This is a genomic window from Parasphingomonas halimpatiens, assembly GCF_036663795.1.
In the GTDB taxonomy this organism is placed as follows: Bacteria; Pseudomonadota; Alphaproteobacteria; order Sphingomonadales; family Sphingomonadaceae; genus Sphingomonas.
In genome coordinates this window covers 1-52,400 of sequence record NZ_JAXOJP010000030.1, presented here as the reverse complement: position 1 = coordinate 52,400, position 52,400 = coordinate 1, and the positions used below count along the sequence as shown (strand labels likewise).

Here is a 52,400-nt window from a genome sequence, read left to right as displayed (position 1 = left end):
GCCTATGTTGCCGGCGGGCGGTATCAGTCCAGGCCATCTGCTTCTCCTATCGTCTCGACAACGACGGTGAATCACAACCTACTGATATCGCTCAACCACTTTCCGCTCGGGCTCTTACCAAATCAACATCGTTCACATCGCGTGTGATTGACAGGGGGTTGGGATTAACCAGTGTAGAATCTTGCGCGTTTGCGGATGGTGAAGTGACGATCGATCCCAAAATCGCGAATGCTACGCCACGAAGCCGCTGTTCGTTAAAAAATATTGCGCACCGCGCAAATTTTATTTTTCGTGTTAAAGGGCTATATAATATCATTATGCCACCCAACTCTAAAGAGTTAACAATATTTTTAGATATCAAATTTGTTAACGCATAAATATTAGTGAATATTATGCCACAACAACAAACTATATCTGATCAATAAATACTACGGCTGAGTTCCGCCTCCGCCCCCGCCACCGCCGAGGTTGGCGCAATATATCGCACCGCCGGTCGATGTTACGTTGAGTTGCCCGCTCGATGTCGCACCGAGGCTATCGGCAATCGTATAGGTGAACGTCGATACGCCCTTGTCGTTGGCGTTGATGCTCGCCGTGCTCGCGTTGTAGACCGTGGCACTCGCTGTACCGCTGGTCAGCGTTATCGATTGCAACACCAAGGGAACGTTGTTCTCCGGATCGCTATCGTTCGCCGTCAGGTTTGCAGTGCCGCTCGACCAGCATGGAATTGAAACGCTGTCCGCTACCGCAATAGGTGGCTGGTTGGTCGATGTGGGAGTTGGTGTGGGTGTCGGCGTGGGAGTTGGCGCCCCACAGGAAGGTGCGCCACTGGTTCCAACCACATATTGGGCACGGTTCCCCGCAGCGTCGAAGCAGGTGGCCATGCCAACCCCGTTATTCGGCCCGCCGCTGCGCACGGTGGTAACCAACCGACCGAGCGCATCATAGCTATAAGTGGTTCTTTCCTGCGCCGCGGCGCGCCAACCGGCAAGCAAGCCAAGTGCGCCGGCCGAAACCAGAAGCCAATGTGATCGCCGCATCGAATCGCCCCACCCGTTATGGCACGGACAAAAGCACGCCCGTTTGCCGACCGATAGTTGGAATCTGATCCATTTCGGATGCAATTCGATAGGGTTGGTAGTAACGGCTACCCGGGTGCGCGAGTTGGCGGTGTTAATATCGGGGTGCAACGGCCCCCAATCCGCTCCCCGCCTCGCAAGCCGGGAAGAAGGGGAAGCCACGTACCGTCGATCAAACGTTCACATCGACGAACCCGCCCGCATCGCGGTCGAAGCGCACCATGCCGGCCTCGCCCGACTCATCCAGCCGGACGAGCGGCGTTTCGTAGATTTGCGCGCGCCCTGAGGCGATGTTGGTGGCGATGCGGTCGATCGCCTGGTTGACGTTCGACATGTCGACGCCGTCGAGCGCGCTGAGGCCATAGTTCCACCAGGTGAGCTCGAGCAGCGCGGCGACCACCGCCGGCTCGAAACGGTAGCGCAGGATCCGCGCCGGCGTGCCGCCGACAATGGCATAAGGCGGAACGTCCTTGTTGACGAGCGCGCGCGCGGCGATGACCGCGCCGTCGCCGATCGTCACGCCGCGCCGGATAAGCGCGCCCTCGCCGATCCATACGTCGCTGCCGATGCGGATACGGTGAAACTGCGCGTCGCGGCGCTGCCACCAGCGATGCGCGGCATGATCGAGGATGTCGTGATTTTCGGCGCGGAAGCGATCGGCCTGGCGCCAGTCGAACGCGCCCTGGAACATCGGGCTGGGCGACAGGAAATCGTATGGGTGCTCCTCGACGCCGGCCATGATGTTGTAGGCGATCGAGCAGAAGCGGCCGATCATCGAGATGTGCCGCAACTCGGTCTGGCGCCCGCCCATGAAGGTGAAGGCGCCGATGAAGTCGATGTCGTAAATGCCGGGCCGGATCAGCACGGGCGGTTCGATCATCACCTCGCGCGGATCGGGATGGCCGAAGGTTACGCCCGGCTCGATCCGGACCGACAGGGCATCGAGCATATCGCGCGTCGCGGTCATCGGCGTTCCTCGGGCATTGTCGGCAACGTGCCGATCGACGGGCGAGAGGCCCGCCGACACCCACCCCTTACACCGTCATCGTCAATCGATGAACAGATAGCCCGGGTCGAACCCGGCAAAGCGGCGCAGCGCATCGGCGTCGGGGATGTGGACCCCGCCACCGCGGAATTCGACCAAACCGTCTTCGCGCAACTGGCGCAGCATGCGGTTGGCGTGGACGGCGGTGAGGCCGGTCGCGTCGGCAAGATCGATCTGGGTGACGGGGAAGACGAAGCGCTTGCCGTCGCTCAGCCCGATGCGCTGCAGCCGGACGTTCATCTCGCAGAACAGGTGCGCGAGCCGCACGGCCGCGCCGCGCGCGCCGACCGAGACAATCCATTCGCGGTTGATCGCGGCGTCGATCAGCGTCGAGCGCCACAGCAATTCGGTCAGCGTCGCCGAGGTCTTGGTCAGCGCGCGCACCGCCTCATGTGGCACGAAAGCGACGCGGATCGCGGTCAGCGCGGCGACCGAATGCTCGAGCTTCTTGAGCGGGTAGCTGTGCAGGTCGACGAAATCGCCGGGGACATGGATGGCGAGAATCTGGCGCCGCCCGTCGGGCAGGTCCTTGTAGCGCTCGACGAAACCGTCGAGCAGCAAGGTACACTGAGTGAGCGGCACCTGCTCGCGGACGACGATCTGCTTGGCGCCATATTCCTGCGTGCGAACGAAGGCCGCCTCGAGCGCGTCGCGCTCGGCCGCATCGAGCACCGGCTTGTGATGGGTGCGCAGGAACAGATCGATGATCACATGTGTCTCCCTGGAACCGACCTACGCCGGCCTCGTTGTCTCACCATGACAAACCAGCACAGCGCAACCGGAGTTCCACCGCACGACGTTCCGATGGACGCGGTGGCCGAACAGGGTTTCGTCCTGGTCGACGGGCCCGACGGCGTGGCGGTAACGCTGACGCCCAAAGCGGCATCGGGATCGGCCCAATCGATCGCGCAAGCTGCCTCGGATGCCGCGCAACAGAAGCCGGAAGATCCACCGCCCGCCGGCGATTAATGCGGCGGCATCGGCGCGTGATAGACGTCATGGCATGCCTTGCAGTTCTGCCGCACCACGACCCATTGCGCTGCGACACCGGGCTGATCGCCGGCAGCGGCCAGCGTGGCGAGTTTGTCGGCGGCATCGGCATAGGCGCTCGCCGCCTTGGCGAAGCCGGCCTTGTCGCTCCACACATTGGGCAGTGCCTTGGTGCCGGCACCGTCGCTCCCCGGCGTAAACAGGCCGGGCAGCGTATGCGCCCAGCCAGCCAGCGCCTTGGCGGCAGGAACGAGCGTCTTGACGTCGTCGCCGCGATCGATCGCCGGCTTCATCCCGCCGAACAGCGTGCCCGACATGCGGAAGGCGGCCTGGCGCGCCGGAATGACGGCATCACCAGACTGATCGCCGCCAGCTGCGACGAGCAGCGTCGCGCCCAGCGCCAGTCCGGCAAGCATCAGGGGTTTCATCTTGCTCAAGTGATTGCCCATGTGACGTTTCCTTCCATGCTCCTGGCATGCCGGAGGCTAGGCCGAGGCGCGCCGATCTGCAAGCGGTGGCGGCCGCGTTAACCGGGCCCGCGAGCCCGGCGTTAACCGCATGGGCGGCATAGCGACGACATGCCCTCATCGAAGATCTTTCGCAGTCGCTGGGCGGCCCTGTTATGGGCCGGCGGCGTGCTGTGGACCGCCTATGACGTGGCGAGCGCCGCGCCCGGGCATGATATGCCGGCAAATCAGCAAGCCGCGACGAGCGACGCGACCGGGGTTGCGGTCGACAAGGACGACCTTGCCGTCCTGGCCAATGCGATCGGCGGCTGAGCGGCGCTCAGGGCTTCAGCGCAATATCCCGCAGGTGCCAGCGCTTTTGCGCGGGCGTCGCACCATCGACATCGCCGACGCGGTGCAGCGTGACGGTTCCGCTGGCATGGTAGGGCGCGGCATTGGCCTTGAGGCGGCCATAGAGGACGACGGGGACAGTGACGTAGCGTTGCCCCGCGCCGGCATCGACCCTGCCCGGCGCGCCGATCTGCGCATGATATTCGCTGTAGCGGGCAAAGCTGGCGACAAAGGCATCGGCATTCATCCCCGAGGCGCGGCCATCATCGTCCCACAGCGCGTGCGCCTCGCGATATCGCCCCTCGCCCAGCAATGCATAATAGGTCTGCACGACATCGGCCGCACCCTGCGCGCTGTCGGGGGTGAACTTGCCTTCCGACACCACGCCACCCTTGGGCAGCCCGCCCGGCGTGCCCGGCTCGGGCGGCGCGACGGGAGGTAAAGCGGCTTGCGTCGGCGATGCCGACGCGATGGGTGCGGGAGACGCGCTCACCGCAGCGGCGTGATTGGCGACATCATGGCGACCGGCCTCGGCCGCGGCGTTGATATCGATCGCGCGCTGCGCCGCCTGTTCACCCGAGGGCGAGCAGGCGGCGGCAAGCAGGACCGGCAGGACGATGAGGAGGCGCACAACGCTTTCCCGACAAATGGTTACAGGGCTGCGCGAACGCGCGGGCGCCACGAGACGTTCCGCCATTGGCCGCTTCGTGCAGCTGAGCCCTGCTCAAAAGTCGGTGTAGCGCTCGTTGCCGACAAAGCCGAGCCGGGTGATGCCGGCACGCTTGATCGTCGCCAGTGTTTCGTCGAAGCGGTCGTAGCGCGCCTGCGGATCGGTGGCGACGTGGAGTTCTGCCTTCGCATCGGCTTTCAGGGCGGCGAGCCGCGCCGGCAGTGCTGCCGGTGCTATCGCTGCGCCGTCGAGCCGGAGCGCCCCGTTGGCGGCGAGATCGAGTTGATGGATCACCATCTCGGATTCGTTCACCGGACCCGGCCGAGGCAGGTCGAGCGGCACCTTGTGGGTCATGGCGGGAATGGTCAGGATCATCATCACGAGCAGGACGAGCAGGACGTCGATCAACGGCGTGATGTTGAGCGCGGACATCGGCTGAGGCTCGCGTGCCGGGACGAAGCGATGGCGCGATGCGCCGCGATAGGAAATGGTAGCCACAGGCATTGCCGTTCCTCCTCATGTTATGGTGTAACGTAACTCTTTCAGGAAAGCACTGTCAACCCTCGGCTGCGCGTCGCGTTCTGCGGGGGTTAGCCCTCTGCCTGGCGGCGCGGCGAACGCGGTGCGCGCGGCGCGCCCGGCTTCGCGACCGGCGGCGCGAAGCCGAGCTCGAGCAGATTGGCGACCCGCGCATCGCGCGCCGCCGCCGTGCGCGCGCCGAGCACGATCACCACGATACGCTTGCCGTCGCGCTGGGCCGAGGCGGCGAGGTTGTAGCCCGCATCGACCGTATAGCCGGTCTTGATGCCATCGACCCCGGCCACCTTGCCGAGCAGGTGATTATGGTTGCGCATGACGCGTGTCTGCCAGGTCACCTTGCGCGTGCTGAAATAGGCATAATTGCCGGGGAAGCGCCTGATCAGCGCAAGCGACAGCCGCGCCATGTCGCGCGCAGTGGTGCGGTTGCCGGGGTTCTTCAGGCCGGTCGCGTTGGCGAAGCTTGTGTCGCGCATGCCGAGTTGCTGCGCGCGCGCATTCATCCGATCGACAAAGACCTTTTCGCTGCCGGCGAGCCGCTCGGCCAGCGCGACGGTGACGTCGTTGGACGAGTTGACCGCAATGACCCCGAGCGCATTGCGCAAGGTCAGCGACTTGCCCGCGGCGATGCCGAGCCGCGAGGCCGGCTGGCGTGCCGCCGCGCGCGAGATCGTGATCGCCGAGGTCGGCTTGAGCCGACCGTCGGCCATCGCCTCGAAGGCGAGGAACATCGTCATCATCTTGGTCAGCGATGCCGGCGCACGCACCATGCCGGGCGCGTCGGCATAGAGCGTTCCGCCGGTCGCGGCATTCACCACCAACGCCGATATCGGCAGCACCGGGCGCGGACGCGCGACCACCGCGGGTGTAGAAATTGCGGTTAGCAGGGCCGCCGCCAGCCCCAACACTCGGTTACGCAACACGATACGCCAATACCTTCCAGGCTCCCGCCAAAACAGGCGCGAGCACGATCGCGCCATGCGCCTGCGGCGTGCCGCCGCGTGCACAAGACGAACCGAACCGGATCAGGTTCCGTGCGACCCGCAGGCCAAAAACGACGGGAACCTACTCGCGCCTGTCATCGCCGTGGCGCTCAGCAGTTTTCATATTTCCAGTTGCGCTTTTTGCCCTCGCGCAGCCAGCCGATCGCCTCGGCGACGCGCTTGTCGCGCGTTTCAAGCCGCTTGGCGTCGGCGATCCATTCGCAATATTCGCGCCGGCAACTCGGCGCGAAGGCGGTGAAATTGGCGTTCGCCGCCGCGTCGGCAGCCAGGGCGGCGGCCAGCGCCGCGGGGACCTCGGCTTCGGGTTTCGCCGGACGCGCGGCGCGTTTGGGGCGGTCCTCGGCGGCGGCGAGCGCGACTGCATCGCGGATCGCCGCGTCGAGCACGTCATCCTCAGGCAGGTCGGCGAGCGAGGTGAGCCGACCGAATTGTCCCATCCCGTCCTGCTCGCCGCCCGCCCCCATCCCGGCACGGTCCCAGAAGCCGAAGCTGGCATGGCCCTTGAACGCCGCCATGTTGGCGAGCGGCCGGCCGCGACAAAGAAAGAACGGCATGCTCCATTTGATCGTCTCCTCGACATCGGGGCAGACGGCATGAAGCCGTGCGCGCAGATGCGTGAGGATCGGCCGCGCAAATTCGGCGCGGGCGGCAATATAGGCGTCGATGCGCGGATCGGTCGTCATGGCGCGACTCCCAGGGTCGCGCCAGATTAGAGTCCGCTCAGCCGCGCATCAAGGGCGCAGCGCCTGGTCATCGGCGTCGTCGAGATCGTCCTCGTCATCCACCGTTCCCGCGTCGAAATCGCCCTGCACCTCGTCCTCGGCGACGGCGGTGTCGCTTTCGTCGGCATCGTCGTCTTCCTCGCCGACTTCCTCGCTGTCCATCTCGAGATCGTCATCGTCTTCGTCGCCGAGATCGGGGACGAGGTCGGTCAGGATATTGCCGTCGGTCGGGCCGTTGCGCGTCGCCTCGAGGATTTCGGCGCGCTGGCTCTCGTCATAGCCTTCCTCGTCATATCCGTCGTCGCCCGTACCCGCGCCGGGAACCTGGTGTCCGCCCATGATCGTCTCCTATGCCTGTCTGCCGCGAACGGTCAGACGCGCCTCCGGGTTCCGTGGACCTGCGCCGGGGCGAGATCAAGCCGGGCGGAACAGCCGGCCGCGCTCGGTGACCGCGACGATGACGAAGGCGATGATCCCGGCGAGCAGGAAGCCGAGATGCAGCGGGATCGTCGTGCCGGCAAAGGACTGGCCGATCGCCGCCCCGATCACCGCGCCGAGCGTGATCGCGCAAAAGCCCTGGATGCTCGACGCGGTACCGGCGACCGCGCCCATATTGGTCATCGCCAGCGACGAGAAGTTCGAACTGGCGAGCGCAAAGCAACCCATCACCATGCCCTGCAGCACGACGAAGGCGAGCAGCGTCTCGCCCCCGCTGAGCGCAAGAGCGAGCGAGCCGCACGCGACGACGATCAGCAGCGCCAGCGCCGATTGCGACAGCACGCGCGAGCCAAGCCGCATCACGACGCGCGAGTTGAACAAATTGGTCACCGCCATCACGCCGGCGGTGCAGGCGAACACCACGTTGAGCAGGTGCGGCTTGTGGAACACCTCGGCGACGACCTGCTGGATCGAGGTGATGTAACCGAACAGCGCGCCCTGCATGACGGTCGCGGCGAGCATATAGCCGGTCGACCAGCGATCGGCGAGCGTCTGCCGGGCGCCGAGGATCGTGGCGGCGACCGAATAAGGGCGCTTCTCGGCCCGATCGAGCGTTTCGGGCATGCGGCGTGCGTACCACAGCATGACGATGAGGGTGAAGCCGCCGATCACGCCGAAGATCAGCCGCCACGAGCCGAACAGCAGCACCCCCTGCCCCATGGTCGGCGCGAGCACCGGCGCGATCATGAACACCATCGCGGCAAGACTCATCACCTTGGCCATCGGCCGGCCCGAATAACAGTCACGCACGATCGCGATGGTGACGACACGAGTCGCGGCGACCGCCACTGCCCCGGCGAAGCGCGCGACGAGCAGCAGGGTGAAGCTGCCGGCCAGCGCGGCGGCGAGGTTGCACAGGAAATAGACGCCGAGCGAAGCGAGCATCACCGGGCGACGGCCGAAATGGTCGGCCAGCGGGCCGTGCAGCAATTGCCCAAGCCCCAGCCCGATGAGATAGACTGCGATGACATATTGCTGGGCATTCTCGCTCGGCGCGCCGAGCCGGGCGCCGATTTCGGGCAAGGCCGGCAGCATGGCATCGACGCCGAGCGCGCCGAGCGCCATCAACGCCGCAACCATCGCGACGAATTCGCCAAGCGGGATCGGCGCCCGCTGATCGGCGGGATGGGGCGACAGTGACTGCGTCATGGTTTCGCACATGCAGCAAAGCGACGCGCGGGTCGACCCTTGACGTGCCACTTCATGCCGCTATAGTGTATTGCTGCACTATATCACTTGGAGTTGCTTTCGATGTCGCGCACCCTGCTCATTGCCGTCCTGTGCGCCCTGCCGCTCGCCGCCTGCGATGCCGACAAGGACGGCGGCAAGGCCGGCACGACGATCTCGCTCAACGCGCATGATTCCGACGGCAATGTCGTCGCCGGGATCGACGGCAATACCGGCGACATGGCGATCAACGCCCCCGGCTTTTCGGGCAAGATCCACCTGCCGAAGATCAAGCTCGACGCCTCGAATTTCGACATGAACGGCGTGCACCTCTATCCCGGCTCGACGATCTCGGGGATGAACATCGATGCGCATGATCGCGGCCCGGGCAGCGACGATGACGGCACGGTCAAGGTCACGTTCGACAGCCCCGCCCAACCCGACGCGGTGCGCGCCTGGTTCGAGCAGAAGCTCAACGCCGCCGGATTCAGCGTGAAGGCCGATGGGACCGGCCTGTCTGGCACGACCGATGAGAAGAAGCCGTTCACGCTCGACCTGCGCCCGTCCGGCACCGACCATGCGCGCGGTGTGATCACGATCGGATAAGGTTGCGGCGCGGCGGCTTCGGGCGCGCCGGAGACATCGCGCGGTTTCCCTTGCCGGCCGAACGCCCTATATCCGGTCGTTTCGTGAATCCGCGACTGGAATAATATCATGCTCGACACCATCGCCGCCCAGGTCCCGCCGCTGTCGCTCGCCGACGAGGCCGCCGATCCCGCTGCCTTTGCCGCGGCGCTCGGCGGGTCGTTCGAGCGGTTCGGCTTCGCGGTAATTTCCGACCATGGCGTGCCGCAGGATTTGATCGACCGCGCCTGGGCGCTGACCGAGGAATTCTTCCGCCTGCCCGAGGAAGAGAAAAGGCGCTATTTCGTCGCGGGCGGCGGCGGGGCGCGCGGCTATACCCCGTTCAAGACCGAGATCGCCAAGGACGCGACGCATGTCGATCTCAAGGAATTCTGGCATATCGGTCGCCAGCTCGCCGCCGGGCACCGGTTCGAAAGTCAGATGGCGCCGAACATCTGGCCCGAGCGGCCCGAGGGGTTTCGCGAGACCTTCATCGAGCTGTTCGCGGCGTTCGACACCGCCGGCGACCGGCTGCTGTCGGCGATCGCGCGACATCTCGGCCTTGCACCCGACTGGTTCGACCATGCGGTGAAGGACGGCAATTCGGTGCTGCGGCTGCTGCATTATCCGCCGATCCCGGCCGATGCCGAGGGCGTCCGCGCCGGTGCGCATGAAGACATCAACCTGATCACGCTGCTGCTCGGCGCCGAGGAAGCCGGGCTGCAATTGCTCGACAAGGACGGCCATTGGCTGTCGATCAAGCCGCCCGAGGGCGCGATGGTGGTCAATGTCGGCGACATGCTGCAGCGGCTGACCAACCATGTGCTGCCCTCGACGACGCACCGCGTGATCAACCCGGCGCCCGAACGGCGCGGCTTCTCGCGCTATTCGATGCCGTTCTTCCTCCATCCCGCGCCCGATTTCCTGATCGAGACGCTGCCGTCGACGATCACGCCCGACAATCCCAATCGCTATCCGACGCCGATCACGGCGCACGACTATCTGCACGAGCGGCTGGTCGAGATTGGTCTGGTCAAGAAGTAAAGGCGCCATACCTCCCCGGCACGGAGCATCGGGTTGGATTGCCCCCGGCAATCCAAGATTGTGCCGGGGGCACAATCGACCCGATGCTGGGGACCGCCGACCGCAGATCGGTGGTGGAGGGGGCTCACCACGAGCGCTGCGTTCGCGGCGCCCCCCTCCACCATCCTGCGGATGGTCCCCCTCCCCGTTCCGGGGAGGAACTGCTTGAACCACCGTCTGCCTTCCGGCTAGGCGCATTGCATGACTGAACCTCTCCGCATCGCACTCGCCGGCCTCGGTACCGTCGGGGGCGGCGTCATTCGCCTGCTCGCCGCCAATGGCGACCTGATCGCGCGGCGTGCCGGGCGGCGGATCGAGATCGTCGCGGTGTCGGCGCGCGACCGCAACAAGGATCGCGGCGTCGACATTAGCGGGCTCGACTGGGTCGACGACACGACCGCGCTGGCGCATCACGACAAGGTCGATGTGGTGGTCGAGTTGGTCGGCGGTTCCGATGGCCCGGCGCTGACGCTCGCCCGCGCCACGCTCGCCGCGGGCAAGAGCTTCGTCACCGCCAACAAGGCGATGATCGCGCATCACGGGCTCGAACTGGCGCGCGTCGCCGAGGCGGCGCAGGTCGCGCTCAAGTTCGAGGCGGCGGTGGCCGGCGGGGTGCCGGTGATCAAGGGCCTGCGCGAGGGCGCCGCGGCCAATGCGCTGTCGCGCGTTTACGGGATCCTGAACGGGACGTGCAATTTCATCCTCTCGACGATGGAAGCGGAGGGCCGCGACTTTGCCGAGGTGCTGGCCGAGGCGCAGGCCAAGGGTTTCGCCGAAGCCGATCCGAGCTTCGACATCGACGGCGTCGACGCAGCGCACAAGCTGTCGATCCTCGCCAGCCTGGCATTCGGCACGCGGCCGGCGTTCGGCGAGGTGGCAACGAGCGGCATCCGCCATGTGCTCGCCGCCGACATCGCCGAGGCGGCCGCGCTGGGGTATCGCATCCGGCTGCTGGGTCTCGCCGAGGATGGGCCGGGCGGGCTGTTCCAGCGCGTTCACCCGCATCTCGTGCCGCTGAGCCATCCGCTGGCGCATGTCACCGGCGCGACCAACGCCGTGGTGGCGGAGGGCAATTTCGTCGGACGGCTGCTGTTCCAGGGTGCCGGCGCGGGCGACGGACCGACGGCGAGCGCGGTGGTCGCCGACCTGATCGACATTGCGCGCGGCGAGTTCGGCCCGGCCTTCGCGATGCCGGCCGACGCGCTGACCGCGCCCGCCACCGCCGACAGCGGCGAACGGCGCGGGCGCGCCTATGTGCGCTTCACCGTGGCCGACAAGGTGGGTGTGTTGGCCGAGATCGCCGCGGCGATGCGCGACGCTGGCGTCTCGATCGAGAGCCTGATCCAGCGCGGCACGATGAGCGACGGCACCGTGCTGGTCGCGATCGTGACGCATGAAGGTCCGGAGCGATCGGTCGCCCAGGCGCTGGAGAAGCTGCGTGGTTCGCAGAGCCTCGCCGGCGCGCCGGTCTGGATGCACATTCTCGGTTAGGGTCGCGCTATGGCTCGATCTTCGAGGGCGGTGGCGGCGCATCGTCGAGCGGAATCGCGACGCGGTTCGACTTGTCGGGATGCTTGGCGAGGCCGCTTTTCACCGCGCCGACCAGCGCCGCGAGGATCGGCACGATCGGCGGGCCGAAACCGACCTGGCAACCGCCCTGGCGCGCCGCGCATGGCGTTCCTTCAGCGTTAAGCGCGCCGCGCCCGTTGAGCTCGGGATTGACCGGGACGGGTCCTTCGGACGGGCCGCGATCGTCGCGCAGCGGCAGTCGCTGCTGCTGGTTGGTCGGCGCGCAGACGACGACATCCTTCGAGCCCTCGGGCGCCGGCGTACAGGCCGGCGACGGATCGACGAGAATCGAGATTTTGGGCGGCGGGGTGCCGCGACCCGGATCGGATGCCGCAGCGGGTGGCGTCGCCGCTTGGGCGAGAAGAAGTAGAAAAATCATGGCGCAAGGGGCCTTTCGCCGCCGAGTACGACACCGTGTTGCGTGCTGACCGTCATCCCCGCCATGCCGCAGCCGACCTGAAACAGCCGGTGTTCTCGGCAATTGTTGGTGCGGGCGAGCAGACGCTCGCGCTCGGCGGGGACGCCTTCGTTGGCTGGGTTGTCACGGTCGACCTTGATCAGCGGCACGCGGTAGCGGTCCGCCCGGCGGCGCCCACAGACGGTCACCTCACGCGAATCGGTCGGTGCGGTGCATGTCGGCGAGGCGCGCGTGAGCGCGTGCTCCTGCGCGATCCAGTCGGCGCTCGGGTCTGCGGCCAGCATCATGATCAAGCCAAGCATGCCTTGGCATAGCAAACAAGACGCCGTCAGGCGAACGCGGCGCTATTCCGCGACGTGCAGGATCGTCCGGGTGCGACTGGGGCAAAGGGTTTGCCCGATCAGCGCGCAGCGCCGCCCCGTTTGCCGCAACGCATCGGCTTTGGCGGTCGACAGAGTCGGTTCATCGATCGGCAGGCGATAGGGCGACCGCGACGACGCGCAGATGCCCGTCGCGCTGTAGCCGCAACCGGCAAGGTGAAGGCGCGACTCGAACGGGCGCCGATGGCGCGCGCGATGACGCACCACGCGATGATGCACCTTGTACGCCACAGGATGGGACGCGACGGGCGTCGCGGCGGCAAGGAGCAGGCTGAGTGCGATCATGTTCGTTCCCCGTTGGATGGAGAAACGACCAACCCGCAGCCGATCAGTTGGTTGCGTCGCTGGTTCCGACGGGCCCGACGCCGAGGCGCGGCAGTTCGATCGCGGGGCAGCGATCCATCACGACCTTGAGCCCGGCGGCCTCCGCGCGAGCGGCGGCGGCGTAGTCGATCACGCCAAGCTGCGTCCACACCGCCTTCGCGCCAATCGCGATCGCCTGATCGATCGCCTCCCCCGCAGCGGCCGAATTGCGAAAGATGTCGACCAGGTCGATCGGATCGCCGAGCTGGGCGAGGTCGCGGAACACGAATTCGCCATGCACGTGCTCGCCGGTGATCTGCGGATTGACCGGGATGACGCGGTAGCCATGCGCCTGGAGCGTGGCCATCACGCGGAAGGACGGGCGATCAGGGCGGTCCGATGCGCCGACCAGCGCGATGGTCCGGGTGGATTCGAGCAAGGCCTTGATCTCGGCGTCCTCGGTCAACGGCATCGCCCTACCCTCCCGACATCAATGGCTGTCGATCCAGTGCAGCACACGCTGCGCCACGGCGTTGAACGCCAGCGCCTCGGGACCGTTCCCCGCAGTCGGCGGCGCTCCGGCATCGGACGCCTCGCGAATCGCGATGTCGAGCGGGATGCGGCCGAGGAAATCGATCCCCAGCACCGCCGCCGCAGCCTCCGCCCCGCCGCGGCCGAACGGATCCGACACCTCGCCGCAATGCGGGCATTGATAGCCCGCCATATTCTCGACCAGCCCGATCACGGGCACCCCGGCCTTGACGAACAGGTCGATCGCGCGGCGTGCGTCGATCAGCGCGAGATCCTGCGGGGTCGAGACGATCACCGCGCCCGCCGGCTTGTGCTTCTGGATCATGGTCAGCTGAACGTCGCCGGTGCCCGGCGGCAGATCGATCACCAGCGTATCGGCGAGCCCCCAGTCGGCATCGACCAGCTGGCCGAGCGCACCGGCGGCCATCGGCCCGCGCCAGGCGATCGCCTGGCCGGGTTCGACCAGTTGGCCCATCGACAGCAGCGGCACGCCAAAGGGCGTTTCGACCGGGATCAGCAGCTTGTCGCGCGCGATCGGCCGCGAGCCGACCACGCCGAGCAGGGTCGGCTGCGATGGGCCGTAGATGTCGGCATCGACCATGCCGACGCGGCGGCCGAGATTCTTCAGCGCGATGGCGAGATTGGCCGAGACGGTCGACTTGCCGACGCCGCCCTTGCCGCTGGCCACAGCGATCGAGATGCGGCGCGAACGTGTGCTGGTCTGCGCGATTCGCACCGTTTCGATGCCCGCGACGCCCGAAGCGGCGCCACGCACCGCCTCTTCCAGCGAATCGCGCGCGGGCTGGTCGAGCCCGGTCACGTCGAGAATGATACTGGCGCGGCCGCCGTCGCGGCGCGGCGTGGCGCGCGGGCCGGCAACGGCGGAAAGGGCTGCGGAAAGCGCGGTGTCGAGCGGGTCTATATCGGTCATGCCGGCCAGATAGGCCGCGCAACGCCGGTTGCCACTGTTTTTCCCGTCATGCCTACCTATAAAGGGCGCATGACAATGCTCTCCCGCTGGCGATCGCGCGCCGGTATCATGACCGTGGACGGACCCAAGAACCCGTGGGGGCCCGGCAACGGCCCGACCGGCGGGGACGATAATGGCGGCCCGCGCAACCCCTGGGCCGTGCCGCCGGGCGGCAAGCGCGGTACGCCGGGGCCAAGCGCGCTCGACGAACTGCTGCGCCGCGCGCGTGGCGGCGGCGGTGGTGGCTCGGGCGGCGGGCGACCCGGCATCCCCGGGGCGCCCGGGCCCCGCGCCCTATGGGGCATCGGCACCGCGCTGATCGTCATTGCTTGGCTGCTGCTGACCGGCTTCCATCCGATCGCGCCGCAGCAACGCGGCGTGGTGACCTTGTTCGGACGCTATTGGGGGACGCTCGAACCGGGCTATAATTTCACCCTGCCTGCCCCGTTCGCCGACGTGACGCGCGTCGATGTGCAGCAGATTCGTCTGGAGAATTTCCCGGAAAGCGGCGACGCCGAGAATCTGACGCTGACCGGTGACCGCAACATCATCAATCTGTCCTATGCGGTGCGCTGGAGCATCACCAGCCCGGAGGACTATGTCTTCCAGATCGCCGAGCCCCGCGCGACGGTGCGCGCGACCGCCGAAAGCGCGATGCGCGAGGCGGTTGCCAATATGAGCCTCGACGACGCGATCGGCAAAGGCCGCAGCAGGATCGAGTCGCAGGTCCAGCAGCGCATGCAGCACATCCTCGACGAATATCATTCGGGCATCCGCATCACCGGCGTTGCGGTCAACCGCGCCGTCGCGCCATCGGCGGTAAGTGACGCGTTCAAGGATGTTACCGCTGCGACCACCGATGCGGTGTCGGCGCGCAACGCTGCGCAGGGTTATGCCCAGCAGCTGATCGCCAAGGCGCAGGGCGAGGCCGGTCAGTTCGACCGCGTTTATGTCCAATACAAGCTCGCGCCCGACGTGACACGCCGGCGCATGTATTACGAGACGATGGAAGACGTGCTCGGCAAGAGCGACAAGACGATCGTCGAGACACCCGGCGTGATGCCTTACCTGCCGCTCGGCGCCGCCAGGCGCGCTGCCGAACCCGCCGCGCAACCGGGAGCCGCCAAGTGAACCGCACCCTGCTCCGCAATCCGATCACGCTGGCGATGGTCGCGCTGTTCGTGCTGATCGTGATCGGCAACACGCTGACGATCGTCCCCGAAACCAGCCAGGCGGTCATCCTGCGGCTCGAAAAGCCGGTGCGGACGGTCAACGCCTTTCGCAGGGGCGAGCGGTTTGGCGACACCACCGGCGCCGGGCTGATCGCGCGCATTCCGTTCTTCGACAAGATCGTGTGGGTCGACAAGCGTATCCTCGACGTCGATTACGACAACCAGCAGGTGCTGTCGTCGGATCAGCTCCCGCTCGAAGTCGACGCCTATGCGCGCTTTCGCGTGGTCGACCCGCTCAAGATGGTCGTGACGGCGCGCAGCGAGCGCGGTGTGACCGATGCGCTGCAACCATTGCTCGGCAACGCGATCCGCAATGAACTGGGCAATCAGCCCTCGGCGACGCTGCTGACCCCGGAACGCGAACGGGTGATGGACAATATCCAGGCCCGGCTGCAGAAACTCGCTTCGCAATATGGCGTCGAGATCGTCGATGTGCGGATCAAGCACGCCGATCTGCCGAGCGGCAGCCCGCTGGACAGCGCGCTCGACCGGATGCGCTCGGCGCGCAAGCAACAGGCGACGACGATCCGCGCACAGGGTTTCCGCGACGCGCAGATCATCCGTGCCGATGCCGAGGCACAGGCGGCGAACATCTACGCCACCAGCTTCAACAAGGACCCCGAATTCTACGATTTCTATCGCGCGATGCAGTCCTACCGCACGACCTTCAACGGCGGCGCGCAGTCACCGGGCGCGACGTCGATCATCCTGTCGCCCGAGAACAGTTATCTGAAGCAGTTTGTCGGCCGAAAGTAGCAACCGGACATGCTGTCGAACCGTTCATATTCAATCGCCGTTCAGCATCGCAGCCCGATAGAGGCGCGATAGCCCCCGCGGCAGACGAGAGGAACACAACCACGTGCGTTACGCCTATGCTATTACCGGTGCCCTTCTGCTCAGCGGCGCGGCCGCCGCTGTAACGCTCACCCCGCCCGCCCAGACGGCGCAGAACGAGCCCGGCGTCATTGCCGCCACCGCTCCGCGCCCGGGCGCGCCGATGAGCTTTGCCGACATGGTCGCGAAGCTCCAGCCGGCGGTGGTCAACATCTCGACCAGCCAGCACGTCCCCGTCCAGCAGGCCGCAAACCCCTTTGCCGGCACGCCGTTCGGTGAATTGTTCAACCAGATGAACGGCCAGCAGGGCGACGGCAACGGTCAGCCGGCGACGCGCGAGGCGCAATCGCTCGGATCGGGCTTCCTGATCTCGGCGGATGGCTATGTCGTGACCAACAATCACGTCGTCGCGCCCGGCGCGAAGGGCGCGACGGTCGATTCGATCACCGTCACGCTGATCGACCGCAAGGAATATAAGGCCAAGCTGATCGGGCGCGATCCCACCTCCGACCTCGCGCTGCTCAAGATCGACGCGACCAACCTGCCCTTCGTGCGCTTCGGCGATTCGGATCATGCGCGCGTCGGCGACTGGGTCATCGCGATCGGCAATCCGTTCGGCATCGGCTCGACCGTCACTGCGGGCATCGTCTCGGCGCTGCACCGCGTCACCGGCGGCGGCGCCTATGATCGCTTCATCCAGACCGATGCGGCAATCAATCAGGGCAATTCGGGCGGCCCGATGTTCGACATGAACGGCAACGTCATCGGCATCAACTCGCAGATCTTCGCCGGCCAGTCGGGCGGCAATATCGGCATCGGCTTCGCCATCCCGGCCGGCGACGCCAAGCCGGTGATCGAGAAGCTGATGAGCGGCACCAAAATTGCGCGCGGTTATCTCGGCGTCGGCCCACAGCCGCTCGACGACGATCTCGCTGCGGCGCTCAACCTGCAGAAGAACCATGGCGAGTTGCTCCGCACGATCGAGCCGGGCGAGGCAGCCGCCAAGGCGGGCTTGCAGGTCGGCGACGTGGTGGTCCGCGTCGGCGGCAAGGACGTCACGCCCGACCAGTCGCTGAGCTATCTCGTCGCCAATGTCGCGCCGGGCACACGCGTACCGATCGAGGTCATCCGCCAGGGCAAGAATTTGACGCTGACCGCGACGATCGGGACGCGTCCGTCGGAGGACCAGATCGCGGCGCTCACCGGTGGCAGCGGCGGCGATGACGATGCGCTGGGCAGTGGCGATGGCGATTCGAAGTCGCCCGGCCAGGCCTCGGCCAACGCGCTCGGTCTTTCGGTGCAGACGCTGACGCCGCAGATCGCACGGTCGATCGGCGTCGACTCGACGGTACGCGGCGTGGTGATCGCCACGGTCGATGCCTCGACCGATGCCGGGCAGAAGCTGAAGCGCGGCGACGTCATCGTCGCGGCAAACGGTGTGCCGACGACCGCGCCGGCGCAGCTTGGCGCGGTGATCGCCCAGGCCAAGCAGGCCGGCCGCGACCAGGTCGCCTTGCTGGTGGTGCGCGGCAAGAGCCCTGCCGTCTTCGTCGGCGTCAAGCTCCGCAAGTAAGCTAGCCATCGTTCGCCCGGCCCCCTAAAGATTCGTCTCCCGACCGCATGGCGGCGGGAGACGAGCCTTTCGGGAGTGGGGAATGACGGACGAGACGGGTATCTTCATCGGCAGCGGCGCGGGCGGCACCCCGCAGCTCCAGCTCGAGTTGAAGCGCGCCAACCGCCATGGCCTGATCGCCGGGGCCACCGGCACGGGCAAGACCGTGACGATCCAGGGCATCATCGACGGGCTGTCGCGCGACGGCGTGCCGTGCTTCGTCGCCGATGTGAAGGGCGATCTCTCGGGGCTGGCCATGGCGGGCTCGCCCACCTCCAAGCTCCACGACATTTTCGCCGCGCGGGCGAAGGAGATCGGCTTCGACGGCTGGTCGTATAGCGACAATCCGGTGCAGTTCTGGGATCTGTTCGGCGAACAGGGCCATCCGATCCGCACCACCATCTCCGAAATGGGGCCGCTGCTGCTGTCGCGGCTGATGGGCCTCAACGAGGTGCAGGAAGGCGTGCTGACGATTGCCTTCACCGTCGCAGACAAGGAAGAGCTGCTGCTGCTCGACCTCGACGATCTTCAGGCGATCCTCGTCGATTGCGCCAATCGCGCCGACGAGCTGACCGTGACCTACGGCAACATCACCAAGCAATCGGTCGGGACGATCCAGCGCTCGCTGCTGCAGCTGCGCAGCCAGGGGGGCGAGCATTTCTTCGGCGAGCCGGCACTGGCGATGGACGACTTCATCGGGGTCGATGACAAGGGCCGCGGCATCGTCAACATCCTCGCCGCCGACAAGCTGATGGCGAGCCCCAAGCTCTATTCCACCTTCCTGCTGTGGTTGCTCAGCCAGCTGTTCGAGCACCTTCCCGAGATCGGCGACCCCGACAAGCCCAGGCTGTGTTTCTTCTTCGATGAGGCGCACCTGCTGTTCGACGACGCGCCCAAGGCGCTGCTCGACAAGATCGAACAGGTCGTGCGGCTGATCCGGTCTAAGGGCGTCGGCGTCTATTTCATCACACAGAACCCGATCGACATTCCCGACAGCGTCGCGGGACAGCTCGGCAACCGCGTGCAGCACAAGCTCAACGCCTTCACGCCGCGCGACCAAAAGGCGGTGCAGGCGGCGGCCGACACCTTCCGCGCCAACCCCGGCGTCGACGTGTCGACCGCGATCACCGAGCTGAAGGTCGGCGAGGCGCTGGTGTCGCTGCTCCAGCCCGACGGCGCCCCCGCGCCGGTGGTGCGCACGCTGATAAAGCCGCCCAGCTCGCGCGTCGGCCCGGTCACGCCGCAGGAGCGCGCGGTGATGATCCAGACCGACCCGATCGGCGACAAATATGACAAGCTGCTCAACCGCGAGTCTGCCGCCGAACTGATCGGCACAAAGACGCGCGAAGCCGCCGCCGCCGCCGCCGAGGCAAACGCCAAGACCGAGGCCGACAAGGCCGCCGCCGCCCAGGCCAAGGAAGATGCCCGCGCCGCCAAGGACGCCGAGCGTCAGCGCATCGCCGACCAGCGCGAGGCCGATCGCCAGGCACGGTTGCAGGCGCAGCAACAGGCGGCAGAGGCACGTGCCGCCGCGAACAGCCCGTGGAGCCGCATGGCGACCTCGGCCGCGCGCTCGGCCAGTTCGGCGATCGGGCGCCAGGTCGCCAACGAGGTTGCCAAATCGGTGTTCGGATCGTCGCGCGGCGGCGGGGCGAGCATCGTCGGGGGACTGGTGCGCGGCGTGCTGGGCGGGCTGTTCAAGGGGCGGTGATCGCGCGGGTCGCCTCGCTCCAGGTCGGGCAGATCGCGCCGCTCGGCCCCGATGCGGTGCCGAGCGGCTTCGTCAAGCAGGCGGTCGCCGGCCCGGTCGAGGTGGGGACGCTCGGGCTCGATGGTGATGCGCAGGCGGACCTGACCGTCCATGGCGGGCCGGAAAAGGCGGTCTATGGCTATGCCGCGAGCCATTATCCGCTTTGGGCGAACGACTTTCCGAATCTTGCCGACCGCTTCGTGGCGGGGAGCATGGGCGAAAATCTGACGATCGCCGGCATCGACGAGTCCGATCTCTGCGTCGGCGACGTCCATGCCATCGGCACCGCCTTGTTGCAGCTGTGCCAGCCGCGCCGGCCATGCTTCAAGCTGGCGCTCGCGCTCGGCGAGGCGCGGCTCGGCAAGGCGATGGTGCGCAGCGGTCGCTCGGGCTGGTATTACCGCGTGCTGCGCGAAGGCGCGATCACGGCCGGCGACGCGGTTACGCTGGTGGAGCGGCCGAACCCGGCGTTCGCCTTTTCGCGACTTGTCACAATAGTCAATCTGGGTGGAGCCGATGTGGTGGAGATGCGCGCGATGGCCGAGATGCCGGGCGTCGCCAGCCGCATCGCCGCCAGGGCGCGCGCCGCGCTGGATTCGTGACCGGCGCAGATGAAGGATCGATGCGGATTGGAGGAACGCCGAAATGCTTATGCCATTTTTGATGCTGCTGCAGGCGGCCTCGCCACCGCTTTCCGGTGTGCAAATTGAGCCTGGTGATGCGATGATCATTCGTCCGCAGGACGATGGCACCGTGACCATCATCGAGCACCATGCCAGGCCGGAACAACATGCCGGCCCGGGCGAGGTGAAAGTCGAACTCGCGACACGCGACGCCGGGACCTCGCTGACGGTTGAGAAAAACGATGCGAAGTTGCTCGACTATCGGGCCATTATCACCGGGCCTGATGGCAGGTCGCAATCGACAAGTGTCTGTCGGGTCCTGCCGGACAACAAGCTGAGCTTGGAATATTGGCCCTACCGTCTCCGCAATATCAAACTGATCGCCTTTCATCGTACCACCGAGACCGACATTATCTGCCGATAGCCTCGCGGTTACGCGCCCGGAACGAAAGCGCGGCTAATTCGTCCTTGGGTGATGCCGTTTCGAGATCTGATCGCCAGCCCGCGCGCGCACTGGGCCGCCGGCATCGTCGCCGGCGTGAGCGTGCTTCTGCTGCTCCTGCTCGCCGCCTTCCCGTGGGGAATATTGCGCGAAACGGTGGCGCAACGGGCCAGCGAGCGGTTCGGCCGGCAGGTGACGATCGGGCGGATCGAACGGCTCGACCGCTTCTCGTTCAAGCCGACCATCGCGATCCATGATCTCAGCGTGCCGCAAGCCGCCTGGGCGGGCAAAGGCACGCTGGCGCATATCGTCACGGCACGCGTACGTTTTTCGGCCTGGGCGGTGCTGATCGGGCGGTTCGAACCGCTATCGGTCGAGATCGACGGATTGCGCCTCGCGCTCGCCCGCGACGCGCAGCACCGCGTCAACTGGCGCAAGGACGGCGCCGCGGCCGGCGGTGATGGTGCTGCGCCAAAGATCACCCATTTGATACTCCGCGACGCGCGCGTGACCTATCGCGATGCCTTGCGGCAGCGCTCGTTCGATCTGACGCTGTCATCCGATGCGCAAGGCTTTCGCGTCGGCGGCGTCGGTGTCGTGCGCGGGCAATCCGTCAGCGTCACCGCGCGCGGACCGGCCGTGACTCCGGACGGCAAGCCATGGCCATTCCAGGCAAGGATCGACGGACCGGCGTTAACGATGAGCGCTCGCGGCACAATGGACGCCCCGCTCGATACGCACCACATGACGATCGACGTCGCCGCCCGCGCGACCAATCTCAATCTGATCGACGCGATCATCGAGGCCGGTCTGATCGAGACGCAGCCGGTAACCCTCACCGCGCACGCACGACGCGATGGGCGTGACTGGAATGTCAGCAGCGTCACCGGGCGGATCGGCCAGTCCGACATCGCCGGGCATATTACCGTCCACAAGGCCGATGGCCGCACCCGGCTGGACGGCGCGATCGTCGCCGATCGGCTGCGCTTCAACGACTTTTCCTCGAACGAGGGGCTCGCCAAAGCCGCGGCGCTGACGCGGGCCGAGGGCGAGAAACTCGTGCCGAACCTGCGCATCAACATCGCCAAGATCGCCACCACCGACGGCACCATCGAGTTCACCGTGCGGCATCTGATCGATAATGGCGGCGCCGGCGCCTTTACCGGCCTCAGCGGGCGCGTGACGATGGACCGTCAACTGATGACGGTCGATCCGCTGCGCTTCACGATGCAGCGCGGAACGATGAGCGGCACGCTGCGCGTCGACCAGCGCGGCGGGCGGCCCATTCCGCTCGTGACGATCGACCTCGCGATCCGCGATTCGAGCCTCGGCGTGATCGCCGGCACCGCCGGCGGTGCGGTCGACGGACGGTTCGACGCGCGGGCGCGGCTCAGCGGCGCGGGCAGCACGATCCGTGAGGCGGTCGGCAATAGCGACGGCACGCTCGGCGTGGTCGCGCGCGACGGGCGGCTGCCGGCGAGGATCGCCTCGATGATCGGCTTCGACGCGGGGCGCAGCCTCTTCACCGGCGGGGACGAAGAGGCAGGGCTACGCTGCGTGGCGCTCCGTCTTGACCTGCGTCACGGCGTCGGGCGCGCCGATCCGTTCGTGATCGACACCACGCGCAGCCAGTCCAACGGTAGCGGCACTATCACCTTTCCGGCCGAAACGCTGGCGCTCGACATGACCGGGCGGCCCAAGGATCGCATCGTGCTGCGCCTGCCGGGCTCGCTGCATATCGGCGGCACGATCAAGCAGCCCGAGCCGGTGATTCCGCCGGGGGTCAAATCGGTCGGCAACATCTTCAAGGCGATCGGGCGCGCGATTCGCGGCGATCAGGGGCCGCTGGCGCGCGATGCGGATTGCGCGGGGCTGGCGCGGCGGGTGCTGCAATAGCCGCGAATTCGCGGTGTTACGTTCAGCTTCAATGTGCCACGATCATGTCATGAGCCAGAGCAAGACCATCCCCTCCCCCGCCGAGCTGACTCTGCGCGGCATCCTGCTCGGCGGCGTCATCACGCTGCTGTTCACCGCGGCCAATGTCTACGCCGGACTGAAAGTCGGCCTGACCTTTGCGACCTCGATCCCGGCCGCAGTGGTATCGATGGCGATCCTGCGCTTCTTCAAAAATGCCAGCATCCTTGAAAACAACATCGTCCAGACGATCGCCTCGGCGGCGGGCACGCTGGCGGCGATCGTGTTCGTGTTGCCTGGTCTGATCATGATCGGCTGGTGGACCGGCTTTCCCTATTGGACGACGGTCGCGGTGTGCATCACCGGCGGGGTATTGGGCGTGATGTTTTCAGTGCCGCTACGCCGCGCGCTGGTGACGGGATCCGACCTGCCCTATCCGGAGGGCGTGGCAGCGGCGGAAGTGCTAAAGGTCGGCTCGGAATCTGCCAAAGGCGATCTGGAGAATGCCAAGGGCCTGCGGGTAATCATCTTCGGCTCGATCGTTTCAGCGGGCTATGCCCTGCTTGCAGCGATGAAGCTGGTAGCACCGGAGGCGGCGAAGAATTTCCGCATCGGCGGCACCGCCACGGGTTTTTCCGCCAGCTATTCGATGCTTCTGATCGGCGTCGGCCATCTCGTCGGCATCTCGGTCGGCATGGCGATGTTCGTCGGCATGCTGATCGCCTGGACCGGGCTGGTACCTTATCTCGCCTCGTTCCACGCCGCCGCGGAACCGGTCGATGCCCTGATCAAGACGGTCTTCCGTGATCAGGTGCGGTTCGTCGGTGCCGGGGTGATCGGCGTCGCCGCCATGTGGTCGCTATTACGGATCATCGGGCCGATCATCGCCGGCCTGCGCTCCGCGATGGCCGCGTCGCGTGCCAGGGCCAGTGGCACGGTGCTCGAATTGACCGAACGCGACCTGCCGATCGGTATCGTTGCTGCGGCGACGGCTTTGACGCTGCTGCCGATCGGATGGCTGTTGTGGAGCTTCTCGACCGGAGGCCCGGTCCATGAGCATCCATTTGCCGTGATCGGCGGCACGCTGGTCTATATCCTGATCGTGGGCATTATGATCGCCGCAGTATGCGGTTACATGGCCGGACTGATCGGCGCGTCGAACTCACCGGTCTCCGGCGTCGGGATCCTCGCGGTCCTTGGCGCATCGCTGCTGCTGGTAGCGATCTTCGGCCACAGCATCGACCCGGAGCGAACCTCTGCGCTGATCGCCTATGCACTGTTCACAACCGCGATCATCTTTTCGATCGCCACCATCTCCAACGACAACCTGCAGGACCTGAAGACCGGGCAGCTGGTCGGGGCGACGCCGTGGAAACAACAGGTCGCGCTGGTGATGGGCGTGGTCTTCGGCTCGCTGGTCATCCCGATCGTACTCGATCTGCTCAAGAACACGCTCGGTTTTGTCGGGATGCCCAATGCCGGCGAGAACGCGCTTTCGGCACCCCAGGCGGCGTTGATCTCGTCGATCGCCAAAGGCGTCCTTGGCGGCAGCCTCGACTGGAACCTGATCGGCGCCGGAGCCCTGCTCGGTGCCGTGGTAATCGCCCTCGACGAACTGCTCGGGCGCTCCGGCAAAATGCGCCTGCCACCGCTGGCTGTCGGCATGGGCATCTATTTGCCGATGTCGCTCACGCTGTTGATTCCGGTCGGCGCTGTAATCGGCTATTATTATGATCGCTGGGCGAAGCGATCGTCGTACCCCGCCTTTGCCGAGCGCATGGGCGTGCTTGCCGCAACGGGCCTGATCGTTGGCGAAAGCCTGTTCGGCGTCGCCTTCGCCGGAGTACTGGCCTGGGCGAATCGCAACACGCCCGTCCCGCCCAACGATGCGCCCCTGGCTATCATGGGTGCGAGCTTCGAAACCGTCGCGCTGGGAGCGGCGCCCGTGGTCTTTGCCGGGTTGATCTACGGTTTATACCGCTGGACGAAAGCCAAATCGCAATAGCTACGACGAGCGCAGCCCGAGACTCACGTCAGCGCGGTGAGCAGGTTGGCGATGTCGAAAAAGGCGAAGGCGACCGAGCTGTCGGCGACGCCATAGGGCACGAACAGCTTGCTGCCATGGCGTAGCGCGCCACAGGAGTAGACGACGTTGGGCACATAGCCCTCGCGATCCTGGTCGGCGGCGGCGAGGATCGGCTCACGCGTGCGGCCGATCACCTTCGACGGGTCAGCCTTGTCGAGCAGCACCGCACCGATCGAATATTTGCGCATCGCGCCGACGCCGTGGGTCAGCAGCAACCAACCCTCGTCGAGTTCGATCGGCGGGCCGCAATTGCCGATCTGCACCAGCTCCCACGGATATTTCGGGGTGAGCAGCTTCTCGCCCTCGTCCCAGTGCAGCAGCGTGTCGGATTGCAGCAGGAACAGATTCTCGCCGTCCTGCCGGCCGATCATCATATATTGGCCGTTCACCTTGCGCGGGAACAGCGCCATGCCCTTGTTGCGCGCCGCCGGGCCGGTCATCGGCACGAGATCGAAGGCGCGGAAATCGCGCGTGCGCATCAGCTCGGACTGGATCATCGAGCCGTTATAGGCAGTGTAGGTGCCGAGCCACTCGACGCTGCCATCGTCATGCGTGAACTGGACGAGGCGGAGATCCTCCAGCCCCTTGGACTGCGCCTTGGTGATCGGGAAGATGACGGTGCCCGACAGCGTCGAATCGCGGTGGCGATAGACGGTGATCTCGCCCTCGGGCATTTCCTCCTCATCGAGATCGATCGCATCGGTCGCGGTGGCGAAGGGCGGCTCGGGCGCCAGCTTGAGCTCGTTATTCTCGGTGATGATCCCCTCGCGGAACGCGACCGAGGAAATATGGCCCTCACCCACCGCGCGCAGCGACATCAGGATGCGCATCGAGCCCGGCGGCATACCCGACTGGTCGAAATGCGGCACCGCGCTGGGGTTCATCAGCGCCGCGGCGGCATAGCTATATTCGTGGCAGAAATAGGCGCCGATCAACTGGCGCTTCTCGTCGCCGATCTCGCTGCCATCGAAACCGAGCTGCGCCTCGATCTCGTCATAACGCGTCATGAACACGCGGCGGGTCTGCCAGTGGCGCGCCTCGAAATCCTTGAGCACCACCTCGAGCTGGGTCCGCGTCTCGGCCATGCTCATCGCCCGCACCTCGGCGACCAGTCGTTCGGTGCGATTGCCGCCGTTTCCGGCCCAGGCAAGGTGGAACGGCCGCACCACGACCCGCGACGGATCGGCATGCAGCCGCAGGCTATGCTGGAAAAACTCGATCAACGGTCGTGCCTCGCTTGGCTGTCGCAACGCGGCGACGTTCCGAGCGAGGCTAGGCAACGGCGCGCGACGTCCCTGCCACGCCTGCGGAGCGGATTGAAAGCCCCGAAATGGCCACCGAGGCCAATTGCAGTGCCAGAATCGACTCGGCGCCCTGATTTCGGTTCAATCCGACCGGGGTAAGGCCGTCGAAGCATCCGCCGTCCTGCGCCGTCGCCAGCGGCAGGTCCAGATCGTTGCGACCGAGATACCAGCGATAGGCGCGCATCGCCTCGTCGATCCAGCGCATATCGCCGGTGGCGTCGAAAGCGGCATGACAAGCATCGATCGTCGCCTGCGCCTCGAGCGGCTGCTGGTCGAAGGGCAGCGGATCGGCATAGGGCCGACCGAAGCTTTCGGTGCCGACGGCGCGGAAACGTCCGTCGGAGCCGGTCTGCTGCGCGGCAATCCAGTCGAGCGTATCGAGCCCGACATCGATCAGGTCCTGTCGGCCGAGCGCGATGCCGGCGCGGATCAGCGCTTCGGGCAGACGCGCGTTGTCATAGGCCAGCACGATCTCGAACCAGCGCCATTCCGGCCGACGCGCGCGCGCCAGCAGGACGAGCAGATCGGCCGAGAAGCGCGTCAGGATATGCGTCGCCAGCGTGTGCCCGGGATGCGCCTCGAGCATCGCAGCCGAGCCGAGCATGGCAAAGCCCTGCGCGCGCGGCGAGCCGAGATCGAGCGCGAGGCTGGCGGTTTCGTCGAACAGGCGGCGTGCCCAGTCGCGATGCTTGGCGAGACCCGCCTCGCGCGCGGTGACGCCGAGCGCCCACAAGGCGCGGCCGTTGGAATCCTCGGAACCGGTATCCTCGCACCAGGTGCGATCGAAGTTCATGAAGTTGCGGAAACGCCGCGTGTCGGGGTTCCAGGCATATTGCACGAACGCGGCGTAGATCGTCATCCACTTGTCGCGCGCCACCTCGTCCATGCCGGGCAGGCGCGCGGTGAGCATCAGCGCGCGGGCGTTGTCGTCGATGCAATAGCCGTGGCGCCGGTCAGGCACCGAGAGAATGGCATGCTGAAACATGCCGGTGGCGTCGCTCATGCGCTCGACCGCGGCAAAATCGGGCGCGAGCGCGCGAAAGGTCGCAGCGGTTGCGATCCGGCGCGGCTTGGCGGCGACCATCGCGGCGATTTCGTCCATCGCCGCGTCGGCGAGGCGCGACCAGATCATCGTGCGACCGCGCGCATAGGCGCGCTCAGAAAGCTGTTGCCGCGCGACATCGTCACCGAGCAGCACATTGATCTCGCGTGCGAAGCCCGCGCTGTCGCCGAAATCGACCAGCACACCGTGGCCGTCGGCAAGTATCTCGGTGGCGTGGACGTAGGGCGTCGAAACGACCGCCTTGCCGACGCCGACCGCGTAGGACAGCGTACCCGAGGTGATCTGCGCCGGATTGGTATAGGGCGTGGCGTAGATGTCGGCCGCCTGGAGATAGTCGAGCAGATCGTCATGCTCGACAAAGGCGTCGACGAAGGCGACGTGATCGGCAACGCCCAGCGCTTCGGCCTGCGCCTCGAGCCGGTCGCGATACGCCTCACCTTCATGCGCGACGAGATTGGGGTGCGTGGCGCCGAGCACGACATAAAGCGCGTCCGGATTCTCCGCGACGATCGCCGGCATCGCCTCGATCATCGTCTCGATACCCTTGCCGGGTGCGAGCAGACCGAAAGTCAGGATGGTCTTGCGGCCTTCCCAGCCAAAGCGCTGCTTGAAGCCGGCGGTGTCGAGCAACGGCCGATCGGGCACGCCGTGCGGGATCGTCAGGATGGTGCGCGGATTGGCGCTGTAAACGCGCTCGAGAATTTCACGGCCACGCTCTGCCATGACCACGACACGCGAGGCACGGCGCAGCAGCGCCTCCATCACGCGCCGCTGATCGGCATTGGGTTGTTCGAGCACGGTGTGCAGCGTGACGATCAGCGGCAACGAGATCCGGTCGAGCAACGCCAGGATATACTCGCCGGCCGGGCCTCCGAAAATGCCATATTCGTGCTGCAGCCAGACCGCTCGCGCGCCTCTCGCCTCGATCGCACGGGCGGCATCGATATAGGCAAGCCGGTCCTGTTCCGGGATGGCGCGGGTAACGGCGGAAGGATAATCGTAGCGGCCGGGGTGATCGTCCATCGCATAGACATCGACGGCCATGTCCGGAAACCGATCGCGCAGCGCGGTAAAGGTGTCGGTGGTATATGTTGCAAGGCCGCATTTCCGGGGAAGGAAATTGCCGATCAGTGCGAGATGATCGATTGCCGTGGTCGTGCGCGCCGAACGCGTCATTGCCATTTCCTTGCGAGTTACAAAGGCCAAATCAGCCGACTCTTCCTTCCCTGAACGGATTGACAGTAATATGGTTGCGCGCGTGCTGCACCGCAACAAAAAAATCATGTTGATGTGGATTAAGTTTTGCGCGGCGGCCAGCGCTCACCCGCGGCCACGATAACCGGGCACATCCTGCGGCGGTAGCCACAGCCCTTCGGGTGGCAGGCCGGACTGCCAGAAGACGTCGATCGGGATGCCGCCGCGCGGATACCAATAGCCGCCGATACGCAGCCAGTGCGGTGCCATTTCGGCAAACAGCCGCTCGGCGATGCCAACGGTGCAATCCTCGTGGAACGCCGCGTGGTTGCGAAAGGCACCGAGGAAAAGCTTGAGCGACTTGGATTCAACGATCGTTGCCGCCGGCGCATAGTCGATCACGAGATGCGCGAAATCAGGCTGCGCCGTCACCGGGCACAGCGAGGTGAACTCGGGCACGGTGAAGCGCACCAGATAGGGCCGGCCGGGGCGCGGATTGGGGACATAGTCGAGCACCGCCGTTTCGGGCGAACTGGGCAGCGGGCTGGCCTGGCCAAGGAATTTCGGAGTCATGGCCGCGATGTAGGCGGTGAGAGGTGCCGCGTCATCCCGCCATGCGTAAAGATCGCAACGCAACAGCGTCTCGACGCGTTGCCGCGCGATGGCTAGTGACGATGGGGCAAGAGGAGATGCCGAAATGGATTCGCTGGTAACGACCGAATGGCTCGCGGGGGAACTGGGCGCCAATGATCTGCGCGTGGTCGATGCGACCTATTTCACCGCCGTGCCCGGCGAAGCGCCGCGCGATGCGGCGGCGGAATATGAGGCGGCGCACATTCCCGGCGCGGTGTTCATGGATCTCGGCGAGCTGCGCGACACGGCGTCCGACCTGCCGATGATGCTGCCGAGCGCAGAGAAATTCGCCAGCCGGATGCAATCGCTCGGACTCGGCGATGGCAGCCGCATCGTGCTCTACGACAATTCCCCGCTGCACACCGCAGCCCGCGCCTGGTGGATGCTGCGCACCTTCGGCGCGCACGACGTCGCGATCCTCGATGGCGGCCTTGCCAAATGGCAGGCCGAGGGCCGTGACACGGCGAGCGGCAAGGAGACACTGCGTCACCGTCACTTCACCGTGTGGGCAGACGACAGCGGCGTGCGCTCCCTCGACCAGATGAAGGCGAACATCGATACTGGCGCCGAGCAGGTGGTCGACGCCCGCTCCGCCGCCCGCTTCACCGGCGAGGAGCCCGATCCGCGGCCTGCAACGCATGCCGGTCACATCCCCGGGTCGAAAAACCTGCCCTATGGCGCTGTGTTCAACGCTGACGGCAGCTGGAAGCAGGGCGACGCGCTCAAGGCGGCGTTCGAAGGCGCCGGGATCGACCTCGCCAAGCCGGTGGTGACGACCTGCGGCTCGGGCATCACCGCGGCGGTGCTCGCGTTCGGGCTGCATCTGCTGGGCAACAATGCCGCGTTGTACGATGGCAGCTGGTCCGAATGGGGTGCCGATCGCACGACGCCCAAGGCGATGGGCGCCGCTTGAGGGACATCGGATGAGCAAGAGCGACCGCCCGCGCGCCGACGCGACCCGCGTCGTCACCGCGGGCCGGCGCAAGGAGTGGACCGCCGGCGTCGTCAACACGCCGGTGTGGCGCGCCTCGACGATCCTCTACGACTCGGTCGCGGCGATGCACGAGCGCCTCAACGACACGCACCACCGGCTGTTCTACGGCCGGCGCGGCACCCCGACCCAATGGTCGCTCGCCGATGCGCTGACCGAACTCGAGCCGGGCGCCGAAGGCACGTTCCTCTACCCTTCCGGCGTCGCGGCGATCGCCGCCGCCTTGCTGTCGGTGCTGTCGCCGGGCGACGAACTGCTGCTGGTCGACAGTGCCTATGACCCGACGCGCGCGATGGCGAGCGGTCTGCTCAAGCGCCTCGGCATCGCCACGCGCTTCTACGATCCGCTGATCGGTGCCGGAATCGCCGACCTGATCACCGACCGCACACGCGCGATCTTTCTCGAAAGCCCCGGCAGCCTGACCTTCGAGGTGCAGGACGTGCCCGCCATCGTCGCCGCCGCAAAGGCGCGCGGGGTAACGACGCTGCTCGACAATACCTGGGCAACGCCACTGCTGTTTCCGGCGATCGCGCACGGCATCGACCTGACGATTCTGGCGTGCACCAAATATGTCGTGGGGCATTCCGACGTGATGCTCGGTTCGGTGACTGCGGCGCCGGGGCATTTCACGCGACTGCGCGACACCAGTTTCCAGCTCGGCCAGGTCACCAGCCCCGATGACGCGTGGCTCGGCTCGCGCGGGCTGAGAACGATGGCGCTGCGGCTGCAACAACATCAAGCCAGCGCGCTCAAGATCGCGCATTGGCTGAACGAACAGCCCGAGGTTGCCCGCGTACTACACCCTGCCCTGCCCGGCTGCCCGGGCCACGAACTCTTCAAGCGCGATTTCAAAGGCTCATCGGGGCTTTTCTCGTTCGTGCTGCAGGGCGGCAACGACGCCGCCCGCGCCGCCCTGATCGACGGCCTCGACCTGTTCGGCATCGGCTATAGCTGGGGCGGTTTCGAAAGCCTCGCCGTGCCGATCGACCCGCAACGCTATCGCAGCGTCACGCGGCGCGACGATGCCGGCCCCGTGGTACGGCTGCAGATCGGGCTCGAGGATGCCGATGATCTGATCGCCGATCTTGCCGCCGGGCTGGCGCGGTTCAGCGCGGCTTCGTGAACCTGCCGCTCGACTGGCTGCGCGATCAGGGACTGAGCGGCATTCCGCGCGCGCACTGGATCGAGGCGGCGATCACCGGCTCGCTGGTGCTGGTCGCGCTGCTCATCGGCCTCGCTGCGCAGCGCTTTGTCGGGCGTCCGCTGTCGCAGGCGTGGAAAGGCAGGCTGACGGGTCAGGCCGAGAGTCTCGGGAGCCGCCTGCCGGGGATCGTGCGCCACGGCAGCGCCGCGCTGCTGCTCGCCATCCTGATCAATGCGCATGACTGGTCGAAGCTCGCCGCGGCGCCGGTTGGACTCGCGCTCGGCGCGGCGACGGCGCTGTCGGTGCTCGCGATATTGCGCGGATTGGGCATTGCGCGGTGGATGGCGTGGCTCGTCGCGATCGCGCTGTTCGTCGCGCTGTTCAGCCATGCCGTGGGCGGCCTGCAACCGATTACGACGACGCTGGAGCGGATCGGCTTCGACGTCGGCAAGCGCCGCTTCTCGCTACTCGCGCTGCTGACGATCCTGATTACCATCATCGCACTCTATGCGCTGGTCCGGCTGGCCAATCGCTTCATCGCGCACTGGGTCAGCCAGTCACGCGCCTTCGATGCGACGCAGAAATTGCTGGCGCAGAAGCTCGCCGGCATCGCCGTCGTTGTGGTCGCCTTCTTCGTCGGTGTCGATGTGCTCGATATCGATCTGACGACCTTCGCGGTTTTCTCCGGCGCGCTCGGGCTGGCGATCGGCTTCGGGTTGCAGAAGACGGTCGGCAACCTCATCGCCGGAATCATCCTGCTGATGGACCGCTCGATCAAGCCGGGCGACGTCATCGTCGTCGGTGAGGACATTGGCTGGGTCAACAAGATCGGCGTCCGCGCCGTCTCGGTGATCACGCGCGACGGCAAGGAACATCTGATTCCGAACGAGAATCTGATGACGCAGGCGGTCGAGAACTGGTCCTATACCGACCGCAACGTGCGCGTCCGCATCCCCGTCGGGGTGAGCTACGCCTCCGATCTCAAGCTCGCCCAGCAACTGATGCTGCGCGCGGCCGACGAAAGCCCGCGCGTCCTCGACTCGCCCAAGCCCAATGTCTGGCTGACCGCGTTCGGCGACAGCGCGATCGAGCATGAAATACTGGTGTGGATCAGCGACCCGGAGGGCGGTGTCGGCAATGTCCGTTCCGACGTGCTCAACCGGCTGTGGTGGCTGTTCAAGGAACATGGCATCGAGATACCCTTCCCGCAGCGCGAAGTGCATGTACGGACCTCGCCACCACAGGATCCGTACTGAAACTGTTGCGCTCCCGCAACAGCTTGAGCCGAATCGGCCGCAACCGCCGAATTATGTTGTGCAATGCAGCGCATTTCGGCAATCTTGCAATGCCGACGGAATATCGTGCGGGAGGGAGACCTCCGACAGACACGAAATCCGACGCGCGCAGGCGGGGACGTCGCATTCCATTCGGAAGGAAACCGATGCGCTTCTCCACTCTCTCGCTCGGCGGGCTCCTGCTCGTCGCCACCGCCGCTCCTGCGTTCGCCGATGATGCGGCGCCGCCTCCGGCACTCACGATCAATGCGACCGCGACCGTCGTCAGTGACTATCGCTTTCGCGGCGTCTCGCAGACCGACAAGAATGTCGCACTGCAGGGCAGCATCACGCTGACCCATGAGTCGGGCTTCTACGTTTCGGTGTGGGGTTCCTCGACCGACAGCTACGTCACCGCGTCGCTTGCCGGCCATCAGGAAATCGACATTATCGCAGGCTATTCGAAGACCTTCGGTGGCACGAAGATCGACGGCGGCGTGCTCTACTACGTCTATCCCAAGACGAAGTTCGCGGGCGACACCAGTTCGTCGGACTTTGCCGAGCCCTATTTCGATATCTCGCACACCTTCGGTCCGGTGACGGCCAAGGCCACCATCAACTACGCCTTCAAGCAGAAGGCACTGCGCCTCGACCAAACGACCGGGCCGAGCCATGACAACGTCTATATCGCCGGCGATCTCTCGGCCGCAATCCCGCACACCCCGATCGGCCTGACCGCGCATCTCGGTCACAGCTTCGGCCCGAGCTGGCTGGCGACCGATTTCAACGGCAAGAAGGGCTATACCGACTGGGGCCTTGGTGCGACGGTGACGTACAAGGTGCTGACTTTCGGTCTCAGCTATGTCGATACCAACGCGGATTTCCGCAATCCGTTCAACCTCAAGAAGATCAGCAACTCGGGCGTCGTCGGCACGATCGGCGTCAGCTTCTGATCTGACATTTCGGGCGAGAGTTTGCCTCTCGCCCGAACTGACAAAAAAGCGCGCCGCGATCATCCCGATCGCGGCGCGCTTTTTGTTGCGCCAGGGCGCTATTTTGTCAGGGGTTCGGGGTCGATGCGCGCGCGGCCTGGCCGTCGCCTTCCGGGGCGGCGATAACGTCGCGGGTCGTCGTGCCCTTGTCCACGACGGCGGTGGCGGGGTCGCCGACCGACGAGCGGATGCCGGGATCGGGATCGGCACCCACGGCACCCAGCGTGGCGCTCTCACCATTGCTGCGTGCCGCCGGGCCACCGAACAGCGCGTCGAGCGCCTGAGCCTGCGCGCCGGTGTCGTTGGTGCGCGTCGCGCCAGGCTTGGGCGGGACGAGCGCGAAGTCGGGCGGAATGACCAACGGCGCCTGACGGGCGACGGCGAATTCGTCCGGACCGCCCTTGCCAAAGCCGCGATGCCCGCAGCCGGAGAGCAGCACGACGAGGCCGAGCCCCGCGACGATCGGTACCATTTTACGCATTGGAATTCTCCACAGATGCCCGTGCCCGCGACTTGTCGCGCACGAGGAGAGCGCGGACGAGCAGGACGAGCACCCCCATGGTAATGAAGGCGTCGCCGAGATTGAAGACCAAAAACGGTCGCCACTCGCCGAAGTGCAAATCAGCATAGTCGATGACATAGCCGAGCCGGATGCGATCGATGATGTTGCCGACCGCGCCGCCCAGCACCATGCCGAGCGCGAACTGGTCCTGGCGGTTCTTTTCGTTGAACATCCACACCAGCACGCCGATGGCGATCGCGCCGGTCAACGCGACGAGCGCCCAGCGCATCGTCTCGGTATCGGCATGAAGCAGACCGAGGGACACGCCGCGATTGGCGACATATTGCAGGTTGAAGATCGGCAGCAGCGTGCGCGAATCGCCCAGCACGCTGAGGCCGAGCGGCCCGGTGACGAACAGTTTCACCGCCTGATCGACGATGACGAAGGCGCCCGCGATGGCGAGGCCGAGTTTGGGCAGCGGGTTCATGCGGCAACCACCTTGGCACAGCGGGCGTCGAGAGTGCCATCCGCCGCGACATCGGGCAGATGCCGCCAGCAACGGCCGCATTTGTGGAACTCGGTACGGGTGACCTGAAGGTCTTCGCCCTGCGTCACGCGGGCGACGATGAAGATCTCGGCCAGCGCCTCGGCCGGCAGCGGCAGCGACGGCACGACAACTTCGGCCTCGAGGCTGGAGCGGACGATCTTCTCGCGGCGCAGCGGCTCGATCGCCTCGGTGACCTGCTGGCGCAGCGCGCGGACATCGCCCCAGGCGGTCGAGATCGCATCGTCGCCGGGCAGCGCGGGAAGCTCGGGCCAGGTGAGGAAATGCACCGAGCCGTCCTCGCTCGGATAACGCGACTGCCACACTTCCTCGGCGGTGAAGCACAGGATCGGCGCGGCGTAGCGCACCAACGCGTGGAACAGGATGTCGAGCACGGTGCGGCAGGCGCGGCGCTTCATGTCGCCGGGCGCGTCGCAATAGAGGCTGTCCTTGCGGATATCGAAGAAGAAGGCCGACAGGTCTTCCTGCGCGAAATCGGTCAGCAGCCGCAGATAGCGGTTGAACTCGTAATTCTCCGCCGCCGCCTTCAATTCGACGTCGAGCTTACCGAGCAGATGGAGCACGTACAGCTCCAACTCGGGCATGTGGCGCGTGTCGACCTTCTCGGCGTCGGTGAAGCCGTCGAGCGCGCCGAGCAAATAGCGGAAGCTGTTGCGCAGCTTGCGATAGGCGTCGGAGGTCGTGCCAAGCACTTCCTTGCCGATCCGCACATCCTCGAAATAATCGGTCTGCGCGACCCACATGCGCAGGATGTCGGCGCCCGATTCCTCGATGATCTTGAGCGGATCGACGACGTTCTTCAGACTCTTCGACATCTTCTTGCCGTTGGAGTCGAGCGCGAAGCCGTGCGTCAGCACCGCGTCGTACGGCGCGCGGCCGCGTGTGCCGCAGCTTTCGAGCAACGAAGACTGGAACCAGCCGCGATGCTGGTCGGAGCCTTCGAGATAAAGATTGGCGCGGACACCCTCGCCGTAACGCGCCTCGATCACGAAGGCGTGGGTCGAGCCGCTGTCGAACCAGACGTCGAGGATGTCGGTGATCACCTCGTAATCGGCGAGGTTGTATTTGTCGCCGAGCAGCGCCTGATGATCGGCGGCGAACCACGCGTCCGCACCGGTCGCCTTGAAGGCCGCGACGATGCGGTCGTTGACCGCGCTGTCGTTGAGGTAACGGCCGGTCTTGCGATCGACGTACAGCGCGATCGGCACGCCCCAGGCGCGCTGGCGGCTGATCACCCAGTCAGGGCGCTGCTCGACCATCGCGCGGATGCGGTTCTGACTGCGCGTCGGCACCCAGCGCGTCCGCTCGATCGCGTCGAGCGCGATTTCGCGCAGCGTCGGGCCGTTGCCCATCGCCACGCCGAGCGTCGGCATCTCGGTGCCCGTCGCGACCTGCGGCACGGCGACGACGCCGCTGCCGACCTGCTGGTCCATCGGGATGAACCATTGCGGCGTGGCGCGGAAGATCACCTTGGCCTTGGAACGCCAGCTGTGCGGGTAGCTGTGCGCGAAGTCGTCCGACGCCGCGAGCAGCGCACCGGCGGCGCGCAGGTCGCTGCAGATCGGCCCGGGTTCTTTGATGTCGCCTCCGGCTCCGGCGGCGACGAACTTCTTGTTGATGACGCTGCCCTGCCCGCCCAGCCACAGCCAGTCGGCACGGTACATGCCCGCCCCATCGACCGCGAACACCGGGTCGATGCCGTGCGCCTTGCACAGCTCGAAATCGTCTTCCCCATGGTCCGGGGCCATATGGACGAGACCGGTGCCGGCATCGGTGGTGACGAAGTCCCCGGGCAGGAACGGGCGCGGCTTTGCGAAGAAGCCGCCGAGTTCGTGCATCGGGTGGCGGGCGACGGCGCCGGCGAGATCAGAGCCTTTACCTATCCATCGAGCGTCAGAGAGGCGGATCATCTCAACGCCAAGTCGCTTGCCGACAGCCTCCATCAGAGGCATCGCAATGACAATGCTCCTCGGGAGTTTTCGCCTAAGCCTGACCCACTCGTCAGCTTGCTCTTGAGTCGTCTGATCAGGATCAAAGGCGCCACCATAGGGCAGGAGGTCGACCAGCCCGTACTCGATCTCCGGCCCATAGCTCAGCGCCTGGTTGACCGGGATCGTCCACGGCGTGGTCGTCCAGATCACCGCGTGCGCACCGACCAGTTCGGGCGCGTTCGGCGCCTCGACGATCTCGAACGCGACGTCGATCTGCGTCGACACCACATCCTCATATTCGACCTCGGCCTCGGCGAGCGCGGTCTTTTCGACCGGCGACCACATCACCGGCTTGGCGCCGCGATAGAGCTGGCCGCTCTCGGCGAACTTGAGGAGCTCGCCGACGATCGCCGCCTCAGCCTCGAACTTCATCGTGAGATAGGGGTCTTCCCAGTCGCCCATCACGCCGAGCCGCTCGAACTGCGCACGCTGCACCGCGACCCACTTCTCGGCATAGGCGCGGCATTCGGCGCGGAACTGCGCGACCGGGACCTGGTCCTTGTCGAGCTTCTTGGCGCGGTAGGCTTCCTCGACCTTCCATTCGATCGGCAAGCCGTGGCAATCCCAGCCGGGCACATAGGGCGCGTCCTTGCCGAGCAAGGACTGGCTGCGGACGATGATGTCCTTCAGCACCTTGTTCATCGCATGGCCCATATGGATGTCGCCATTGGCGTAGGGCGGGCCGTCATGCAGGATGAAACGCTCGGCCCCGGCACGCTGCTCGCGCAGCCGGTCGTAGAGGCCGAGCTTGGCCCAGCGCGCGAGAATCGCCGGCTCCTTGGCGGCTAGACCGGCTTTCATCGGAAAGTCGGTCACCGGCAGGAACACGGTGTTGCGATAGTCGGCGGCGGGGGCGGTGGTGTCGGTCATGGCTGGGCGGGGCTTAGACGAGAGATGGCGGGACTAAAACCCCTCTCCCTGTGGGAGAGGGGTAAGGCGCGAAGCGACGCGGGGTGAGGGCAGCGACGCGGGTGGAGCAGCTGCCCTCACCCTTCCGGCGCTTCGCGCCTCCCTCCCTCTCCCAAAGGGAGAGGGAAAACGTCACCAGTTCCACACCATGCCGGTTTCGCTGAACGGCTTCGGCTCGCGCGGGGGGATGGTAGAATCGTTGAGGCGGCACTGCCAGAAGCCGACGTCGATCCAGCGACCGGCCTTGTAGCCGGCCTCGCGCAGCACGCCGGTGCGCTGGAAGCCGACCGATTCGTGGAGGCGGATCATATGGTCGTTGGGCAGCGCGATCACGCTGATCGCATGGGTGAAGCCCTGCGCACGCACCGTGTCGATCAGCGCGTCGTAGAGCTGCCGGCCATTGCCGCGACCCTGCGTGCCCTGCTTCAAATAGACGCCGGTCTCGATCGTGTACTGATAGGCCGGGCGGTCGCGGAACTTGGTGGCATAGGCATAGCCCAGCACCTCGCCGCCCTCGCCTTCGGTCACCACCAGCCAGGGATAATAGCCGTCCGACGCGGTCATGCGCGCGCGCATGATGCGCTCGTCGGGCGCCTTGAGCTCGAACGACACCGTCGCGCCCTCGACATAGGGTTTGTAGATCGCGGCGATCGCGGCGGCGTCGTCGGGCGTGGCGGGGCGGACCGCGATTACCATCCGAGGCGCGCCAGCAGGAGGTTCATCAGGCTGACATCGGCGTTGCTCGGCGCCGCGCCGCCCAAGCCGCTGCATTCGAGGCAGCGCGCCTGCACCGCCGCACCCGTGCCGATGCGCTTCACCTCGCCCAGCGCGCTGGCGAACATCGCCCGGCGGTCGGCGGCGATGCGGCTATAGGCATCGCTCGCCGGGGTGGCGCTGTCCTCGTCGTCATCGTCGCGGAACAGACCGGCGAGCAGCTTGGCCCAGCGGCCCGGCTTCTTCTCGAGATATACGGCATGGACATCCTCGACCTTGAGGCCGGCGCGCTTCGCTGCCTCGGCGATCGCGTCCTGCAGGCCGCCAAAGCGGTCGACCAGGCCGAGCTGGTGGGCCGTCCCGCCGTCCCATACGCGGCCCTGGCCGATTTCATCGACGCGGGCCGGCGTCAGGTGGCGCGCCTGCGCCACGCGGGCGACGAACTGGCGATAACCGTTCTCGATTCCCGCCTGGAAGATCGCGTCGGTCTCTTTGTTGGTGCCGCCCATGATGTCGGGCTGGCCCGAGATCGGCGTGGTCTTAACGCCGTCGGTGGTGACGCCGATTTTCTTCAGGGTGTTTTCGAAGGTCGGGATGATGCCGAAAATACCGATCGAGCCGGTGATGGTGGTCGGCTCGGCGAAGATCACGTCGCCGGCGGTCGACACCCAATAGCCGCCCGACGCGGCGACGCTGCCCATCGACACGACGATCGGCAGCTTCTGCGCACGCGCCTCGACGATCGCCATGCGCATATCTTCGGACGCCATCGCAGAACCGCCGGGCGAATCGACGCGCACCACCAGCGCCTTGAGCTTCTTCTTGGCCAGCGCATCGAGCACCGCCTTGGCGACGGTATCGGAGCCAACATTGCCGCCGTTCGACTTGCCGTCGACGATGTCGCCGGCGACGGTCAGCACGCCGATCGCGTCGCCACCCGTCGGCAGCGGGTTGGCGTCGACATAGGCCTGATAGCGGATCGTGTTGTAGCTGCCCACCGCCTTGCGGTCGTCATGACCGGCAATCGCGGCGACGCGCTTGCCGAAATCGAGCCGGGTGCCGAGCTTGTCGACGATCCCGGCATCGAGATTGGCGCGCGCGATATCGCCCTGCGCGGCGAGCACGACCTTGTCGGGCTGGGCGAGGAAATCGGCGATCTTGGCCTTGGGCCGCGCCTTGCCGATCGCTTCCTTCCACTGCGCGAACAGGACATCGTAAAGGACGCGGACTTCTTCCTTGGCCTCGGGCGAGGCGTCGGCGCGAGTGTAGGGCTCGACATAGGATTTATACTTGCCGACGCGGTAGACGTGCGCGTTGACGCCGAGCTTGTCGATCAGCCCCTTGTAATAGAGCTGCGATCCGCCCGGTCCCATGAACAGGCTGCCGGCCATCGGGCTTTCCCAGATCTCGCTGGCGTTGGCGGCGAGGCGATAGGCGCCATCGGTGTAGGAAGTGGCATAGGCCAGCACGGGCTTGCCGGAGGCACGCACCCGGCCGATCGCGTCGGCGACCTCGTTGAGCGCGGCAGGATAACCGCCGCCGAACGATTCGAGATCGAGCACCACGACCTTGACCTTGGTGTCGTCCTTCGCCTTGTCGAGCGCCCGCACCACGTCGCGCAGGCGGAATTCACGCGCGTCGTTGCCGCCGCCGCTCAGCGCGGCAAAGGGATTTACGTCGGCCGGCTGTTCGACGATGCGGCCGTCGAGCTGCAACATCAGGGCGCCGTCGCGGACCGAGGTCGGACCGGGTTTCGCAGACAGGGCAGCGAACAACAGGCCGAAAAAGATCAGCATCGCGATCAGCACGAGGCCGTCCTTGATGCCGACAAGGATCTTCCACGCGCCCCGAACCAGTTTCACTTCATTATCCCCTGCCTTGGCGGATGAGCCTTACCGCTAGAGCAAGCCGGCGCGCGAGTAAATCTCCGTGTTAGCCGGGCAACACAGGCCGTGGTGTGGCGCTTTGGCACGGTCGGTCTATAGAGCGCTCGGCATGGCCCATCACGCCGCCCTGACCCCGCTGACCGGAGCGATCGCACCGAGCCACCGCGTCGAACTGCGCGCGCTGCTGGCGCTGGCGGCGCCGCTGGTCGGCGCGAATCTGCTGCAGATGGCGGTCTATGCGATCGACGTGGTGTTCGTCGCGCGCCTGTCGACGGTCGAGTTCGCGGCGGCGACGCTGGGCGTCTTTCTCTACAGCCTGATGTTGTGGGCGCTGCTCGGCCTGACCACCGCCTGCGCGCCGCTGATCGCGGCCGAACTCGGCCGGCGGCGCCATGCCGTGCGCGAAGTGCGGCGGTCGTTTCGCATGGCGATGTGGCTCGCCGCGCTGGCGTCACTGCCGATCATGCTGCTGCTCGCGCATGGCGAGAGGCTGCTGCTGTTCGCCGACCAGAACCCGGATGTCGCACGGCGCGCGGGTGCGTTTCTCGATATCCTGTTGCTGGCGCTGGTGCCGGCGATCTTTGCCGGCGTGATGCGCACCGCCGCGGCGGCACTGGGCCGCCCCGGCTGGGCACTGGGCGTGACAGCGGTGGCGCTCGGGTTCGGCGCGCTGGGCAACTGGCTGCTGGTGTTCGGGCATGCCGGGTTCCCTGCGCTCGGCCTCGAAGGGTCGGCGATCGCCAGTGTCGTGACGACGACGGCGATGATGCTGGCCTATGCCGCGATCCTGCTGCTCGACCCCAGGCTGCGGCGCTATCGTCTGCTCGGTCGCTGGTGGCGGCCGGAATGGTCGCGGCTGCGCGAGATTGTTCGCCTCGGCGTGCCGATCGCTTCGACCTTCGTGCTGGAGGGTGCGCTGTTCGGTGGCGCGGCGATCCTGATGGGGCTGATCGGGGTCAGCGAAGTGGCAGCGCACGCCATCGCGCTCAACATCGCCGCCTTTACCTTCCAGGTGCCGCTCGGCGTCGCACAGGCCGCGACGATCCGTGTCGGCATGGCGTTCGGCGCGCGCGACCGGGCGGCGGTCGGCCGCGCAGGGCGCGTCGCGCTGGCGGTGGGTATCGGATTCATGGGGATGGCCGCATTGATGATCTGGAGCATACCGCGCCTGTTCGTCGGCATCTATATCGACCTCGACAAGCCGGCCAATGCGGCGGTCATCGCGCTCGCATTGCAATATCTCGTCGTCGCCGCGGTGTTCCAACTGGTCGATGGCGCGCAGTCGGTTGCGGCGGGCGTGCTGCGCGGCATCCAGGATGCGCGCGTACCGATGTTGATCGCCGCGTTCGGCTATTGGGTTGCCGGCTTCGGCACGGCGATCCTGTTCGGTTTCCGCTTCGGCTGGAGAGGTGTCGGGATCTGGACCGGGCTTGCCGTCGGGCTGCTCGTCGTCGCGGCGTTGCTGCTGTGGCGCTGGCACGCGCGCGAACGGATCGGCCTGCTGCACTGGCCAACGAACTGAGGTGTCGGCGGCATTTTTTGTCGCGCGACCCGTTGACGACTCGCGCCGGCCTCCACATATGCGCCGTGCTGGCACTCACCACGTGCGAGTGCTAACAAGCGTTCATATCAAGAAGCAGAAGGGCAAACGCGCATGAACTTTCGTCCATTGCACGACCGCGTCCTCGTCCGCCGCATCGAGGCTGAAGAGAAGACCGCGGGCGGGATCATCATCCCCGACACCGCCAAGGAAAAGCCGCAGGAAGGCGAGATCGTCGCCGCCGGTTCGGGCGCCCGCGCCGAGGACGGCACCGTGACGCCGCTCGACGTCAAGGCGGGCGACAAGGTCCTGTTCGGCAAATGGTCCGGCACCGAGGTCAAGATCGACGGTGAAGACCTGCTGATCATGAAGGAATCGGACATTCTGGGTATCGTTGGCTGACGCCGATGGGCCGGGCATCGTCCCAGCCCTCCCGACCGGTTCCTTTCCACAATCATTCCACTTATCCAAGGATTTACCAACATGGCAGCGAAAGACGTCAAGTTTTCGCGTGACGCGCGCGAGCGCATCCTGCGCGGTGTCGACATTCTCGCCGACGCAGTGAAGGTCACGCTTGGCCCGAAGGGCCGCAACGTCGTGATCGACAAGAGCTACGGCGCGCCGCGCATCACCAAGGACGGCGTGACCGTCGCCAAGGAGATCGAGCTCAAGGACAAGTTCGAGAACATGGGCGCGCAGATGCTGCGCGAAGTCGCCTCGAAGACCAACGACGTCGCCGGTGACGGCACCACCACCGCGACCGTGCTCGCCCAGGCGATCGTTCGCGAGGGCATGAAGTCGGTGGCAGCCGGCATGAACCCGATGGACCTGAAGCGCGGCATCGACCTCGCGGTCGTCAAGGTCGTCGCCGACATCAAGTCGCGTTCGCGCCCGGTGTCGGGTTCGAAGGAAGTCGCCCAGGTCGGCATCATCTCGGCCAATGGCGACACCGTCGTCGGTGAGAAGATCGCCGAAGCGATGGACAAGGTCGGCAAGGAAGGCGTGATCACCGTCGAGGAAGCCAAGGGCCTCGAGTTCGAGCTCGACGTCGTCGAGGGCATGCAGTTCGACCGCGGTTACCTGTCGCCTTACTTCATCACCAACCCCGAGAAGATGTCGGTCGAGCTTCAGGATCCCTATATCCTGATCCACGAGAAGAAGCTGTCGAACCTGCAGGCGATGCTCCCGATCCTGGAAGCAGTCGTCCAGTCGGGTCGCCCGTTGCTGATCATCGCCGAGGACATCGAGGGCGAGGCTCTCGCCACGCTCGTCGTCAACAAGCTGCGCGGCGGCCTCAAGGTCGCGGCCGTCAAGGCACCGGGCTTCGGCGATCGCCGCAAGGCGATGCTCGAGGACATCGCGATCCTGACCAAGGGCGAGATGATCTCGGAAGACCTCGGCATCAAGCTCGAGAACGTCACCGTCGGCATGCTCGGCACCGCCAAGCGCGTCACGATCGACAAGGACAACACCACCATCGTCGATGGCGCCGGTGATTCCGATGCGATCAAGGGCCGCACCGAGGCGATCCGTGCGCAGATCGAGAACACCACCAGCGACTATGACAAGGAGAAGCTCCAGGAGCGTCTCGCCAAGCTCGCCGGCGGCGTTGCCGTGATCAAGGTCGGTGGTTCGACCGAGGTCGAGGTCAAGGAGCGCAAGGACCGCGTCGACGACGCACTGCACGCAACCCGCGCAGCGGTCGAAGAAGGCATCGTCCCCGGCGGCGGTACGGCGCTGCTGTACGCGACCAAGGCGCTCGAAGGCCTGACCGGCGCGAACGACGACCAGACCCGCGGCATCGATATCGTCCGCAAGGCGCTCTACGCGCCGGTCCGCCAGATCGCGCAGAATGCCGGTCATGACGGTGCGGTGATCTCGGGCAAGCTGCTCGACGGCAACGACCCGGACATGGGCTTCAACGCCCAGACCGACGTGTACGAGAACCTCGTCACCGCCGGCGTGATCGACCCGACCAAGGTCGTTCGCACCGCGCTGCAGGACGCGGCCTCGGTCGCCGGCCTGCTCATCACCACCGAAGCGGCGGTGAGCGAGCTGCCGGAAGACAAGCCCGCCATGCCGATGGGCGGCGGCGGCGGCATGGGCGGCATGGGCGGCATGGATTTCTGATTTTCGACCGGGGCAGCGCGAGCTGCCCCGGACAGAAAATCAGAACGGCCGGCAGGCTTCGGCCCCTTTGGCCGAAGTTCCGTCCGACGACCGCGCGGGCTTTGCCCGCGCCGCTCAGACCTACGCGAATCGGGCCGGGGGGAAACCTCCGGCCCTTTTCATGTCCTTGCGTCGCACAGGACGCGGCTGATCCGACGATAGCTTTTCGGCGCATGCTCGGCCAAGACGCGCCGTGATGCGCACTTTCCTGACCTGGATCCTTCCCTGGCTCGCGCTCAGCGTGGCCATCTTCCTCGCCTGGATGAACCCGGCGGTGCTCAACCCGACGCGTCTCGCCTGGCTGCTCGACGGCAACGATCATGGCCAGGCGATCATCGGCCTCGCCGCCTATCTGCGCGCGCCGCCGCCCTGGCCGTCGCTCCAGTCGACCCTGCTGATGGCGCCCGACGGCTTCCCGCTGGCGCTGACCGACAGCAACCCCCTGCTCGGTGCGCTGCTGCGCCCGTTCGCGTCGCTGCTGCCGATTGGCTGGCAATATATCGGCTGGTGGCTGCTCGCCTGCATCCTGCTGCACACCGGCTTTGCCGCCGCGCTGCTGCGCCGCTTCGTGGCGAGTCCGCTGACCTGCTGGATCGGCGCCGCCTTGCTGACACTGATGCCGGTGCTGCTGGCGCGCTATATCCACGTCAATCTCTGTGCGCAGTGGCTGATCCTGTGGGCGCTGTGGATCTATGTCGATGCCGGGCGATCGGCGCGGCTCGGCTGGTGGGTGGCGGTCACCGTCGCCGCAATGATGATCCATCCCTATATCCTGGTGATGGTCGTCGCGATCTGGGCGAGCGCGATGCTGCGCGCCTTTGTCGCGGCGCGCGGGCGTTGGGCCCGTGCAGCCGTGCTTGGCGATGTCGGCACCGTCGTCGCGGCGCTGGCGCTCGTCCTGCTGTTCCTCGGCACGATCAACAAGCCGACGCTCGTCGCGGGCGGTTACGGCACCTATTCGATGGCGCTCGACGCGCTGTGGAACCCCAATAACGGCACCAATTCGGCGTTCCTGCCGGGCGCGGCGCTCTCCCCCGGCCAGGAATTCGAGGGGATGAACTATCTCGGTCTCGGCGGCCTTGCGCTCGTCGCGGTCGCGTTGGCCTTTGGCCTTCGGCACCGCGCCGAACTCCGCAACGAGGCGCTGTTCCGGCGCCTCGCATGGCTATTGCCCGCCTTTGTTGTGCTGACGCTCGTCGCGATGGCGCCGCATCTCATCTGGCGCGGCGAAGCGCTTGCGACCCTGCCGCTGCCCCACTGGGTCGTCGCGGCGCTGGACCCGGTGCGCGCGGCGGGGCGGCTCTTCTGGCCCGTGCTCTACACGCTCGTTTTCGTCGCGATCGTGCTGGTCAGCCGGTTGCACCGTGGTGCCTGGCTGCTGGCGGGGGCGTTGCTGCTGCAGGTCGTCGACATGTGGCCGCTGCTCGCCACAACGCGCGCGAGCAGCGCCACGGCGGCGCGGACCAATCTCTATCGCCGCACGCGCGATCCGCGCTGGGATACGCTGATCGCGCAGGCCGACACGATCCAGTTCGAACCACCTGAAATGTATCGCGATCTGGGTTTGCTCGAGGAGGTGACGTGGCGCGCGATCACCGCCGGCAAGCCGGTGCGCTTTTTCTACGCCTCGCGCGAGCCGATCGCGGTGCGGCGGCGCCTCACCGTCGACAGCGTGCTGTTCGCGACGGGGCAGATCGACCGCCACCGGCTCTATGTCCTGCTCGACGGCCGCGCGCCGCCGATTCTCGCCAACCAGGTGCGCCACCTCGACGGCATCGCGATCATTCCGCCCAACCCAGCGCGCTGACGCCGGCCCGTTAAACGAGGGCTCATCGCTTTCATTAACCATATCTTCCCATCTGCGCGGCACAGGCGGATCATGGCCCTTCGCGTCCTTCGCTGCGCCGCCCTGCTGGCACTGACCCTCGCGATCTTCGTCGCCTGGGTGAATCCGGCGGCGCTGCTGCCGGGCAATGTCGGCTGGGTCTTGCGCGGCAGCGACTGGGGGCAGAGTAGCATCGGTCTCAACGCCTATCTGCGGCTGTCGGACTGGCCCGGGAGCGGCACGCCGCTGATCCTCGCGCCCGACGGCACGCATCTGTTGCTGATGGACAGCAATCCGCTCGCCGGCCTGGTGCTCGCGCCCTGGGCGCGCTGGCTGCCGGACGGGGTGCAGGTGATCGGCCCGTGGCTGCTGCTGTGCCTGATGCTGCATGTCGGCTTCGCTTATGCGCTGGTGCGCCGTCATGCGCCCGATTTCCTGTCGGCGTGGCTCGGCACCGCGCTGCTCACGCTGCTGCCGACATTATACAATCGTATCGGCCACGCCACGCTGTGCGCGCACTGGCTGCTGCTATGGGCGCTGTGGATCTTCGTCGAGCCGCGCCGCGCGCGATCTGTGCGCCATTGGGCCGCGATCATTGCCGTCGCCGGGCTGATCCACAGCTATCTGCTGCTGATGGTCGGTGCCTTCTGGGCGAGCGCGCTGCTCCAGCAGTTCGTCACTGCGCGTGATCGGGACGCACGGCGCGACGCTTTTGCGATGGTGGCCTGTATCGCGTCGCTCGTCGGGGTGATTGCGCTGTTCAACGGCATCGTCGGGTCGGGGCTGGTCTCGACCGACAGCTATGGCCATTTCACCCTGTCGCTCGACGCGCTGTGGAACCCGGCAAACCCGTCCTACACCGCGCTGCTTCCGTCGTCGCGCCCGCCCGGCGACGGCAGTGCGGCGTTCGAAGGGTTTCAGTATCTTGGGGCCGGCCTGCTTGCGCTGGTGGTAGCGTCGTTCATCCTGTTAGCGCGGCGCGGGCGTGACGCGGAACCACGCGCGTTGCTTGCCCGTCTCGCCTGGCTGCTACCTGCGCTGCTGGTGCTGGCATTGCTCGCCATCGGCCCGGTGATCCGCTGGGGCGGCGTGGCGGCGAGCGGCGTAACACTACCGCCGATGGTCCTCGCGATGCTCGACCTCGTGCGCGCCTCGGGCCGGCTGTTCTGGCCGGCCGCCTATACGATCGTGTTCGTCGCCATCGTCAGCGTCTATCGCCTGCCGCGAGCCATGGTCACCGCGGTATTGGTGATCTGCCTGGCGCTCCAGCTCGTCGACATCATGCCGATGTTTGCCGCGATCCGGGCGAGCACGGCCGAGGCCGGTGGCCGCACGGTCTACAAACGCACGCGCGACCCGCGCTGGGACACGCTGATCGCGCGTGCGGGCAGCATCGACATCCAGCCACCCGAGCCGTTCCGCAATCTCGACCTGATCGAGGAAATTGCCTGGCGGGCTGTGCGCCAGTGCCGACCGATGCGCTATTTCTACGCCTCACGCATTCCCCGGACGACGCAGGCGCGGATCGATGCCGACCGGCGGATATTCCTGGCCGGGCAGATCGACCCGACGCGCCTATACATCGTCGCCCGTCCGCAAGACGTCCCACCCGCACTGCGCGCACGCCTCGTCGCGATCGACGGTGTGTCGGTCATCGTCCCGACGCGTGCGGGGGCAGCGATGCCGGGCTGCCGCGTGGCGGCCTAGAGGGGGATGGCTTCTGCCTGAATCACTCCCCACCCGTTCGTTTCGAGCGCAGTCGAGAAACGGCAACAGGCGCTCCGCCAGGTTTCTCGACCTCGCTCGAAACGAACGGGTTGAGGTGAAATCATCGCGCCTTAGCGTCGTCGCTTAGGCTGGCGCGCGGTAAAGCATCGCCACGTCGCACCGCTGATAGCGCGCGCCGAAGGTCTCCTTGACCCAGCTGTCGTGCTCGAAGCCGGCCTTTTCATAGAGATGGATCGCCGGCGCACAGCGGGCGTTGGTCAGAAGATAGAGCGTCTCGACACCCATCGCGCGGGCGCGCTCGATCGCAGCAGCGAGCAGGAACTCCCCAATCTTGCGGCCACGCGCGGATTCGAGCACGCCCATCTTGGTCAGTTCAAACTGCCCTTCCCCGGTCTTGCGCAACGCGCAGGTCCCGACCACGCCGAGCCCGGGCACCGCCGCGAACAGGATCGCGCCGCCGGGCGCGATGATCTTCTCGCGCGGCGCCAGCAACACCTCGCGGTCGCTGTCCTCCATCGCGAACATCGTCTCGATCCAGGCGGCGTTGATGCTGTAGAAATCGGGCGCCAGCGCGTCGCTGTAATCGAGGATTGTCGGGCCGGGCCGGCGATCGAGCGGCGCCTCGCCCAGCGCGCGCTCGATCGCCGCGATCTGGTCGAGCAACGCTTCCGGCGCGTCGCCACACAGATCGGCGACCGCCGCCGCGGTCATCGGCCACAACACCGCCTTGGCGCGTGCCATCACCGCCGCCCCCTCGGTGGTCAGCGCGATGGTCTTCTGGCGCTGGTCGCGATGCGCCCGGCTCGTCTCGACCAGTCCGAGCGCGGCCAATCGCGACAGGATGCGCGTCACCGCCGGCTGGCTGATGCCGAGCATCTCGACCGCCGCGCCGACGGTCAGCGGCCCGTGCCGGTCGAGCGTGGCCAGCAACGGCATCTGGCTTGGCTGGACCGGAAGATCGGCGGTGGCGGCGATTCGCGCGGCGTCGCCCTGCAGGCGCTCGGCCAGTCGTTTGAGGCGGCTGCCCAAAAAGACCGGTCCCATCTCCGCAACAACATCGCTCATCTCAGGTACCTCAGCAACAATATAACGCGTTATATTATTTGTTGACGCAGCTGTCCAGCACACGACGTGCCTTGCACGCCTGATACACCCTTTCTTTTCGCCGCGCGGCGCGGCAGGTTGTCGGCATCAACCCATCCCCGACGATCCGAGGCACCTCCATGACCGACCTGTCCCGCCGCGAAGCCCTTGCCGCCGCTGCGCTTGCCACCTTCGCCGCCGCGGCACCGGCCTGGGCGCAGGACAAGGCGGCGCCGATCGAGACGGCGGCATGGGACCTGAGCGACCTCTATGCCGATGACGCCGCGTGGGACGCGGCGCGGCGCAAGGTGCTCGGCGACATCCCCGGCCTGCTCGTTTACAAGGGCACGCTCGGGTCAAGCGCGGAGAAGCTCGCCGCCGCGCTGGTGGCACAATCGGATATCGGTCGCACTGCCACCCGGGTCTACACCTATATCAGCCTCAAGGCCGACGAGGATCTGCGCATATCGGCCAATCAGGAGCGCCAGGCGCAGGCGATCGACATGTTCACGGCGTTCGGCGAGGCGACCTCATGGGTCGCGCCCGAACTGCTGACCGTCGGCAAGGCGAAGATCGAGAGCTTCGTCGCCAGCAACGCCACGCTCAAGTCACGCTTCGATTTCTATCTTGCCGACGCGCTGCGCCAGGCGGAGCACACCTTGACACCCGAGGGCGAGAACCTGCTCGCCGGCACCTCGGCGCCCTTTTCCGGCGCGGGCGACATTCGCGAGCAGCTGGTCGCCACCGACATTCCCTGGCCGACCGTGACGCTGTCGACCGGCAAGCAGGTACGGCTCGACGACCAGGCCTATACGCTCAATCGCGATGCGCCGGCGCGCGCCGATCGCAAGCTGGTGTTCGACACTTTCTGGGCCGAATATGGCAAGTTCCAGAGCTCGCTCGGCGCGGCTTATCTCAGCCACGTCAAGGCCGACATCTTCCGCAAGAAGGCGCGCAAATACCCCACGTCGCTAGCGATGTACCTGTCGGGCGCCAATGTGCCCGAGGCGGTATACCGTACGCTGGTGAAGGAAACCAACAACGGGCTGCCGCAGCTGCACCGTTATTTCGAGCTGCGCCGCAAGCTGCTCAAGCTGCCCGACATGGCTTATTACGACATCTACCCGCCGCTGGTGCAGCTCGACAAGAAGGTCACCGTCCCCGAAATGCGCGCGACGGTGCTGCAGGCGCTCGCCCCGCTCGGCCCCGATTATGTCGCGACGCTGTCGAAGGCGACGGCGGCGAAATGGATGGATCCGCTGCCCCGACGCGGCAAGAAGTCCGGCGCATATATGAATCCAGGCGCAGCTTATGACGTGCATCCTTATCTATTGCTCAACTTGGGCGAGAATTATGACGGCATGACAACCTACGCTCATGAATGGGGGCATGCGATGCACACGCTGCTCGCCAATCGCACCCAGGTCTACGACAAGTCCGACTATCCCATCTTCCTCGCCGAGATCGCCTCGACCTGCAACGAGCAGTTGCTCGCCGCGCATATGGTGGCGCACGCCAGGACCAAAGAGGAGAAGCTGTTCTATCTCGGCCAGCAGCTCGAAAGCATGCGCGGCACCTTTTACCGCCAGACGATGTTCGCCGAATTCGAACTGGCGATCCACGACAAGGCCGAAGCGGGCGAAGGGCTATCGGGAGAGAAGCTCAGCGCGACCTATCTCGATCTGCTGCGCCGCTATCACGGCGCGAAGGTCAGCGTGGCCGACGCCTTTGCCTCCGAATGGGCGTATATCCCGCACTTCTATAACAGCTTCTACGTCTATCAGTACGCCACCTGCATTTCGGCGGCGTCTTATTTCGCACGCTCGATCTTGCACGGCAGTGCTAAGGAGCGCGACAATTATCTCTCGGTGCTCAAGGCCGGTGGATCGGATTATCCGGTCGACATTCTCAAGCGCGCCGGGCTCGATATGACCACGCCCGCGCCGTACCAGGCGATCATCGCGACCTTCAAGGAGACGCTCGACCAGGCCGAAGCGCTGATGGCCTGAGGCTCAGGCTGACTGCCTCGCGGCCGCGTCCAGCGTATCGAGCAGCCAGTCGTCGACGACCGTGTCGATCACCAGATGGACGCGGTCGGTCGACCCGCGATTGGCGACGCTGTGCGGATCCGACAGGCGCAAATACCACATCTCGCCCGGCGCCATCGTCACGGGCACTCGATTGACCAGAAACTCGACCTGCGGATTGGTGGTGATCGGCACATGGATCCGCGCCGTGCCAAGTTCGGCGGCGAGGTCCAGGTCGTCATGCTCCTTGATCATCGAGCCCGGCGTCAGCCGCATCAGCCGCACGCTGCGCAGCGGGGAGCGGAACACGCCGAGCAGCTCGCGGATATAGGGTGCTTCGCCGAGCATCGGCCCATCGACGAATTCGGTCGCGGTCGAATCCGAATAGATCATCATGATCGGATGCTTCGCATCGTGCCTGTAGCGCAGCGGCAGCACGTCCCACATCCCGTCGTAATTCTGCCGCACGAAATGTTCGGTCCAGTCGTGGCGCAGCAACCGGTCGAGATCGGTGCACAGCCGCGCCGCATCGAACGTGAATGGCAGACGGACGCGATCGGGTATCGCTCTGGGAGATTGTTCCGGCACGCGCATCACGATAGGCCGTGGCGACGGCGGCGCAAGTCGCCACATCGTTTCCCGTGCAAGGACAATTCGTGCCGCCGACCGACACCGCCACCGCGATCGACCGCTTCCGAGCGCTCGTCGCCGCCGACGCCGCCTTGCAGGACCGGTTGGCACCACTCTACGTCCCGGAAGCGTTCAATGCCGCGGCGATCGCCGCCGGCGCCGCGCACGGCATCACGCTCGATGCCGACATGCTGCACGAGGCGCTGAAGCCCGATCCACTCGGTCTGGCCCGCTTTGACGACGGCAATAGCACGATTATCGGCTACCCGCCCCGGCAATGGCTACCGACCGCGATCGTGCCCACACCGCAGGGCGCCGCGCTCAGCTGGGTTCATTTCGCCGGCGAGCCGCTACGCGATTCCTTCTTCGAAACTTCCGCCCGGCGCGCCGGCGCGCTCCCGATCAACCGGCTGATGCGCGAGCGATCGACCTTACAGAGCCTGATCGACGCCCCCGCCCCCGACGACGCGTTGCTGCCCGACGGTTTCATCTTTCACATGTCGCGCTGCGGTTCGACGCTCGCGGCACAGATGATTGCCGCATTGCCGGGCGCGATCGTGCCGTCCGAGGCAGCACCGATCGACGGCGCGGTGCAGCTCAACCACCAGATCCCCGGCCTCCCGCTCGAACTGCACGCGCGCGTGCTCCGTGCCGTCGTCGCAGCGCTCGGCCGCAACCGCAGCGGCGACTCGCGGCGCTATGTCATCAAGCTCGACGCCTGGCACATGATGGCGCTGCCGCTGTTCCGTGCTGCATTCCCCGACACACCCTGGGCCTTCATGTACCGCGATCCCGTTGAGGTGATGGTCTCGCAGAAGCGCCAGGCCGGCGTCATGGCGGTGCCGGGCGAAGTCCCGCCGGAGACCTTCGGCATCGACGACAGAGGCGAGGATTCGACGCTCGCTTATGGTGCCAACGTTCTCGGACGGATTTGCCAGGCGGCGGTCGCGGGCATGCCGGGCGGCGGCGGCTTACTGGTCAACTACGACGAGATGCCCGATGCCTTGCCGCAACGCATGCTGCACCACTTCGACATCGTCACCGACGCGACGGATCGCGCGGCGATGCGCGCAGCGACCGTGCGCGACGTGAAGAGCAAGGAAAGGCCCTTCACGCCCGACAGCGTATCGAAGCGCGCGGAAGCGACGCCCGATATCCTCGCCGTGGTCGAGCAATATCTCGCGACCCCTTATGCCGCGCTGGAAGCCGTGCGCCTGCTGGCGGCAGCGTAAGACGCGACTAAGAGCCCGAGCGGAAAGTGGTTGAGCGATATCAGTAGGTTGTGATTCACCGTCGTTGTCGAGACGATAGGAGAAGCAGATGGCCTGGACTGATACCGCCCGCCGGCAACATAGG

At 66.2% G+C, this 52,400-nt stretch carries 50 protein-coding genes; 25 read left to right on the top strand and 25 right to left on the bottom strand.

Annotation, left to right across the window (positions count from 1 at the left end; genetic code table 11):
• Positions 1 to 377 (top strand): hypothetical protein (locus U1839_RS21505; RefSeq protein ID WP_332805622.1); only part of this gene is annotated, 377 nt, incomplete at its 5' end.
• A 51-nt stretch (positions 378 to 428) separates the two neighbouring features.
• Here U1839_RS21505 and U1839_RS21500 read toward each other — a convergent pair.
• The 3 genes from U1839_RS21500 to U1839_RS21490 form a co-directional block, all read right to left on the bottom strand.
• A complete protein-coding gene (locus U1839_RS21500) occupies positions 429 to 1,040 on the bottom strand; it encodes an Ig-like domain-containing protein (protein ID WP_332805621.1) in 612 nt (203 codons plus the stop codon).
• 211 nt (positions 1,041 to 1,251) lie between these two features.
• Positions 1,252 to 2,046 carry a CatB-related O-acetyltransferase gene (locus tag U1839_RS21495; protein WP_332805620.1) on the bottom strand — a complete coding sequence of 265 codons (795 nt, stop codon included), beginning with the start codon at positions 2,044 to 2,046 and terminating at the stop codon, positions 1,252 to 1,254.
• 81 nt (positions 2,047 to 2,127) lie between these two features.
• A complete protein-coding gene (locus U1839_RS21490) occupies positions 2,128 to 2,835 on the bottom strand; it encodes a Crp/Fnr family transcriptional regulator (RefSeq protein ID WP_332805619.1) in 708 nt (235 codons plus the stop codon).
• 45 nt (positions 2,836 to 2,880) lie between these two features.
• On the opposite strand from U1839_RS21490, the gene U1839_RS21485 reads away from it, so the two are divergent.
• Positions 2,881 to 3,093, top strand: coding sequence for a hypothetical protein (locus U1839_RS21485; protein WP_332805618.1), 213 nt, complete (start codon positions 2,881 to 2,883; stop codon positions 3,091 to 3,093).
• Here the strand turns inward: U1839_RS21485 and U1839_RS21480 are convergent.
• Positions 3,090 to 3,563, bottom strand: coding sequence for a c-type cytochrome (locus U1839_RS21480; protein WP_332805617.1), 474 nt, complete (start codon positions 3,561 to 3,563; stop codon positions 3,090 to 3,092). The genes U1839_RS21485 and U1839_RS21480 overlap by 4 nt on opposite strands.
• Positions 3,564 to 3,692: 129 nt before the next feature.
• On the opposite strand from U1839_RS21480, the gene U1839_RS21475 reads away from it, so the two are divergent.
• Positions 3,693 to 3,893, top strand: coding sequence for a hypothetical protein (locus U1839_RS21475; RefSeq protein ID WP_332805616.1), 201 nt, complete (start codon positions 3,693 to 3,695; stop codon positions 3,891 to 3,893).
• A gap of 7 nt (positions 3,894 to 3,900) precedes the next feature.
• Here U1839_RS21475 and U1839_RS21470 read toward each other — a convergent pair whose 3' ends face one another.
• The 6 genes from U1839_RS21470 to U1839_RS21445 form a co-directional block, all read right to left on the bottom strand.
• Positions 3,901 to 4,542, bottom strand: coding sequence for a hypothetical protein (locus U1839_RS21470; protein WP_332805615.1), 642 nt, complete (start codon positions 4,540 to 4,542; stop codon positions 3,901 to 3,903).
• 93 nt (positions 4,543 to 4,635) lie between these two features.
• Positions 4,636 to 5,085 carry a biopolymer transporter ExbD gene (locus U1839_RS21465; protein WP_332805614.1) on the bottom strand — a complete coding sequence of 150 codons (450 nt, stop codon included), beginning with the start codon at positions 5,083 to 5,085 and terminating at the stop codon, positions 4,636 to 4,638.
• Positions 5,086 to 5,171: 86 nt separating this feature from the next.
• On the bottom strand, positions 5,172 to 5,978 hold the full coding sequence (locus U1839_RS21460) for a D-alanyl-D-alanine carboxypeptidase family protein (protein WP_332805613.1): 807 nt from the start codon (positions 5,976 to 5,978) through the stop codon (positions 5,172 to 5,174).
• A 233-nt stretch (positions 5,979 to 6,211) separates the two neighbouring features.
• Positions 6,212 to 6,805, bottom strand: a complete 594-nt coding sequence (locus U1839_RS21455) for a YdeI/OmpD-associated family protein (RefSeq protein WP_332805612.1) — start codon at positions 6,803 to 6,805, stop codon at positions 6,212 to 6,214.
• Between the two features lie 48 nt (positions 6,806 to 6,853).
• On the bottom strand, positions 6,854 to 7,183 hold the full coding sequence (locus U1839_RS21450; protein WP_332805611.1) for a DNA primase: 330 nt from the start codon (positions 7,181 to 7,183) through the stop codon (positions 6,854 to 6,856).
• 75 nt (positions 7,184 to 7,258) lie between these two features.
• Positions 7,259 to 8,491 carry a Bcr/CflA family efflux MFS transporter gene (locus U1839_RS21445; RefSeq protein WP_332805610.1) on the bottom strand — a complete coding sequence of 411 codons (1,233 nt, stop codon included), beginning with the start codon at positions 8,489 to 8,491 and terminating at the stop codon, positions 7,259 to 7,261.
• A gap of 102 nt (positions 8,492 to 8,593) precedes the next feature.
• Here U1839_RS21445 and U1839_RS21440 point away from each other — a divergent pair, with 102 nt between their 5' ends.
• From U1839_RS21440 to U1839_RS21430, 3 genes are all read left to right on the top strand, one after another.
• Complete coding sequence (locus U1839_RS21440) at positions 8,594 to 9,115, top strand: hypothetical protein (protein ID WP_332805609.1); 522 nt, start codon at positions 8,594 to 8,596, stop codon at positions 9,113 to 9,115.
• Positions 9,116 to 9,223: 108 nt separating this feature from the next.
• On the top strand, positions 9,224 to 10,177 hold the full coding sequence (locus tag U1839_RS21435) for an isopenicillin N synthase family dioxygenase (protein ID WP_332805608.1): 954 nt from the start codon (positions 9,224 to 9,226) through the stop codon (positions 10,175 to 10,177).
• Between the two features lie 240 nt (positions 10,178 to 10,417).
• Positions 10,418 to 11,707, top strand: coding sequence for a homoserine dehydrogenase (locus U1839_RS21430; RefSeq protein ID WP_332805607.1), 1,290 nt, complete (start codon positions 10,418 to 10,420; stop codon positions 11,705 to 11,707).
• Positions 11,708 to 11,714: 7 nt separating this feature from the next.
• On the opposite strand, the gene U1839_RS21425 is transcribed toward U1839_RS21430, so the two are convergent.
• The 5 genes from U1839_RS21425 to U1839_RS21405 are packed head-to-tail and all read right to left on the bottom strand — an operon-like array spanning position 11,715 to position 14,348.
• Positions 11,715 to 12,164 carry a hypothetical protein gene (locus U1839_RS21425; protein WP_332805606.1) on the bottom strand — a complete coding sequence of 150 codons (450 nt, stop codon included), beginning with the start codon at positions 12,162 to 12,164 and terminating at the stop codon, positions 11,715 to 11,717.
• On the bottom strand, positions 12,161 to 12,496 hold the full coding sequence (locus tag U1839_RS21420) for a hypothetical protein (protein WP_332805605.1): 336 nt from the start codon (positions 12,494 to 12,496) through the stop codon (positions 12,161 to 12,163). The genes U1839_RS21425 and U1839_RS21420 overlap by 4 nt, the downstream gene beginning before the upstream one ends.
• A gap of 51 nt (positions 12,497 to 12,547) precedes the next feature.
• The gene (locus U1839_RS21415; RefSeq protein ID WP_332805604.1) at positions 12,548 to 12,868 is read right to left on the bottom strand and encodes a hypothetical protein; all 321 of its coding nucleotides are present in this window, start codon (positions 12,866 to 12,868) and stop codon (positions 12,548 to 12,550) included.
• A gap of 43 nt (positions 12,869 to 12,911) precedes the next feature.
• Positions 12,912 to 13,358 carry a CoA-binding protein gene (locus U1839_RS21410; RefSeq protein ID WP_332805603.1) on the bottom strand — a complete coding sequence of 149 codons (447 nt, stop codon included), beginning with the start codon at positions 13,356 to 13,358 and terminating at the stop codon, positions 12,912 to 12,914.
• A gap of 18 nt (positions 13,359 to 13,376) precedes the next feature.
• Complete coding sequence (locus tag U1839_RS21405) at positions 13,377 to 14,348, bottom strand: Mrp/NBP35 family ATP-binding protein (protein WP_332805602.1); 972 nt, start codon at positions 14,346 to 14,348, stop codon at positions 13,377 to 13,379.
• A gap of 69 nt (positions 14,349 to 14,417) precedes the next feature.
• Between U1839_RS21405 and hflK the strand changes: the two genes are divergently transcribed.
• From hflK to U1839_RS21365, 8 genes are all read left to right on the top strand, one after another.
• On the top strand, positions 14,418 to 15,518 hold the full coding sequence (gene hflK / locus U1839_RS21400; RefSeq protein ID WP_443030652.1) for a protease modulator HflK: 1,101 nt from the start codon (positions 14,418 to 14,420) through the stop codon (positions 15,516 to 15,518).
• A 35-nt stretch (positions 15,519 to 15,553) separates the two neighbouring features.
• Positions 15,554 to 16,375 carry a protease modulator HflC gene (gene hflC / locus U1839_RS21395; protein WP_332805625.1) on the top strand — a complete coding sequence of 274 codons (822 nt, stop codon included), beginning with the start codon at positions 15,554 to 15,556 and terminating at the stop codon, positions 16,373 to 16,375.
• Between the two features lie 103 nt (positions 16,376 to 16,478).
• Positions 16,479 to 18,026 carry a Do family serine endopeptidase gene (locus U1839_RS21390; RefSeq protein WP_332805600.1) on the top strand — a complete coding sequence of 516 codons (1,548 nt, stop codon included), beginning with the start codon at positions 16,479 to 16,481 and terminating at the stop codon, positions 18,024 to 18,026.
• Positions 18,027 to 18,108: 82 nt separating this feature from the next.
• Positions 18,109 to 19,776 carry a helicase HerA-like domain-containing protein gene (locus tag U1839_RS21385; RefSeq protein ID WP_332805599.1) on the top strand — a complete coding sequence of 556 codons (1,668 nt, stop codon included), beginning with the start codon at positions 18,109 to 18,111 and terminating at the stop codon, positions 19,774 to 19,776.
• On the top strand, positions 19,773 to 20,417 hold the full coding sequence (locus U1839_RS21380) for an MOSC domain-containing protein (protein ID WP_332805598.1): 645 nt from the start codon (positions 19,773 to 19,775) through the stop codon (positions 20,415 to 20,417). Before U1839_RS21385 ends, U1839_RS21380 begins: the two co-directional genes overlap by 4 nt.
• A 43-nt stretch (positions 20,418 to 20,460) precedes the next feature.
• On the top strand, positions 20,461 to 20,862 hold the full coding sequence (locus U1839_RS21375) for a hypothetical protein (protein WP_332805597.1): 402 nt from the start codon (positions 20,461 to 20,463) through the stop codon (positions 20,860 to 20,862).
• A gap of 51 nt (positions 20,863 to 20,913) precedes the next feature.
• Positions 20,914 to 22,776: an AsmA family protein gene (locus U1839_RS21370; protein ID WP_332805624.1), complete on the top strand. Its 1,863-nt coding sequence runs from the start codon at positions 20,914 to 20,916 to the stop codon at positions 22,774 to 22,776.
• Positions 22,777 to 22,825: 49 nt separating this feature from the next.
• Positions 22,826 to 24,799, top strand: coding sequence for an OPT family oligopeptide transporter (locus U1839_RS21365; protein ID WP_332805596.1), 1,974 nt, complete (start codon positions 22,826 to 22,828; stop codon positions 24,797 to 24,799).
• Positions 24,800 to 24,822: 23 nt separating this feature from the next.
• On the opposite strand, the gene U1839_RS21360 is transcribed toward U1839_RS21365, so the two are convergent.
• The 3 genes from U1839_RS21360 to queF form a co-directional block, all read right to left on the bottom strand.
• A complete protein-coding gene (locus tag U1839_RS21360) occupies positions 24,823 to 26,103 on the bottom strand; it encodes a glycoside hydrolase family 130 protein (RefSeq protein WP_332805595.1) in 1,281 nt (426 codons plus the stop codon).
• Positions 26,104 to 26,152: 49 nt separating this feature from the next.
• A complete protein-coding gene (locus U1839_RS21355; protein WP_332805594.1) occupies positions 26,153 to 28,423 on the bottom strand; it encodes a glycosyltransferase family 4 protein in 2,271 nt (756 codons plus the stop codon).
• Positions 28,424 to 28,567: 144 nt separating this feature from the next.
• Positions 28,568 to 29,014, bottom strand: a complete 447-nt coding sequence (gene queF / locus U1839_RS21350) for a preQ(1) synthase (RefSeq protein ID WP_332805593.1) — start codon at positions 29,012 to 29,014, stop codon at positions 28,568 to 28,570.
• 124 nt (positions 29,015 to 29,138) lie between these two features.
• On the opposite strand from queF, the gene sseA reads away from it, so the two are divergent.
• From sseA to U1839_RS21330, 4 genes are all read left to right on the top strand, one after another.
• Positions 29,139 to 29,987: a 3-mercaptopyruvate sulfurtransferase gene (gene sseA / locus U1839_RS21345; protein ID WP_332805592.1), complete on the top strand. Its 849-nt coding sequence runs from the start codon at positions 29,139 to 29,141 to the stop codon at positions 29,985 to 29,987.
• Positions 29,988 to 29,997: 10 nt separating this feature from the next.
• Positions 29,998 to 31,188 carry a cystathionine beta-lyase gene (metC, locus tag U1839_RS21340; RefSeq protein WP_332805591.1) on the top strand — a complete coding sequence of 397 codons (1,191 nt, stop codon included), beginning with the start codon at positions 29,998 to 30,000 and terminating at the stop codon, positions 31,186 to 31,188.
• Positions 31,189 to 31,190: 2 nt separating this feature from the next.
• Positions 31,191 to 32,465 (top strand): mechanosensitive ion channel family protein, encoded by a 1,275-nt coding sequence (locus U1839_RS21335; RefSeq protein WP_443030653.1) that lies wholly within the window; start codon positions 31,191 to 31,193, stop codon positions 32,463 to 32,465.
• A gap of 185 nt (positions 32,466 to 32,650) precedes the next feature.
• The gene (locus U1839_RS21330; protein ID WP_332805589.1) at positions 32,651 to 33,436 is read left to right on the top strand and encodes a TorF family putative porin; all 786 of its coding nucleotides are present in this window, start codon (positions 32,651 to 32,653) and stop codon (positions 33,434 to 33,436) included.
• Positions 33,437 to 33,542: 106 nt separating this feature from the next.
• Here U1839_RS21330 and U1839_RS21325 read toward each other — a convergent pair whose 3' ends face one another.
• From U1839_RS21325 to sppA, 5 genes are all read right to left on the bottom strand, one after another.
• A complete protein-coding gene (locus U1839_RS21325) occupies positions 33,543 to 33,956 on the bottom strand; it encodes a DUF3035 domain-containing protein (RefSeq protein ID WP_281126721.1) in 414 nt (137 codons plus the stop codon).
• Positions 33,949 to 34,464, bottom strand: a complete 516-nt coding sequence (gene lspA / locus U1839_RS21320) for a signal peptidase II (RefSeq protein ID WP_281126720.1) — start codon at positions 34,462 to 34,464, stop codon at positions 33,949 to 33,951. The genes U1839_RS21325 and lspA overlap by 8 nt, the downstream gene beginning before the upstream one ends.
• Positions 34,461 to 37,403: an isoleucine--tRNA ligase gene (gene ileS, locus U1839_RS21315; protein ID WP_332805588.1), complete on the bottom strand. Its 2,943-nt coding sequence runs from the start codon at positions 37,401 to 37,403 to the stop codon at positions 34,461 to 34,463. The genes lspA and ileS overlap by 4 nt, the downstream gene beginning before the upstream one ends.
• Positions 37,404 to 37,574: 171 nt before the next feature.
• Entirely contained in the window at positions 37,575 to 38,138 is a 564-nt protein-coding gene (locus U1839_RS21310) for a GNAT family N-acetyltransferase (protein WP_332805587.1), read from the bottom strand.
• Positions 38,132 to 40,018: a signal peptide peptidase SppA gene (sppA, locus tag U1839_RS21305; protein ID WP_332805586.1), complete on the bottom strand. Its 1,887-nt coding sequence runs from the start codon at positions 40,016 to 40,018 to the stop codon at positions 38,132 to 38,134. Before sppA ends, U1839_RS21310 begins: the two co-directional genes overlap by 7 nt.
• 133 nt (positions 40,019 to 40,151) lie before the next feature.
• Between sppA and U1839_RS21300 the strand changes: the two genes are divergently transcribed.
• The 5 genes from U1839_RS21300 to U1839_RS21280 all read left to right on the top strand — a co-directional run bounded on the left by U1839_RS21300 (position 40,152) and on the right by U1839_RS21280 (position 47,283).
• Positions 40,152 to 41,564: an MATE family efflux transporter gene (locus U1839_RS21300; protein ID WP_332805585.1), complete on the top strand. Its 1,413-nt coding sequence runs from the start codon at positions 40,152 to 40,154 to the stop codon at positions 41,562 to 41,564.
• A 132-nt stretch (positions 41,565 to 41,696) separates the two neighbouring features.
• On the top strand, positions 41,697 to 41,984 hold the full coding sequence (gene groES, locus U1839_RS21295) for a co-chaperone GroES (protein WP_281126715.1): 288 nt from the start codon (positions 41,697 to 41,699) through the stop codon (positions 41,982 to 41,984).
• A gap of 81 nt (positions 41,985 to 42,065) precedes the next feature.
• Entirely contained in the window at positions 42,066 to 43,712 is a 1,647-nt protein-coding gene (gene groL, locus U1839_RS21290) for a chaperonin GroEL (RefSeq protein ID WP_332805584.1), read from the top strand.
• A gap of 235 nt (positions 43,713 to 43,947) precedes the next feature.
• A complete protein-coding gene (locus U1839_RS21285) occupies positions 43,948 to 45,558 on the top strand; it encodes a DUF6311 domain-containing protein (protein WP_332805623.1) in 1,611 nt (536 codons plus the stop codon).
• A 72-nt stretch (positions 45,559 to 45,630) separates the two neighbouring features.
• A complete protein-coding gene (locus U1839_RS21280) occupies positions 45,631 to 47,283 on the top strand; it encodes a DUF6311 domain-containing protein (RefSeq protein WP_332805583.1) in 1,653 nt (550 codons plus the stop codon).
• Between the two features lie 144 nt (positions 47,284 to 47,427).
• Here the strand turns inward: U1839_RS21280 and U1839_RS21275 are convergent, their stop codons facing one another.
• Entirely contained in the window at positions 47,428 to 48,369 is a 942-nt protein-coding gene (locus U1839_RS21275) for a bifunctional helix-turn-helix transcriptional regulator/GNAT family N-acetyltransferase (protein ID WP_332805582.1), read from the bottom strand.
• Positions 48,370 to 48,527: 158 nt separating this feature from the next.
• On the opposite strand from U1839_RS21275, the gene pepF reads away from it, so the two are divergent.
• The gene (pepF, locus tag U1839_RS21270; protein ID WP_332805581.1) at positions 48,528 to 50,396 is read left to right on the top strand and encodes an oligoendopeptidase F; all 1,869 of its coding nucleotides are present in this window, start codon (positions 48,528 to 48,530) and stop codon (positions 50,394 to 50,396) included.
• Positions 50,397 to 50,399: 3 nt separating this feature from the next.
• Here the strand turns inward: pepF and U1839_RS21265 are convergent, their stop codons facing one another.
• Positions 50,400 to 51,002: an aspartyl/asparaginyl beta-hydroxylase domain-containing protein gene (locus U1839_RS21265; protein WP_332805580.1), complete on the bottom strand. Its 603-nt coding sequence runs from the start codon at positions 51,000 to 51,002 to the stop codon at positions 50,400 to 50,402.
• A 53-nt stretch (positions 51,003 to 51,055) separates the two neighbouring features.
• Here U1839_RS21265 and U1839_RS21260 point away from each other — a divergent pair, with 53 nt between their 5' ends.
• Positions 51,056 to 52,276: a sulfotransferase family protein gene (locus tag U1839_RS21260; RefSeq protein WP_332805579.1), complete on the top strand. Its 1,221-nt coding sequence runs from the start codon at positions 51,056 to 51,058 to the stop codon at positions 52,274 to 52,276.
• The last annotated feature ends 124 nt before the right edge of the window (positions 52,277 to 52,400 follow it).

Bases quoted from the DNA above. Each gene is read 5' to 3' on its own strand.
- U1839_RS21500 (WP_332805621.1), bottom strand. From the start codon at position 1,040: ATGCGGCGATCACATTGGCTTCTGGTTTCGGCCGGCGCACTTGGCTTG.
- U1839_RS21495 (WP_332805620.1), bottom strand. From the start codon at position 2,046: ATGACCGCGACGCGCGATATGCTCGATGCCCTGTCGGTCCGGATCGAG.
- U1839_RS21485 (WP_332805618.1), top strand. From the start codon at position 2,881: ATGACAAACCAGCACAGCGCAACCGGAGTTCCACCGCACGACGTTCCG.
- U1839_RS21480 (WP_332805617.1), bottom strand. From the start codon at position 3,563: ATGGGCAATCACTTGAGCAAGATGAAACCCCTGATGCTTGCCGGACTG.
- U1839_RS21475 (WP_332805616.1), top strand. From the start codon at position 3,693: ATGCCCTCATCGAAGATCTTTCGCAGTCGCTGGGCGGCCCTGTTATGG.
- U1839_RS21465 (WP_332805614.1), bottom strand. From the start codon at position 5,085: ATGCCTGTGGCTACCATTTCCTATCGCGGCGCATCGCGCCATCGCTTC.
- U1839_RS21455 (WP_332805612.1), bottom strand. From the start codon at position 6,805: ATGACGACCGATCCGCGCATCGACGCCTATATTGCCGCCCGCGCCGAA.
- U1839_RS21450 (WP_332805611.1), bottom strand. From the start codon at position 7,183: ATGGGCGGACACCAGGTTCCCGGCGCGGGTACGGGCGACGACGGATAT.
- U1839_RS21445 (WP_332805610.1), bottom strand. From the start codon at position 8,491: ATGACGCAGTCACTGTCGCCCCATCCCGCCGATCAGCGGGCGCCGATC.
- U1839_RS21440 (WP_332805609.1), top strand. From the start codon at position 8,594: ATGTCGCGCACCCTGCTCATTGCCGTCCTGTGCGCCCTGCCGCTCGCC.
- U1839_RS21435 (WP_332805608.1), top strand. From the start codon at position 9,224: ATGCTCGACACCATCGCCGCCCAGGTCCCGCCGCTGTCGCTCGCCGAC.
- U1839_RS21430 (WP_332805607.1), top strand. From the start codon at position 10,418: ATGACTGAACCTCTCCGCATCGCACTCGCCGGCCTCGGTACCGTCGGG.
- U1839_RS21425 (WP_332805606.1), bottom strand. From the start codon at position 12,164: ATGATTTTTCTACTTCTTCTCGCCCAAGCGGCGACGCCACCCGCTGCG.
- U1839_RS21415 (WP_332805604.1), bottom strand. From the start codon at position 12,868: ATGATCGCACTCAGCCTGCTCCTTGCCGCCGCGACGCCCGTCGCGTCC.
- U1839_RS21410 (WP_332805603.1), bottom strand. From the start codon at position 13,358: ATGCCGTTGACCGAGGACGCCGAGATCAAGGCCTTGCTCGAATCCACC.
- U1839_RS21405 (WP_332805602.1), bottom strand. From the start codon at position 14,348: ATGACCGATATAGACCCGCTCGACACCGCGCTTTCCGCAGCCCTTTCC.
- hflK (WP_443030652.1), top strand. From the start codon at position 14,418: ATGACAATGCTCTCCCGCTGGCGATCGCGCGCCGGTATCATGACCGTG.
- hflC (WP_332805625.1), top strand. From the start codon at position 15,554: ATGGTCGCGCTGTTCGTGCTGATCGTGATCGGCAACACGCTGACGATC.
- U1839_RS21385 (WP_332805599.1), top strand. From the start codon at position 18,109: ATGACGGACGAGACGGGTATCTTCATCGGCAGCGGCGCGGGCGGCACC.
- U1839_RS21375 (WP_332805597.1), top strand. From the start codon at position 20,461: ATGCTTATGCCATTTTTGATGCTGCTGCAGGCGGCCTCGCCACCGCTT.
- U1839_RS21370 (WP_332805624.1), top strand. From the start codon at position 20,914: ATGCCGTTTCGAGATCTGATCGCCAGCCCGCGCGCGCACTGGGCCGCC.
- U1839_RS21365 (WP_332805596.1), top strand. From the start codon at position 22,826: ATGAGCCAGAGCAAGACCATCCCCTCCCCCGCCGAGCTGACTCTGCGC.
- U1839_RS21355 (WP_332805594.1), bottom strand. From the start codon at position 28,423: ATGACGCGTTCGGCGCGCACGACCACGGCAATCGATCATCTCGCACTG.
- queF (WP_332805593.1), bottom strand. From the start codon at position 29,014: ATGACTCCGAAATTCCTTGGCCAGGCCAGCCCGCTGCCCAGTTCGCCC.
- sseA (WP_332805592.1), top strand. From the start codon at position 29,139: ATGGATTCGCTGGTAACGACCGAATGGCTCGCGGGGGAACTGGGCGCC.
- metC (WP_332805591.1), top strand. From the start codon at position 29,998: ATGAGCAAGAGCGACCGCCCGCGCGCCGACGCGACCCGCGTCGTCACC.
- U1839_RS21330 (WP_332805589.1), top strand. From the start codon at position 32,651: ATGCGCTTCTCCACTCTCTCGCTCGGCGGGCTCCTGCTCGTCGCCACC.
- U1839_RS21325 (WP_281126721.1), bottom strand. From the start codon at position 33,956: ATGCGTAAAATGGTACCGATCGTCGCGGGGCTCGGCCTCGTCGTGCTG.
- lspA (WP_281126720.1), bottom strand. From the start codon at position 34,464: ATGAACCCGCTGCCCAAACTCGGCCTCGCCATCGCGGGCGCCTTCGTC.
- ileS (WP_332805588.1), bottom strand. From the start codon at position 37,403: ATGACCGACACCACCGCCCCCGCCGCCGACTATCGCAACACCGTGTTC.
- U1839_RS21310 (WP_332805587.1), bottom strand. From the start codon at position 38,138: ATGGTAATCGCGGTCCGCCCCGCCACGCCCGACGACGCCGCCGCGATC.
- U1839_RS21300 (WP_332805585.1), top strand. From the start codon at position 40,152: ATGGCCCATCACGCCGCCCTGACCCCGCTGACCGGAGCGATCGCACCG.
- groES (WP_281126715.1), top strand. From the start codon at position 41,697: ATGAACTTTCGTCCATTGCACGACCGCGTCCTCGTCCGCCGCATCGAG.
- groL (WP_332805584.1), top strand. From the start codon at position 42,066: ATGGCAGCGAAAGACGTCAAGTTTTCGCGTGACGCGCGCGAGCGCATC.
- U1839_RS21285 (WP_332805623.1), top strand. From the start codon at position 43,948: ATGCGCACTTTCCTGACCTGGATCCTTCCCTGGCTCGCGCTCAGCGTG.
- U1839_RS21280 (WP_332805583.1), top strand. From the start codon at position 45,631: ATGGCCCTTCGCGTCCTTCGCTGCGCCGCCCTGCTGGCACTGACCCTC.
- U1839_RS21275 (WP_332805582.1), bottom strand. From the start codon at position 48,369: ATGAGCGATGTTGTTGCGGAGATGGGACCGGTCTTTTTGGGCAGCCGC.
- pepF (WP_332805581.1), top strand. From the start codon at position 48,528: ATGACCGACCTGTCCCGCCGCGAAGCCCTTGCCGCCGCTGCGCTTGCC.